The organism is Butyrivibrio sp. DSM 10294 (assembly GCF_028539135.1).
GTDB lineage: Bacteria > Bacillota > Clostridia > Lachnospirales > Lachnospiraceae > Butyrivibrio.
Window position 1 is genome coordinate 173,015 of record NZ_JANSWL010000077.1, and the last position, 57,671, is coordinate 230,685.

The window sequence follows — 57,671 nt, forward strand, 5'->3', positions numbered from 1 at the left end:
GATGACGGTGAGGGTGTTTACATTGAGGATGGCTTCTATGAGAAGAACGGTGACAGCTTCAAGATGGCTGCACACATCACAGAGTCTTCCAATAACACAGATACCAAGTATCCTTACTCAGGTCCTTACGTAGTTAAGTCCTTCGATGCAGGCGACAAGTCAGCAGTTCTTGAGATCAACGAGAACTTCAAGGGTAACTACGAGGGTGTTAAGCCTTCAATCCAGAAGGTAATCTACAAGAAGGTTATCGCTGAGACACAGCTTGAGGACTTCAAGGCAGGCGGTGTAGACGTTCTTGCAGCTATCACAGGTGGTTCTGCAACAGACGAAGCTATCGCACTTGCTGATGGTTCCGACGGCGCATATGTTTACACACACTATTCAAGAGCTGGTTATGGTAAGCTTGGCTTCCGTAACGACTTTGGTCCTGTACAGTACACAGCAGTTCGTCAGGCTATCGCATTCTGCATGGACAGAGCTACATTTGCTAAGGACTTCACCGGTGGTTACGGCGGAGTTGTAGACGGACCTTACTATGCAGGTTCTTGGATGTACAAGCAGGCTGTTAGCCAGGGCATGCTCCTTGATGCTTATGATACATCCGTAGATTCAGCTATTGAAGTTCTTGAGAACGACGGTTGGGTATACAACGCAGAAGGTGGCGAGTACACTGAGGGCGTTCGTTATAAGAAGATTGCAGGCGATGTTGCTACAGAGAAGGATAAGAACTATCAGTCAATCGATGGTGCTTACAAGACTGTAGAGGTTAACGGTGACTACTACATGCCTCTTGCACTTAACTGGTACGGTACTGTTGACAACGAGTTCTCAGATCTCCTTGTAACAGGTTTCGAGCAGAACGACAACATTGCAGCAGCCGGTTTCGTAGTTCAGAAGACAACCGGTGACTTCGCTCCCATGCTTGATGAGCTCTATCAGCAGCAGGTATACGGCTACTACAGCGGAACACCTCTTTACACTTGCTTCAACTTTGCAACTGGTTTCAACTCAGCTGTATATGACTATTCATTCAATATGACAATCGATCCTAGCATGTACGATGACAATTCTCAGTACTACATCAAGGACAAGGCAGATATTTATTGGAACAAATAATTTCTACTTCCATTATTTGTAGAAATGTGTTAATATGAGTAACTGACTTATGGTCCACGGTCATGATGAAGTATATCGTGACCGTGGATTTATGTTGGTTTAACGAGTTAAAGATTTAAATTGATAGATTGATTATGACTTCGAATATTTCTGCCCGGATCAGGGTAGTTTATATAGAAAGATATTTTTAGGAGGTTTCATCAAATGGGAAAGTATATCCTTAAGAGAATTGGCTATATGCTGGCTGTTCTTGTAGTATTATCTTTTATACTATTCCTTATATACAATCTGGTTCCAAACAACAGAGCTTACACAGATGCAAAAGCAGAGATGACTACAATGAAAACTCGTCTTCGTAATGCCAGTGAAGCTGAAAAAGAGAAGATGTTTGAGGATTTGTATGTGGAATATCAGCGTAAGTACGGTACTGATACCAAAAACATGGTTGTTAAGTATCTTAGATGGATAGGCTTCATGCCAAACTATTACGGAGAGTACTCCGGACTTATTCAGGGAGATTTCGGTTATTCTTATGAGCTTAAGGATGACGTTATTAACGTTGTTAAACAGCCGATGAAGAATACTGTTTTCATAAATATTTTTGCAACTATCCTGGCACTTGGAATCACAATCCCTCTTGGAATTGTCTGTGCCGTTAAGAAGGGAAGCAAAGGCGATCAGGTAATGCAGGTGGTAACCATCATCGGTTATTCACTTCCTTCCTTCGTTACAGCTATCCTCTTCGTATGGATCTTCTGCTCACTGCTTGGAATATTCCCTCCCAGTGGTATGAAGACACCGGGAAGTAACTACACAGGATGGAAGTGGTTCACAGACAGAATGTACTACATGGCACTTCCTCTTATTACTATGACATTCTGCTCACTGGGTTCTATGACAAGATACGTTAGAGCTTCTATGATCGATGCTCTTTCCCTTGACTGCATCAGAACTGCAAGAGCTAAGGGTGTTACAGAGAAGGCAGTTATCTACTCCCATGCGTGGAGAAATGCTCTTATTCCTATTGTTACACTTGTTGTAGGATGGTTCCTTGGTATTTTCGGCGGATCACTTATGTTTGAGAATATCTTTGGTATCAACGGAATGGGTAAGCTGATGATCCAGTCACTTCGTACACAGGACTTTGACGTAGTTGTACTGTTACAGCTTTTCTATGTTGCTATTTCTCTTATAGGCAACCTGATAATCGATATTGTATACGGACTTGTTGACCCCAGAGTCAGAGTAAGCGCCTAAGGAGCATGGAGATTGAGATGAAAAAGAAGAATTTTTTTAGTCGTATGTGCGGTTGGGTACGCAGAGCATTCTTCGGCGGAAGCAGAGAACTTGCTAATTCCGTGGATGTTGAAGAAGTAGTAACCCCAATTCAGCAGATAATCAGAAATTTCATGGAACGCAAGCTCGCTGTTGGAGCATTATGCGTGGTTATAGGTATGTTCTTGCTGGTATTTATCGGACCGCTTTTCATGCCAAAATATTATGATTCTTATACTGAAGTTACACAGAAAAACGTTGCTCCCACACTGAGCATGATGAAGGTTCCCTCAGAACTTAAGAATGATATCAAGATGATCGACAGCTATGGTTCATTCTCAGTAGGACTTTCAAATGCAGGTAAGGTTTATGTTTGGGGAGCTACACAGCTTGGAACAACCGGTATCAATATCGGTGAGATTCCTGAGTCTGTACAGAATGACAAGATTGCTTATGTAGCAGCAGGTATCGACCATATCATCGCCATCAGTGAGACCGGTAAGGTTTATGGCTGGGGTTCCAACAAGCATGGCCAGTATGTTACAACTGATAAGGAAGTTCTTGAGATGCTTGAAGAGGCTGAGGAGTCAGTCAGCGATGAGGACGCTGCTCTTCTTGAAGAGGCTGGTGTTTCTGCAGCAGAGGAGTCTTCTGAGGAAGGCGCCGAAGTAGAGGAAGCAGCTGCTGAAGAAGTTGCTGCCGAGGTTGAAGAAAACAAGGAAATCGATAAGGATGTTTCTGTAGGAGAGAACATCATTTCTATGCCTACAGAGCTTGTAACAGGAACAATTGATGTTGCCAATGTTAAGAAGCTTGTTTGCGGATATCAGTGTACTGCTATCCTTATGAACGACGGTAAGCTTTATATTTGGGGTAATACCAATGCTTATCAGAATATCAACAGCTTTGTTGATAAGGATGGACTTATTGACATCGACTTTACACTTAACTATATAGTTGGTCTTACCGAGCAGGGTACATCTGTTTACACAGGTAAGAGAGGCCTTTACGATCAGTATCGTGCCAACATCAATTCTTCCGCCAAGGCTTCCAAGAAGTTCTTGAACGGAAGAAAGATCACATCAATTTATGCAACAAACAATCACCTTTGCGGTTTGTTGGATGACGGAAGCCTGTTCTTTGCAGGTAACTTCCCTCAGGACTCAGTTCCTATGCCTCAGCTTCATGAGGGTGAGACAATTGAGCAGCTTGCTGCCGGAACCTATCACTATACAGCTCTTACTTCTGAGGGCAGAGTGCTTTCATGGGGCGGTTCAACACTTAACCAGACAGATGTTCCTGCAGATGTAAACGGCAAGACTGCTAAGATCTTTGCCGGTGCTTTCCAGAGCTACGCTGTTGATTCAAATAATTCACTTGTTGGCAAGTGGGGACTTAAGGGATACTTATTCGGAACCGACGGATACGGCGCAGATATCTTCCAGCGTATTATCCAGGGTGGTAAGATGACCATGACCATCGGTGCTGTAGCGGTTATCATCTCTACAATCATCGGTATTATCGTTGGATGTCTTTCCGGATACTTCGGAGGAGCTGTTGATATCATCCTCATGCGTGTGGCAGAGATTTTTGCAGCTATTCCTTTCCTTCCTTTCGCACTTATCCTTTCAGCTATCATGGCTCAGATGGATATTTCAGAGAATGAGAAGATCTTTATCCTGATGGCTATCCTTGGTATCCTTACCTGGACAGGTCTTGCACGAATGGTTAGAGGACAGGTTCTTGTTGCCCGTGAGAATGAGTATGTTACGGCTGCCAAGGCTATGGGTGTAAGAGAGGGACGTATTGCTTTCAGACACATCCTGCCTAACATCGTATCAATCATCTTCGTTACACTGACCCTGGATTTTGCAACCTGTATGCTTACAGAGTCATCACTTAGTTACCTTGGATTCGGTGTTACCTATCCCAGACCTACCTGGGGTAACATGCTTAATGGTGCCAACAATTCAACCATTATCAAGAACTACTGGTGGCAGTGGGTATTTACATCATTATTCCTTGCAGTTACCTGTATTTGTATAAACATTGTAGGTGATACGCTTCGAGATGTAATGGATCCAAAATCTGACCGTGATAAATAAGGGAGTATAAAGATGGCTTTATTAGAATTAAAAGATTTACATACCTTTTTTAGAACAAAAAAGGGCATAGTTAGAGCTGTCAACGGTGTTTCCTATTCGGTTGATGAAGGAAAGACCATTGGCGTAGTAGGTGAGTCCGGATCCGGTAAGAGTGTATCTGCCATGAGTATTCTGCAGCTTCTTGACGGTAACGGATATATTGACAGCGGTGAGATCCTTTTCGAAGGAAAAGACCTTACCAAGCTTTCAGAGAAAGAAATGTACAAGGTTCGTGGTAACGACATCTCAGTTATTTTCCAGGAGCCTATGACAAGCTTAAACCCTGTATTTACTGTTGAGAGACAGGTTAGTGAGCCTTTCATCATCCATCAGGGAATGAACAAGAAAGAGGCAGCTGAGAAGGTTATCGAGATGCTTAAGGACGTTAAGATCCCTAACCCTCATATCGTTGCCAAGCAGTATCCTCATCAGCTTTCAGGTGGTATGAGACAGCGTGTTATGATCGCTATGGCTCTTGCCTGCAAGCCCAAGCTTCTTATTGCCGATGAGCCTACAACTGCGCTGGATGTTACAATTCAGGCACAGATCCTTAAGCTCATGAATGACCTTAAGACTGAGTACAATACATCAATCATTTTCATTACTCATGACCTTGGTGTTATCAGACAGATCGCTGATACCATCGCCGTTATGTACTGCGGACAGGTTGTTGAGCTGACAGATGCTGAGACTGTATTCCATGTTTCAGAGTACTCACATCCATATACTGAAGGACTTATGGTTTCCATTCCGAGACTTGATACTCCTTCCAACCAGAGACTTGATGCTATCCCGGGAGCAGTACCTCATCCTCTTAAGCTTCCCAAGGGATGCAAGTTCGCACCTCGTTGCAAATATGCTACCGAGAAGTGCATGAACGAAGAGCCACCGCTTACCAAGGTACGCGAGGGCCAGTTAGTAAGATGTTTCTATGCTAGAAAGGAGGATCGTCATGCCACAAAATGATAAAGTCCTTCTGAAGATCACAAACTTAAAGCAGTATTTCCCCGTTGGTAAAAAGGGAATGTACGTAAAGGCCAACGATGGCATTTCACTTGATATTTACGAAGGCGAGACCCTTGGTCTTGTAGGTGAGTCAGGATGTGGTAAGTCCACATTTGGACGTACACTTCTTCAGCTTTACCGTCAGACAGACGGAAGAACAATGTACTATGGTTCTTCTCTGGATGAGCTTGCACCTAAGTATGTAAAGAAGACTGTTTCTAATCTTACCAAGCTCAAGAAGAAAATGAATGAGTATCAGGCTGATTATGAAAAGGCTCAGAAAGAGTACGATGCAGCCGATGATAAGAAGAAACTTCAGCTTCACACTGACCTTATGGCCAAGAAGAAAACTGCAGAGGATGCATACCTCAACATCGTTAACCTTGTTGGTGGTTTCATCGTTGCAGATGATCTTGCTCCCATCGAGAAGATCTATATGGAGAGATACAATGCCTGTGCTCAGCTTTCCAAGGACATTGGCAAGTATCAGTCAGCTAAGCTTGATTATGACGAGCTTGAGTACGTTGTAAACAAGAAGGGCGACAAGGCAACAGATTCAGAAAAGAACAAGCTTGCTTCTCTTAAGAAGAAGGCGGATTCTTTCGAGCAGTCCATGAAGGATGATCAGAACATCATCGCCGGTATCGATAAGAGAATCGAGGAACTTAGACAGAACTATAAGAGCAATGCTGAGTTTGATAAGCATGAAGCTTGCAGAGACGAGGGTATCGACCTTGCAAGACTCTCCTACAACGAGGTTCGTCTCATAAGAGATCAGCTTCAGTATATCTTCCAGGATCCATATTCATCACTGAATCCCAGAATGACTGTAGGAACCCTTATCGGAGAAGGTCTTAAGGCTCACAGCTACTGCAAGAAAGACAACGAGAGAATGCAGGACATGGTTATCAAGATCATGGAAGAGTGTGGTCTCGCAGGCTATTTCGTTAACAGATTTGCTCACCAGTTCTCCGGTGGACAGAGACAGCGTATCGGTATCGCACGAAGCCTTGCCGTTAACCCTAAATTCGTTGTATGTGATGAGGCGGTTTCAGCTCTTGATGTTTCAATTCAGTCACAGATCCTGAACCTTTTGTCAGATCTTAAGGAGCAGAAGAACCTTACATACCTTTTCATCACACATGACCTTTCCGTTGTTAAGTATATCTCCGACAGAATCGGTGTTATGTATCTTGGTAACCTGGTTGAGCTTGCTACTTCAGAAGACATTTTTGCTTCACCTGCTCATCCTTACACCAAGGCGCTTTTGGAATCAATTCCCACAACAGAGGAGAAGAAGGATCTGGTTGTTCTCGAAGGAGATATCCCCAGCCCTGTTAACCCTCCTAAGGGATGTAAGTTCCACACAAGATGTAAGTACTGCACAGAGATCTGTGAGCATGTAGTTCCAGATTGGGAGGAGATTTCTCCTAATCACTTCGTAGCTTGTCACCATAAGCTCGTATAAGGTAATTGTATGTGGTGGAATAGAAAAGTAGACAGACTGTTCAAAGTAAATAAGGACAAGAAGGAGAGTACTCCCGATATCTATGACGATGAGTACTATGATCCAAATGAGGACAGGATAGAGCCTACGGTGGGAGATAATCTTGAAAAAGGTGATCTCTTTGCCATGATAGTGTCGGCCTGGATAACCATAGTACCCATAAGCATTGGTATTCTTGTTGGAATCGTACTGCTGGCATGGCTGTTGCTTGGTCTGTTCTGATAGGCTTATAAATAGACATAATAATACCCCGAAATTCCTGATATGGAATTTCGGGGTGTTTTGTTATCTTGGATCAGATAATATCAGCTATTGTCGATTATTGTACAGAGGTCTCTTCTGCGGCTGTTGTAGCTCCTTCAGCGGCGCTGAGATAATCTGTTACGCCTGTTACGAGATAAGTGCCTGTATCGGCGTTTTTTTCAAGTTTAAGGGCTATTGCATAGTCCTGAGGTGCGGAAGCCTTAATAAGGTCTTCATAGGTCTGCAAAGCTACGAGAAAGACATCATTAAGTATCTTGGACTGAGTGGCTTCTTCGCCCTGCTCCGCGTAGAGAGTGGCAATCTCTTCTTCGTGTTCGGAAGAGTAGGCGCCTGCGGCCTCCATTACCTTCTCGGAGGTGGAGCTGCTCTTGATGATATCTACAGGAAAATCAGTGGTTATTGTTGCGATGGCTGTGACAGAACCGTCATCATTGGCGGTAACTTCTTTGACCTCATAGCCTGTTACCATGTTGGAAAAGAGGTTGCAGAACTCATCCAGTTCGCTTAAGGTCTCCGCAGTAAGATCCGAAGTATCCTGACCTGAGAGAATCTGTTCTGCCAGGTATCCGGAATCGAAGAGCTTGACGAAGGTGCCGGATGCAACCTCATCGGTACAGTAGTCATTGATTCCTTCGGTCTGACCTGAAGCAACTACCTTGAGGAAATTGTCGGCAGTATCCTTGGCAGCATTCTTGTCTGCGGAAGATACACATCCCGTGAGAAGAGATATAGATAAACAGACGCCGGTTAAATAAGCGCCGATTTTGCCAAATTTGACCATAAAAAACTCCTTTAATGTTCAGTAATTATAATTCTTGCACAAAGCTTAGTATAGCATAAATGAGACAATTATCCAAAGAGTATCGCAATTGCAACAATTTGATGTTAAAATATGGTTAAGTGTTTTTATTTTAATCTTTGTGTCAAGGAGGGTTTTTAATGAGAGTTCTTTTTAGCGAAGGCGTTGTTAAAGAGGTCACAGCTGTTGAAGTTAAGCCGCTGGACTTTGGCGATGGTCAGATCAGCGGAACAGAAATGGATTTCCTTCTTAGTACCGGTGACAGTATCAAATATATCTACAGCCAGAATGTGGCGATAGAAGAGTCCGGCCAGAGAGCCATTGATTTTGTCAGAGCACTGTACACTAACGGCATTGCAGATTTCTCACACGAGCCTGTTGAGATGCTTTAAGAATATCAACTGAATATTTATATAAAAGGAAAAGGTCCTATGCTCATTCGGCACAGGACCTTTTAATACTGCGTATCTTCCATGGTTTTCTCCGTTTTATTTGAGAAAGATCATCTTTTTCCAAGACAACCCTGGTTTTTAAGTTCGATTAACAAATCAAAAACAACCCCCAATGGCAAACCGGTGATATGAGCAACCTTCTCCGGATCCGGATAGTACTCATCTTCACAGTCGCGTCGGATGCAGTCCATGATTTCCATCTTAACATCACATGTAGCTGTCATACACTGTCTACCTCCTTTCCTGAATAGTCTAATAATTAAGTCGCAGGTAAATCCTGCTCTCTTATATTATATCGTAAAATCGGATAAAAAGTTAATCTTTTTGTAGAAAAAAATTAAAAAATTTATAAATTCATAATATTAAAAAACCTCCGGCAGGACACTTAATTAGTCTCTGCCGGAGGCGGTGAAATTGATTAAATAATGCCAACAAAAGATATTAATTTAATTAGTCTGCATATCCTTAAGCTTATTGGCCTGCTGGAAGATATCTCCCAGGATGCCTTTGAACTCATCAAACTTGGCAACTGCTGCGTCAGAGGAGCGTACGCCCTCATTGGAGAGTGAAGCAACCTCCTGACTGGTAGCTGACAGATTGGAGATACTATCGTTGATCTCTGTGGTTGAGGATGCGATGGATTTCATGCCTTCGCCGATCTCAGCAAAGCGTGACAGCATCTCTGTTACATTTTCGTCAATGCAGTTGAAGTTCTCACCAACGGATTCGATCATTTCGTTCTGCTCGGTAACAGAGTTAACAGTATCGTCGATGCTGGCCATCGCCTTTTGTACATCTTCATTGAGTTCGTTGATGATGTTGGTGATCTGAGTGGAAGCTGTATTGGTTTCCTCAGCAAGTTCTCTTACATCATTAGCTACAACCGCAAAGCCCTTGCCTGCTTCACCGGCTCTTGCAGCCTCTATGCTGGCATTCAGTGCAAGAAGATTGGTCTGCTTGGATATTGACATAATGGAACCAACGATCTTCTGAACTTCTTCAACTTTATTGATAACAGCCTGTGTGGCATCAACGGTAACCTGACTCTGTTCTGATACGTTTTTGGATTTTTCCTTGAGGGCTTTTATTCCCTTTACACCTTCCTCAACAGCTGTTTGTGCATTTTCGGAAGCTGTTGTCATATTCTTGCGGTGCTGCTCGGTGGCATTTGTCTCTTCCTGAATCTCCTGAACTCTCTGGGCCTGGGCGGTGATGGCTTGAGCTGTGCTCTCCATACTGCTGGCGATGTCCTGCATACCTGAATGCTGGGATTCGATGATCTCCTGAAGGGACTGCATGTTGTCCTGAGAGGAATTGAACAGATTGGTTATGTTATTGGCAATCTCAGCCATCTGATTACCGGTGTTCATGGTCTTTTCGGCACTTTCGTTGATCACGGCGTTGTTTTCTTCATTGAATCTTGTAAGAAGTGTTACCGTATACAGGCATGCTATGAAGGCCAGAGCCAGAGTGATAAAGGCCGGTACATGAAGCATATCAAGCGTATGTGTTACGAAGTAGGCTTTCAAACAGGTAATAAGGAAAGAAAGTATAATTGCAGCAATACCTGCCTTACATAGCCTAACATTAAGATATATGATACTGCAGATCAGAATCGGCAGACCAAAGGCGAAATATACCAGGTTATCTTCGGCTATCAGGAGGATGAAATAGAAGATTGTTGAACCTCCCATTATTAGAATGGCTCCTCTTTTGATCGTAGGAAATACCATGTTCCCTGCAAAGACCATTATTCCGGCGATGAGGATGCCAATGAAGATGGCTATTTTTCCTCCGGTAAAGCCTTCACGGAATCCGTTGAAGATATTGATACCCAGACCACACATTAAAATGACCACGGTTACATAGAAACTGCTTCTGTTTGCGCGACGATATTGTTCAGCGTTCATAAAGAGTCCTTTCTGCATAAGCGTAAATAGCACACATATTATCTTAGTATAAATTTTATCACATTAAAGAATACACATTTATTAAAAAACGATTATATATACATCAAAAAAGTAGCTGTACGTTTATCATTATTTAATTTAAATTTACACAATATTAAGACTATATTTGAAGGCAATAATGTAAAATTGAAATAGGATTTTGTGTAACAATTCACAAAACTGATACAAATATTCAGAATAAGGAGCAAGGATTATGAAGAAAATGAGTATTAGGGCAAAGATGTTGTTGTGCATACTCCCGGTTGTTGCAATAGCGATGATTCTTCTGACCTATATTGCAAGCAAAGAGCTGTCATCGCAAATCCAGGTGCAGTCAACGGAAGCGATGAATGCAACCACGCTTGCCGCATCAAAAGAGATGAATGGAAACCTGGAAATTGTCAGAACAACGGCTGTAAATATCGCAGCAATGGTATCCACATCTTATAAGTTTGTGGATATGAAAAGCTACGGAGCCACTCTTTCCAAAATATTGAATGAGAATGACTCCATGCTTGGTTCGGGACTATGGTTTGAGCCAAATGTTTTTGATGAAAATGAAAAATATATTGGCCCCTACTGGTACAAGGAAGGTACTCAGATAGTAGAGACCTGGGACTACAGCAATGCAGAGTATGATTATCTTAGCCAGGAATACTACACTAATGCAAAAGCCTTGTCAGAAGGACAGGCAATCATAACTAATCCTTATTATGATCCGACTTCAGGAAAAGTCATGTCCAGCTGCTCTGCTCCTATTTACGATAACGGAGCATATGTTGGTTGCGTTACAGTTGATATGGAGTTAACTGATATCGCCAATATGGTTAAGGCCATCCAGTTTGGTGAGACAGGAAAAGCTATGCTGGTAGACTCAGTAGGAACATATATTTCCTGCGATAATGAGGACTATGTTATGAATGGCGTAAATATCTCTGCGGATGAAAATGCCGAGCTTGCAGCTCTTGCTGAGATGATCGTTTCCAAGAGTGATGAAGATCCTCAGATGGCAGCCTTCATGGAGAACGGAACCAGAATAATCATAGACTTTGTAAATATCCCGGAAGTTAACTGGAAGCTTATTACCAGAAAGAACATAACAGAGCTGGAAGCTCCTGTTAATTCAGCTGTTCGTAAGCTTACTATCATCTGCGTAATAGCACTTTTGGCAGCCGCAGCAGTTATCTGGACATACGTAATGAGCATCGCCCGCAATATCAATAATGTTAAAAAGTTTGCAGGCGAACTTGCCAGCGGTGACTTTACCGTTGAAAAGATCAAGAGTAAGACTCAGGATGAACTTGGCCAGATGAGTGAGTCATTAAATAACATGTTTGAGAGTAACAAAGATGTTATCACCAAGATCTCCGACGGATCCGTACAGGTATCCGAGACCTCTACAGGTCTTGCAAATATGGCAAACGAGCTGTCCAGTCAGTTCAACAGCATTCAGGGCAATATCTCCGGTGTAAACGATGCCATGATGTCATCAGGTGCCGCAACAGAGCAGGTTAACGCTTCCGTTGAGGAAGTTAACGCATCTGTTCATCAGCTGGCTGCCGAGACAGAGAAGACTAGCAGCGAAGCTGCAGAGATCAAGGCAAGAGCTAAAGAGATTGAGAAAGAATCAAGACAGGCTCACGACTATGCTATTTCCATCGCAGAGCAGAGAGAAGCTGATCTTATTGAAGCTAACGAGAAGGCCAAGATCGTTGATCAGATCGGTACACTTGCCGATACCATCGCAGAGATCGCAGATCAGATCAACCTCCTTTCACTTAATGCAAGTATTGAGGCTGCAAGAGCAGGAGATGCAGGCAAGGGATTTGCGGTAGTTGCTTCTGAGATCAACAAGCTTGCCAGCAGCACATCTGAGGCGGTTGAACAGATCAGAGAAACAATCGACGGCGTACAGGGAGCTTTCGGAACCCTTTCAAGTTCTTCAGGCGAACTCCTTGGATTTATCAAGGATACAGTTACTCCTGATTATGACAAGTTCGTAGGACTTGCTAAACAGTACGGTGATGACGCTGATTCCTTCGGCGGATCCTCCGAGAACATCGCTCAGATGGTTGAGAATATCAGAGCATCTATGGAAGAAGTATCCAAGGCTATTCAGAACATTGCAGAGTCCACTCAGGATACGGCAGATTTGTCAAGCCAAGTGAACGATTCCGTAATGGCTGCGGCAGATGTTGTTTCCAATGTAAATGACATGTCCTCCAAGCAGGAAGCTATCGCAGGAACTCTGGAAGAGATCGTAGGCAAGTTCAAGATCAAATAAGTAATGGAATTAAGATAATAACAATAAGTTTGCTCCTAAAAATATTAAGGGCCGGTTCGTTTCCGAACCGGCCCTTATAGATTGCATTGGTATTGCTGGTGTATTACAGTGTGTCCATTCTGCGGATATATTGAGGCCTTCCGGACTCTCCATGGACATTCTGGGCATGAATGATCTTGGCCCATTTATCAACCACGGCGTTCTCAACGCGGATTCCTTCTTCAATCTGGGCATAAGCCATAATGATGGAATTGCGTACAACAGCGCCTTTCTTGATGGTAACACCACGGCCTATGATGGAATTTTCAACGGTGCCTTCAATCACACAGCCGTTTGAAACAAAGGAATTGGTGACCTTGGAAGTATCGAGATACTTGGTGGGGCAGGAGTCGGTGGTCCTTGTGTAGATGGGCCATTCTGCTCTGAAAAGGTCACTTGCAATGTTGTAATCAAGAAGCTCAAGAGAAGCATTGTAATAGTCATTAAGACTGGTAAGTGCTGCAAAGTAGCCTCTGTGCTGGAAGCCTCTGATATCCATTTCCTTGCACTTGATGTTGACGATGTCAGCAAGAGTGTAGATGGAGGATTCCCAGGCAGCTTCTTTGATAAGATTGATAAATACCTCTTTGCTCATGCAATAGGTATCCATAAATACGTTTTTCTCCTTGGCGGTACCAAGGTTCTTCTCAAGGGATTCAATACCCTTTTGCTTGTTCATGTTAAGAATCTTGCAGCCTCTGAAGTATTCTCTTGCATTATCTACCTTCTGGTAGAGAAGAGTTACATCGGCGCCTGAGGCGATATGAGCATCAAGAACCTGTCTGTAGTCCTGCTTATATACCATGTAGCTGGGAGCGATGATAACGTAGTCCTGATGCATTCTCTGAATAATATCGATATTCTCAAGGAATGCCGAAATATCAGTGTTGTAAATTGAACGGGTAGAACTGTTCTCTGAGAAAAGAAGCTGTATCTTACCGCGCTTGGAGTTGATGTTGTAATGTCTTCCGGATCCTACATGTTCTGCGATGGATCTGGGACGGGAGCGTACATATACCTGGATACGGTTGATGTCGCTGTTACTCATATTGGAGATAGGGAAGTCGATGACCCTGAATCTTCCAAGGAATGAGAAGGAGCCGATAGGGCGGTAATCATGAAGACCCTCTACATATATGCTGCTATCTGCGGAGGATACAATGCCAAATGCTTTTGGTGCCATTATTTGTTACCTCCTTTCACATTTTTTGCAACAAGCAGAATGTTCTCACTGTTTCGCTGACCGACCTTGGCCTTGGCGCCTATTCTTACATTCTCTGCCACAAGTGCTCTTGTGACCACAGCGCCTTCTTCAACGACTACGCCGGGCATGAGTACGGAATCGGTAACCTTCGCTCCGGGAGCCACTACAGCGCCGGTAAAGAGAACTGAATTGGTAACCTGACCTTCAACGCGAACGCCCTGAGTGATATAGGCATGTTTAACCTTGGCATCTTTTCCGATGTACTGAGGAAGAGTGGACACATCCTCGGTGTAGATAAGCCAGGAGGAGTCGTTAAGATTGAGCTCGTTCTTGGGATCCAGAAGATCCATGTTAGCTTCCCAAAGGGAGTCGATGGTTCCCACATCCTTCCAGTAGCCGGAGAACTCATAGGCAACAAGCTTCTTACCTTCGCCAAGCATCCTGGGGATGATATTCTTACCGAAATCGTGATCGGAGTCAGGATTATTCATATCAGCAACAAGCATCTTGCGAAGATTCTTCCAGTTGAAGATATAGATACCCATTGATGCCAGATTGCTCTTGGGCTTGGCGGGCTTTTCTTCAAACTCTACGATCTTGCCCTTGCCATCGGTATTCATGATACCGAAACGACTGGCTTCCTTCATGGGCACGGGACGAACGGCAATGGTAGCGTCGGCGCCCATTTCCTTGTGGTAGGCAAGCATCTTTTCGTAATTCATTTTGTAGATGTGATCTCCCGAAAGAATAAGAAGATACTCGGGATTGTAGTTATCGATAAAATCGATATTCTGAGATATTGCATCAGCGGTTCCGCGATAGACATCAAGCCCCTCATCGGCTTTTTCGCGGGGAGTAAGAACATATACGCCGCTGTCCTTGGAGTCGAGCCCCCAACGTCCGTCCTGAGCAACATAGCTGTTTAAGAGAACGGATTCGTACTGCGTGAGCACACCGATTACATTGATGCCGCTGTTGGCGCAGTTACTAAGTGGAAAGTCGATTATACGGTATTTCCCGCCATAGAAAACTGCGGGCTTGGCCACTTTTGTAGTCAGGTCTTTCAACCTGCTGCCACGACCGCCTGCCAGAATCATGGCTAACATTTCAACTTGAGCCATATTTAGTTTCCCCCCTGTTACTTTTTTTAAAAGAACTCTTGTGAAAATATTCTATGTCTATGATAACACATATTTAGCGGTTATGAGCGGATTTGCGCCTATTTTTTGTGACTATCGGTATAGTGATAATAATTAGCGGAATTTTATAAAAATATAATATAATTACCCGTTTAATTTTGCTAAAATATACTTGAGTGGGAGTATGTCTTTATGCACCTGAAAGGAGACTTTTTATGCTGGCTACACTTATTCCTTTGTTCGACGCCAATATGTCTGTATGCGCATATTCTGTTTTTGCGCGAAAGGAAAACCACTTTCTGAATCCGAATTATGAAGGTACCGCCAGATATGACGGAGCCGGAACAGTCCATGAACTGGAGGTTGTCAGCAGCATGGGCGTAGCCACTTTGTCCGGAGGAAAAGAAGTCTTCGTTCCCATCAATCAGTTTTCCATATTTGCGGAAATATCCCTTCAGTGTACAGTGCCGGCAAATAAGGTAGTGCTTTTGATGGATAACACCATCACACCTGAAGAAACCTATGTCAAAAGAGTAAGAGAACTCAAGGAACAGGGCTACAAGCTGGCTATCAGAAAACTCCCCATCAGCAGTTTCGAAGCATATAAGAATATCCTCAGTAAGTGTGATTATATCTTGCTGGATCATGTGAAGATCGATGTGTCCAAGGCAAGAATGTACTTCAACAAAGTTTATCCAGGCATCAAGCTGTGCGCTGTCAACGTTGATTCCCAGGAGGATTACAAGGAACTCAAGGATGACGGAGGGTACGATCTGTACGAAGGCAGTTTTTTCAGAATGCCTGTCAAGGACTCCGAGACCGAGGTCAATCCTCTTAAGGTTAACTATATTGAGCTTTTAAATGTTGTTAATGCACCTGACTTTGATCTTACGGATGCTGCCGATGTTATCGGCAAGGATCCTGCGCTTGTTATCTCACTTCTTGAGATGGTTAACAGAATGGCACTTAATTCTGAGATCACATCCATCCGTCACGCGGCAGCAATGCTGGGACAGAGGGAACTCAAGAGATGGATCAACACCGCCGTTACCAAGGAGCTGTGCGCTGACAAGCCCAGTGAGATCACAAGACTTGTAATGATAAGAGCTAAATTTGCTGAAAACCTGGCAGAGAGCTTTGAGCTTGCCATGATGGCGCAGGAACTGTTCATTATGGGACTGTTTTCAGCTCTTGATATTATGCTGGAAAAAACCATGGAAGAAGCACTGAGTATGGTACAGGTATCCAAGAACGTCAAAGATGCCCTTCTGGAAGGAAAGGGTGAATTTGCACCTGTCCTTGATTTCATCAAAAGATATGAGGATGCGGATTGGACGGAAGTATCCAGGCTTATGGTTGTGGGCAATATGGACATGGATAAGGTATATGAGGCATATCTAAATGCCCTCAAGTGGTATCGCGATCTGATTCCTCAGGGATGAGAGGAAGGGTAAACTTCCTGATCTTAAGGTGTTTTTATGGACAGTGTTCAGAACTTTGGGAACTTAACCTTTAATCTTGCTGCTGTAATTATCAGTGTTACCTGTATTTTTTATACTATTCTGATGAAGAACAGAATGAGGACGAAGAACACGATTTTCCTCTGGATCCTCGTTATTGTTGCTGTTGATGCCATCACAGGTATATTTGGTGACCCGATAAGGACCGCAGATATTCCGTTTGCCACAAGGTTTTTTATTTTTCATCTGCTTCAATTTGTGTATTTCTTTACACATTTCGCTATAGCAGCCATTTTTGCGCTGTATATTCTTGCTGTATGCAATGTCGGATACAGATTTTCCAAAAAAAGCAGAAGAATGCTGGCACTGCCTTTTGCAATCATGGAAGCAATGGTAGCCACCAATCCCGTCTTTCATCTGGTCTATACTGTGGACAAAAACCTGGCATTTCACAGGCAGGCCGGAGTATATATCGCTTATGCGGTCAGCGCATTCTATGTGCTTTTTGCAATAGCGGCTCTCTTTGTCTATTGGAAAAGCCTTAATAATCTCAACAGAATAGCAGTGATATATTTCTTCGTGCTGGTTATTCTGGGCACCATTATTCAGATGGTGAATTTCAATATCAGATGTGAGCTTATGTGCGAAGCCATAGGTCTTATGGGACTTATGATAATGCTGGAAAATGACGACGAGAAGATGGATTCCGCCACCAAGGCCTATACCCGTAACGTTTTTATCCAGGATACCGGTAGCTACTTCAAATACGGCAGGAATTTTACGACTTTCGCAGTTCATATTAGAAATGCTGATGTTTACAGAAAAATAACGGGCTACGAGGAATTTGAGAGCCTTTTGTCGGTGGTAGTTTCTTTTTTGACAACTGTTGAACCGGGGACAGATGTGTACAGAGCCGATATCAACTGTTTTTTTGTTGTGTGCCAGGCGGTAGACAGGGAAAGAGCCGATCATATTTCTCAGATGATACTGCAGAGGTTTGGCGACGAATGGATCCACGGATCCACCAGTGTCAAACTTAAGGCCTTGATTCTGCAGGCCAGATCTCCGGAAGAATTTGGAAGTATTGAGCATCTGTTCCTTCTGTCGGATACAACCATGGAAACTGAGTCGCACAAAGTGCTAAGGGGACACGACCTTGACTTCCTGTTAAGAAGAGCTGATGTGGAAAAGGCTGTCAGAAGAGGAATCCAGAACGACGGCTTCAGGATATATTACAAGCCCATATATACCAGGAGCGAGCTTAGTATCTGCGGTGCTCAGGCCAAGCTTCAGTTCGTGGATAAGGAACTCGGAAACATCGCGGAAGAGGAGTTTATGCCTATTGCCGAGCAGACAGGTATTATAGAAAAGCTCGGATGGTTTGCTCTTGAGGAAGTACTGTACTTCCTCGGAGGCGGTATTGCAGAGGAGATGGGTCTTGAATTCATAAGCCTTGGACTTTCCTCGGCGCAGGTTATTCAGTCGGATTTTATTGTGAGGGTCAGGTCTTTGCTCAGTAAGTTCGGGGTAAGGCCCTCGCAGATAGTTTTTGAAGTGACGGAGGCCTCCGCCACAGCGGATCAGAACGTTCTGGGAATCATTATGTCAGAACTTGCCTGGGACGGCATCAGGTTTTTAATGGATGATTACGGCACAGGATTCTTTAGCATGCAGAGCGCATCCCAGCTTATGTTTGAGGGTGTGAAGATAAGTGCGGATCTTTTGGAAAAATCCAACCAGATGGAGCAGAGCCGCATTATTATAGAAAACAGACTTAAGATGATGCATCAGATGGGCAAGAAGGTGATCCTTCAGAATGTGGACAACCAGGAGCTTCTTGATCTTGCGGATATAGCAGGGGCGGACTATCTGACAGGTGAGTATTTCTCTCAACAGGTCAGCAAAAATGAGTTTATCGCCATCCTACGCGCAACAGAGATGGCTCGCATGGAGGAGAGAAGGGCGAAGGCAGCCAACGAAGCCAAGAGTAATTTCCTTGCAAATATGTCCCATGAGATCAGAACCCCTATCAATGCCGTACTTGGCATGAACGAGGTCATCTTAAGAGAGTGCAAGGACGAGAAGATATTAGAATATGCCCAGAACATCGAGGGAGCAGGCAGAACTCTTTTGTCCCTTATAAATGACATACTGGACTTCTCCAAGATCGAAGCGGGAAGTATGGAGATAACCGAGGCGGAATATGATTTCAGCTCGGTACTTAACGATGTCTATAACATGGTTCACATCAAGGCGGAGCAAAAGGTCCTTAAGCTGATTTTTGATATAGATAAGAACCTGCCCAATACGTTGTTTGGCGATGAGATGAGACTTAGGCAGATCATAGTCAACATCCTCAACAATGCCATCAAGTATACCAAGGAGGGCACAGTAACACTGACCGTAACCGGAGATGAAGGCTTTGATGGCAGTATTCAGCTCAGGATGGATGTCACCGATACGGGTATGGGCATCAAGGAAGAGGATCTTGAGAATCTCTTTGATAAGTTCAAGAGACTTGATATGGAAAAGAATAAGACCGTGGAAGGAAGCGGACTTGGACTTGCCATTACGAACAGTCTGCTGCAGCTTATGGGAGGCTCCATCAGCGTTAAGAGTGAATATGGCAAGGGTTCCACTTTTTCCATGATCCTTCCTCAGAAAGTGGTGGGAGATGCCAGGATCGGAGATTTCAGGCAGAAACTAAGCGAGGCTTCCAAGGAAAAGAAGAAGTACAAGGAGAGCTTCACAGCGCCGGAGGCAAAGGTTCTTGTGGTGGACGATACGCCAATGAATCACGTTGTCATAAGAGAACTCCTAAAGCCCACAAAGCTCAAGATATCCACCGCCAGAAGCGGCGCGGAATGTCTGGAGAAGCAGCATAAAAAGAAATATGACCTTATTTTCCTGGATTATCGAATGCCTGAGATGGACGGCATAGAGACTCTGGCAGCCATGAAGGCAGATACAGAGAGCCCCAACCTGAATACTCCTGTGGTGGTTCTTACCGCCAACGCCATAACAGGTGCCAAGGAGAACTTCATGAAGGAGGGCTTTGACGATTACCTGAGTAAGCCCATTGAGAGCGAGAAACTGGAGGAATGCCTTATCAGGTTCCTTCCAAAGGATAAGCTCATTATGACCCGGGAAGAACTTGCTGACGGAGAAGAGACTGATACGGCACAAACGCAGAAGACTCCGGAAGTCGCTCCGGAGGAAAGGCCCGACTGGATGGATAAACTTGAAGAGATCGATCCTTCGGAGGGACTTAAGAACTGCGGAAGTGTTGACAGTTATCTTAGCATATTGAAGGTGTATTACGAGTCCTCCGATATGGCACAGAGAAACATTGAGACCACTTATGAGGAGAAGAACTGGAAGGACTACACAAGCTATGTTCATTCTCTTAAGAGCACCAGCAGAACCATAGGCGCCATGAAGCTCTCGCTCCTTGCAAAAGAGATGGAGGATGCCGGTAATGCGGGTGACATTGAAACCATTGAACTTCATCAGAACGAACTCCTTAACCTGTTCTCCATAGTGAAGTATTCCCTGTCGGAGATCCCGGAGATCGCAGGCGACAAGGATGAGGACGAGGATGACAAGCCGCCTATTTCAAAGGCACAGCTAAGGGATGCCTACAGCACCATAATCGAAGTTAGTAAGAGCTTTGACTATGACACCCTTCAGTTTGTTCTGGATTCAATCAAGATATACAAGCTGCCGCCTGATGATGCCAAGGCCATAGCCAGGATAGGAGAGCTTTCCTACAAGCTTTCCTGGGAACAGATACAAAGTGTTGCATCGCAGCGTTTGAACATAGAGGAGTAATGACATGAAGAAAAAGATTCTGCTTGTGAGAAATGAAGAAACTTTTTTGGTAAACGCCATCAAGAATGCTCTTTTGAGCAATAGATTCGAGGTGACGGATTCTTCCTATGCACTGTCGGAGCTGGCCATCAAAAAGAATGATGCGGATCTGATAGTTCTGTATACGGATCAGGATTTCGAGGAGCATAAGGATGCAATGGTCTATTTCAAGGATCTGTGCATCGAGGAAAACATGATAATGCTCATAATAGGCGACAAGGATGCCTTCGACCTGGTGCATAAGTTCGTCCCGAAGGAGGATATAGCCTTCGAGGTTACAAGGCCTCTTGATATGGCGGATCTTATAAATAAGGTTGCTACTGCCACTGACGAGGAGTTCGAGCTGGCAAGAAGAAAGAGCATACTTATCGTTGATGACGATCCTACCTATATTCAGATGATAAGAGAGTGGCTCAAGGATACCTACAGAGTGGGCATGGCCAATTCCGGAACCCAGGCTGTGGCTTGGCTTGCTACCAACAAGGCGGATCTTATTCTCCTTGATTACGATATGCCTGTGCTGGACGGCCCCAAGGTAATGGAGATGCTAAGGAGCGAGTCTTTTTCCAGCTCTACCCCGGTTATGTTTCTTACGGGCAAAAATGACAGGGACAGCGTTACCAACGTTATCTCACTGAAACCTGCGGACTACCTGCTTAAGACTATCAGTAAGGACAAGCTTCTTCAGACCCTTGATGTTTTCTTCAAAAGCAAAAATAAAGCGTATTGAGAGTAAAAAGATATGATGGATACCAGTGGATACGGCAGTCTGGCCTTCAGGATTGCCGCAGCAATTATAAGTCTGACCTGTGTTTTTTACACACTTTTGATGCGAAACAAAAGGAGTGCCAGGAGCAACCTTTTTGTTACTCTTTTGCTGCTTACTTTTATTGATTCCATAACCGGAATAATTTCATATCTGACACAGAATTCAGAACTTGCATTTAACGCCAAGTTCGTCATTTGCTATGGATGTAAACTGGTGTATTTTGTTACACATTTTGCGTTCATACCAACTTTTTTGTTCTATATCATCCTGGTCTGCGGAGTTATGTACAAGCTAAAGTTTCTGCAGAGAGTCATTATTGTTTTCCCTATTATTGTGCTTGAAATACTGCTTTTACTCAATCCCTTTATTAGTTTCATGTTTGTTCACGAGGGGAATCTTGTGTTTGTCAGAAGACCGGGAATTTATGTTGTATACGCAGTAGCTGTGGTATATGCTGCTTTTTCTTTCTATCTTCTTATGAGATATTGGAAAAACATAGGAACCGTCAAGAGGGTGGCAATGAGCTATTTTTCCCTTCTGGTTGTGACGGGAACTGCAATACAGATGTTAAATCCCCAGATCGTATGCGAGTTACTGGCGGATTCCATAGGCCTTATGGGAATCATGATCATGATCGAAAAGGACGATGACAAGGTGGATTCGGTCAGCGGCACCTACAACAGAAACGCATTTTTGTATGACCTTAACAATTTCTTCAGTCTGAAAAGAGAGTTTGTGGCCATCTGCGTAAGAATAAGCGATGCAGACAGCTACCGCAAGATCGTAGGTTTTGAGAATTTCCAGAACATCATCAGAGAGATTGGTGTATTCCTTGTGGGAATAGATGACAAATACGATGTCTACAGAGCAGAGGATTCCTGCTTTTATATTCTGTGTCCGGATATTAGCGATGCGGAAGTTGAGAGCATGACATGGCTTATCAACAACAGATTTAATGAGGGTTTTGATGTGGGAGAAGGAGCGACCATGATCAAGGCAAGGATCCTTGCGGCCAAAACACCGGGACAATTTAACAGCGTTGATGATATCTTTCTTCTTGCGGAGGCCGATATCGAGAGCGCTGACAAGAGTGTGTTTATTGGAAGTGATCTGGACTTCCTTGTTCGCAAGATCGAAATTGAGAAGGCCATTGGACGAGGCATCTCCGAGAAAAATTTCAAGGTGTTGTACCAGCCTATGTACAATGCAAAAACCGGTAAGATCACTTCCGCAGAGGCTCTTCTTACTCTTAATGATTCTGTGCTTGGGGCCATAGCTCCCGAGGAATTCATGGCAGTTGCGGATAAAACGGGATTTATTGAGGAGCTTGAGGTCAGGATGATTGAGGCTGTATTCAGATTCCTGGGCACCGGCGTTGACAGATCGGATATGCGCATAGAGTTTGTGCTTATTCATTTTATGTCCATCAAGACCATCAGTAAGTCGGTGGCTGATGCCATCAAGGACAATATGGAGAGATTTAAGATCGATCCTTCCCTTATTGCGTTTGAGATCAATGAGCATGATGCGCATATGGGTATAGATTCCCTTGAATATATCATGGATGTTTTCAAAAAGCTTGGTATCAGGCTGTTCCTCGGCAATTATACCTCCGGGTATATGGACTACAGAACAGGTTACAACAAGGGCTTTGACGGGATGATCATCCATGTCCGCAACATCATGGAAGGAACGGGGTATGAGAACGGTAAGATCCTGATTAATACCAGGGTCAGCCTCCTTAATCAGTTTAACAGCAAGGTCATTATTTCCAGGATCGATAACAAGGAACAATATGACATCGTAAAAGATCTTTCGGCCCACTGCTTAAGCGGTAATTACATTTCTCCTTCAATGACCAGAAATGAGCTGCAGCTGCGGTTCTGGCACGGGGAGAGAGTGGAATTTTCTGAGGACGGAGTTAAACATTTTGAAGAAGATGAAAATAACCTTTGATTATTAATAGATTTTGAAGTATGATGTTTTTGTTTACGGGGGAGAAGAGGAGAAATAATAGTTTTGATGGGAGAAAATTTATGGATCATTATGTCATGACCGTGCTGGCGGTTTTGCCTGCAGCGGTGCTTCTTTGGTTTATCTACAAAGAGGACAAAGTAGAAAAAGAGCCTTTGGATGTTCTTGCCAAGATTTTTGGATGCGGTGTCCTTTCAACAGCTATCGCAAGCTTATTCGAATATTGCGGATTCAATATTCTTTATCTTTTGTTCAATGGTAATATCAGGAATATTTTTTATATTATCATTTCAAACTTCCTGGTGGTTGGTTTATCCGAGGAGTTTGTTAAGCTCATGGCAGTCAGGATTGCAGCCTGGAAGGACAAGGCCTTTAATTATACCTTTGACGCAGTTGTTTATTGTGTAACTGCATCACTTGGATTCGCTGCTCTTGAGAATATTAAGTATCTTTGGGATGCTTCATATGAGTTATCTGTTATGAGAGCCATACTGTCAATTCCGGGACATGCAATATTTGCCGTATTTATGGGAATGTATGTGGGATTTGCCAAGTACTGTGAGGGACAGGGCAATATTCCCGCAATGAAGTCCAATCTCTGGAAGGCACTTCTGATCCCTGCACTTGTTCATGGTTTCTTTGATTTCACACTTACCATGAACCACATTGTATGGCTTATAATCTTCTTTGCATTTGAGGTTGCTATCGTTATTATCGCTTTCAGGAAGATCAAGTCTCTTGCTTCAGGAGATACGGCTATTTTCCAGAATTATTACTCCTGGCTGTGGCAGACCAAGAAGAATGCTCAGAAGGAGCAGATCCGTCAGCTCCAGTACAGCCAGCAGATGCAGCAGCAGTATGGTCAGCTTCCCGGAGCTCAGACTGTACTCGGCAGCCAGCCTCAGTTAACAGGCGGTCAGAACAATAACCAGAATCTTCTGCTTGGACAGAACAATAACTTCCAGCAGGCTCAGAATATGAGCTGGAAGCCCGCACAGGGTGCCCAGTATGCTAACAATATGGCTGCACAGAATGCGCAGATTCAGCAGCCCGCAGGTAACAACTGGCAGGCCAATCAGAACAACAATTTCCAGCAGGCCCAGAATATGAACTGGCAGCCCGCAACAGGAGCTTACCAGCAGCAGGTTATGCAGAACAAGGATCTGAGTCAGCAGCCGGTCGGAGGCTTCAATCCTGCAGGACAGCCTACATCCAACTGGCAGCCAAATCAGAGTGCTAATTTCCAGCAGGCACAGAACCAGCAGTTTGGTCAGGCAGCCCCTGTTCAGCAGAACCCTATGCAGCCACAGAACCCTGCACAGCCACAGAATGGTAACTTCAATCCACAAGCTTAACCAGCTCACAGTTACCGATCAGATTATCCCAGAAATTTGATAGAGGCGTTCTCTTTATGTGAGATATGAGACTGCAATTCATTGCACCGTGTCCCACGATGAGAACGTCTTTTTTTTGTGCAAGAAGTGGGTATACCTTATCTTCAAGAAAAGACAGGGTTCTCTCATTTAAGTGCTCAAAGGTTTCAGCGCCGCCCTGCGAGACATAAGCTGTGGGGTTGACGAAAAGGTCATTTATCGGGCAGGCCGGATTGTTGAAATATCCTGTCACACCTTCGTATTCACCAAAGCCCATTTCAATCAGTCTGTCATCGACGACAACGGGTATATCTCTTCCTTTCAGAAACAGCTCTGCGGTGGTTCTTGCTCTTGACAAAGGAGAGCAGAAACAGATGTCCAGAGGGACATTTTTGTATTTGACACAGGCTTCTCTTGCAGAGGCGATTCCTTCTTCGTTCAAGGGGATGTCTACATGCCCCTGGAGCTTTTCAAGCTTGTTCCAGTCTGTTTTGCCATGCCTCATGATATATAGCATAAAAAATTCTCCTTAATCACATTTTCTACATAAAATTGTGATATTATGTTTTTTGGCATTTTATTGCCAAACCAATGATAACATATTGAATTAAAAATACATAAGGGGAAACAGGTATGAATTGTAGTAATTGCGGGAATATATTGCAGCCTGGGGAGAAGTTCTGCAATGTATGCGGAGAGAAGCTCTCTGTATCACAGGGAATGAATGGTCAGCCCTCACAGGGACCGGTGAATATTGTCTGGAGTCCGCAGGGGCAGACACCGGATATGAATCAGATGCCCGGTATGAATCAGGCACAGGATATGAATCAGATGCCGGGAATGAATCAGGCACCGGATATGAATCAGATGCCGGGAATGAACCAGATGCCGGGAATGAATCAGGCACCGGACATGAATCAGATGCCGAGAATGAATCAGATGCCGGGAATGAATCAGATTCCCGGTATGAATCAGGCTCCGGATATGAATCAGATGCCGGGAATGAACCAGATGCCGGGAATGAATCAGGCACCGGACATGAATCAGATGCAGGGAATGAACCAGATTCCCGGTATGAATCAGGCTCCGGACATGAATCAGATGCCGGGAATGAATCAGATGCCCGGAATGCAGCAGCCGGCAGGTAAGTCCGGAGCTAAGTGGGTAATCCTCGGAGTGGTGGCAGCCGTTATATTGTTCCTTGGAATAGGTGGTTTTGCTGCGTACAAGTTTATGCCCTCCTTATTTGGAGGATCACAGCGAGCCAGTGCTCAGCCTTCCGGCAGCAATGTAACTGATACCGGAGAGACACCTGATGACCCCGACATGCCTGAGCAACCTGAAGATCCAGCCGGTAACGGCGTTCAGAATGCTGCTCCTGCCCCTGTGGACACTGCCAAGCAGGGAACCCAGAACAGACAGGAAGGCAATACAATATATGTTGTTGACGGAGGCCTTTATAACGACACAGGTTCCTACAATATGGACTTCTATGACAAGGACGAATATGTTAACGGCTCTTTTGCCTGCCGCAACAGCGCTATGACAATTGTGGACGGAGAAGCTTTTTATTATATTAATTCAGCCCTTGATGTTAATGTAGAGGCTGTTGATGTCAACTATGGCGGCATATCTTATTTTGGCAATACACTGTTTTATGTTACAGGTTATGGCAAAGAGAAGTCTGCTCTTTACCTGATCGATAAGACAGAAAATAAGAAATACATGATAGATGAAGAAGTATCCGGTTATAATACAGCTATTTCTCCAAACGGTAAGAGAGTAGCCTATTCCAAGTATATGGAAAATGGACCGGTACTGTTTATGTCAGGTATCGGAATGGAAGCGCAGGAGATATGTGCCGGCAACTGCGATATTCTGGCTCTTTCGGATGATGGACAGCTGATCTACGGAGTAAGAGCTGATGATTATGAGGATGACAGCTACAGCATGTACTGCTACAAGGGACCTGATTCCAATAAGCTCATCACTGAGGTTGCTCCACAGACCATCTATGTTGATAATGATGCCGAATCCTTCCTTATGATAGGCATGAACGACAGGAAGTTGTATTATTTCGATGGCTCCATGAGTGAAGTCAAGGTTGTTTACGACAGCGAAATAACTGATGTATTTGGCGGAACCATGGCCATGAGACAGGACTACAACATTGAGATCATCCCCAGCTCATCAGTTGACGGAGTTGCATTTACCGCAAAAGAAGGCGGTACGATGGTGTTTGTGGGAGCTGATAAGGAACCTTTTCGTCTGGCTGAAGAAAAAGTATACAATCTTCCATGCTTTGTAAGTGGTGATGAATGCTACTATGCTGTGGCCTCCGGTGACGGCACAATTGTAAAATATCAGTATAAGCCCGGCGGAACTCCTGAAGTAAGTGATACCTATACCGTGGAAGGTAATATCAGTGATGTATACGCAGATGTGGATCTGGAGTATCTGTGGTACTGCAACAGAGACGGACAGTTGTTCATGCTCCACGACGGAGAATCAAATATGATTGCTGAGGGAATTACTTTCAATCATACTTATTCTGCTTATTACAATCCCTTTGACAGCCTTGTATATGTTGTTAAGGACGGGAAGCTCTGCAGCGTTGATAAGGACGGCAATATCAAGGATACCGGATGTGAGTGTGATTCAATCTATCCTTCTTACAAGAACAAGCTTGCAGTTGGATATGCTGATTCAGCCATGAAGAATTATATTTATGTTGCCGGAAGAGCAATATGTGAAGAGTAATATGTAAAGAGTAAAAATATGGGCAGTGCGATCAAGTCGCACTGCCCATTTATTATCCTCTGGGAAAATCATCATATGTCAGATGGTCGCTATGTTCAAAGCTGTCATCCGAAGAAGCATCGAACTGCGATAACTCCTTGGAGAAGCGCTTGTCTGTGAGAATGCTGCGAAAGAGCCCGTGACAGCCCTCCGATACGTCTCTCCAGGTGGCATCGAAATTGCCTGTATACCAGGGATCTGCCACATCGCCTTCCCTGTCGGTGTAGTCCAGCATCTTATGGAGCTTGTGCTCCGGATCACCGCCAAAGATACCATTTAGATTGCGCATATTGGCGCTGTCCATGCCTATGATGAAGTCAAACTTATCATAATCGGTTCTGCTGGTTAATCTTGCTCTCTTGGCGCTGACACCAAGTTCATTGTCATCAGTTCCTATTCCGTGTTCCCTAAGCTTGGCTCTGGCGGGAGGATACACAGGGCTTCCGGCGCCGTTCCATATCTCATCCGTATGTGTTGCAGAGGACTCAATGTGGAAGGCTCCTGCAAGTCCCTGCTTGTTAACTATATCCTTCATGACAAATTCGCCCATGGTAGAGCGGCAAATATTGCCGTGGCAAACAAATAATATTCTGATCATTCTTATGTCCTATCCTCCGTTCTTACGATACTCTATCATTAAAGACTATATCGAGGATATTGTCAAAATCTATCTTGGTATTAACTATCTGAAGTACCCTGGAGATCTCGTCAAATCGGGCTACGATTCCGGTCAGCTTGATGTATTCGCCATTGTGGTAATAGATGCAGGTGATGATGCTGCCTTTTCGGACAAGGTGCATCTTCTTATCAAGCTCCTCGTACATCTCTTCGGACAATTCTATTTTATCAACGGTTATCTTTTCCTTGGCCCGAAGAGCTTCATCCAGTCCTTTTACTGCCTGGAAGGGGAGGAACTGGGCGGCTCTTTTGTCCATGGACATTTTCTGCCTTGGCATGTTTTACTCCTTGGTTATGTAAAGGATAGGCCTACGCCTTGTGGCCGCCTATCTGGTTGTTGCGCTCTCTGGTGGTGGCACCTTCTTCGAAGTTAAGGCCCTTGAGAATAGCGTTTTTGCCGAATTTGTTTTTGATCTCAAGGACGGCCTTCTGGACCTTCCTGTCCCGTTCAAGATCCTCCGGAGGCATGAAGAAGGAGTATTGCAGATATTCTTCGCTTGTGACGCCGTTACACACGACATACATTCTTCGGATCAGATATGCGGGATTGACTATCTGAGTGTAGAGTTCCGCAATCTTGGGAATAAGAATAGAAGAAGCGTTGGTGGGAGTGTCCAGGGAAAAGGTTCCCTTGGCTGAGGGAATGGGAGTACCCTTGGCGTAGCCCACCATCAGTGAAAAGGACTTGGAGACCAGCTCCTTGTCCACCAGGTCAAGGCACATGACATCCATCATCTCCTTGGCGATCACCTGCCCTTTTTCAAAGGTGTAGTCGCTCATAAGGACCTGACCCTGAGTAAGTGAATGGGATTGTGATTCATAGGAGCGGATATCATGAATTGATACGGGTTCTCTTCCCCAGGCATGATCGATAAGGAGTTCAGCGTTGACTCCCAGAAGCTTGTACAACAGATCCTCGTCGCCGTGGGCGATATCACGCATAGTCAGCATGCCGTAGGTGGCGAGCTTGTTGGCGATTCCCTTGCCGACACGCCAGAAATCTGTAAGGGGCTTGTGATCCCATAGCTTGTCCCTGTAGGAGTTCTCATCCAGTTCTCCGATAAAGTCGGGAGAGTGCTTGGCGGTAATGTCCAGAGCAACCTTGGTGAGATACAGATTGGTGCCGATGCCACAGGTGGCGCGAAGCCCCAGAGTTTCGTATATATCTCTGATGATGCGCTGTCCCAACTCCCGGGCCGACATCTGATAGAGCGACAGATAATCGGTGACGTCCATGAAGGCTTCATCCACTGAATAGACATGAATGTCATCCTTGGAGATGTATTTAAGGTATATGCCGTAGACTTCAGCAGAGTAATCCAGATATTTCTGCATTCTTGGAGGCGCCATTATGTAGTCGATGTGCTTTGGAATCTCGAACACTCTGCATCGTCCCGGAATGCCCAGAGCCTTAAGGGCAGGGGAAACCGCAAGACAAATAGTCTTGTCGGACCTGGTTGGGTCAGCCACGACAAGACGGGTGGTCATCACATCAAGTCCCCGTTCCACGCATTCAACGGAGGCATAGAAGGATTTCAGATCTATGCAGATGTACGAGCGTTCTTTTTCCATGTAATCATTATACGAACTAATGTTTGCGTAGTCAATGGCGCTTATTTGACATAATAATGTAGAAAAGAGCGGGCGGGGTGCTATAATAGTTGATAACGGAGTTTACGTAGCAAAAGGAGGAGCGTATGTATAAAGACGGTAAAGTTTGGGTGGCAAATACCGAATCGGGGGAGAATGTTTTTCTTTTGCCTAAGATGGCCAACAGGCATGGTCTTATAGCAGGAGCAACAGGTACAGGTAAGACCATAACACTTAAGGTTCTGGCTGAGTCCTTCAGTGATATGGGGGTTCCCGTTTTCCTTGCGGATGTTAAGGGAGACCTGTCAGGAATGGTGGCCGAGGGCAAAGATTCAGAGGATATGCAGAAGAGAATCGCCAGATTTGGCCTTGATGAAGCAGGATTCAAATATCAGAAATATCCTGCAACCTTCTGGGATGTATTCGGGGAAAAGGGCATTCCTCTCAGAACTACGGTTTCCGAGATGGGCCCACTTCTTCTTGCAAGAATCCTTGGACTTAACGATCTTCAGAGGGATATTCTGTCAATTGCCTTCAAGATTGCGGATGACAACGATCTGCTTCTTGTGGATACCAAGGATCTGAAGGCACTTCTTAACTATATGTCTGAGAACAACAAGGAATTTGCGGCAGATTACGGCAATATCAGCAAAGTATCCGTAGCAGCCATAATGCGTGCCATTGTTTCTCTTGAGATCGCAGGCGGTGACAAGTTCTTCTTTGAGCCTGCACTTAATATCAAGGACTGGTTTGCCACAGGCGAAGGCGGCAAGGGCATGATCTCAATCCTTGATTCCACAAGCCTTATTAATAACGGCACTTTGTATGCAACCTTCCTTCTGTGGATGATGTCTGAACTTTTTGAGACACTTCCTGAGGTAGGAGATCTTGATAAGCCCAAGATGGTGTTCTTCTTTGACGAGGCACATCTTCTTTTCAAGGATACGCCGAAGCTCCTTATGGACAAGATCGAGCAGGTGGTTAAGCTCATCAGATCCAAGGGCGTGGGTATCTATTTTGTAACCCAGAATCCAAGAGATATTCCCGACGGCGTTCTTGCACAGCTGGGTAACAAGATCCAGCATGCACTTCATGCCTATACTCCTTCCGATATGAAGGCTGTTAAGGCAGCAGCTGATTCCTTCCGTGAGAATCCTGAGTTTAAGACTGCGGATGTTATTCAGGAGCTTGGAACCGGTGAGGCAGTATGCTCATTCCTTGCTGAGGACGGAACACCTACTGTATGTCAGAAGGTCAAGATCCTGCCTCCTCAGAGCTATATGGGCGGCATAGATGATGATCTCAGGGCAAAAGAGATCAAGCAGAGCGTTCTGTACAGCAAGTACTACGAGCCCGAAGATCCCGATTCAGCTTATGAGTTCCTGGAGAGAAAGGGATTGGCAGATGCGGAGGCAGCAGCCAAGGCTAAGGCAGAGGAAGAAGCTGCCAAGGCTAAGGCCAAGGAAGATGCCGCAGCAGCCAAAGCTGCAGAGAAGCAGAAAGCAGCCGAGGAGAGAAGAAAGAAACAGGCCATCAAGACTGTTGGTAATTCTGTTGCCGGAACTGTTGGCCGTGAAGCCGGCAAGGCTTTTGGCGGTAAGTTCGGCAAATTCGGTAAGACACTTGGAGGGAATCTAGGTGCCAGCCTCGGAAGAGGTATTCTTTCAACCTTGTTCAAATCATAATAAAAATAACCAAAAAGAAACCACCGCATCTGCGGTGGTGATTTTTGGGAGGAGGGGTTGTTCGGTGGGGAACCAAACAACCCGTGTATGAAAAAAAGTATTGTTGGGGGTTCAGAAGTTTCCTTCTGATAGATATTATATTACATAGGACTTGTTGCTAAACTGTGTCAAAACTCTAAAAGAAGTATAACCTATTCTAAAATATATATAGGAGTATTAGAAAAAATGTCAAAAAACAAACGAAATACAGTCAAATACGATACGGCAGGACCGGACAGAAGCGCTGCAATGGCTAGGCTTGTGTTCACAATGATCGTTTTATGTGTCGTTATCATGATATTTATTAAGGTTGCGGTGCCAATGATCGCCCAGAAGACCAAAAAGGCTGCTGCAGAGAAGACTGTTGAAGTAATTACCCAGAATGCGGAAATAATTGCAGGCGACAATGAAGAAGTCAAAGAAGCCATTCAGAATATGTCCGAAGAGGATAAGGAAACCCTGACAGAGATAGTTGAAGACCATATGGATGCTGAGACTGTTTCCGAGGTTATGGGATACGTGGAAAAGAAGGATAAGGAAGGCCTGATGAAATATGCCTCTGAGAATCTCAGTGAGGAAGAGATCATCAAGCTGATCGGAATCTATTCCAAATACGCCAATCCGTAAAAGAGTATTGCATAAAAATTCTGAGCATAAATATAGCCGGAGCTGTGCATAATAATACAGCTTCCGGCTACTTTTTTATAATTATATAAAATTAATCCTATAACGCAAAAACACCCACGGGGGGACGTGAGTGCCTGCGATTTTCTTATGAGGGGGAGATAGTGATTGGTTCGAATGAACCGTTTGCATCACTAACTTGAGTTAATAATAACTCAAAAATGTGTACAAAAAGTGAACATTTTATATTTTTTTAATATTTTTTTTATTTTTTTTTATAACCTCAGTATATCTGCGAATGAACAAGGGTTTTTATATTCCGTAAAAATATGCTACTATGTCTTAGTCGTAAAAAACTTAAGGAGATTATACTTAAAAATGTTCAAATATAAAATCTACGGACTTATAACCGAGACAGATGTGGAATTTGCGCATCTCGTCACAGCTGATGAACAGTCCGCCTCCGATGTGATCATACACCGGGGAAACATTGAGGACGAAGTAACGGCACATCTTGATACAGTCGGCGCAAGAGCCTACGATATTCATTTTGACAGATCCGTGTTTAGAAATAAGGGCGGTTATTACAAGATAACCGATGGCAAAGAGATAGTATATGAGACCAAGGAAGGCTACACTCCTGAGATGGTGGGGCCATGGCTTCTCGGTTTTGCATATGCGATGCTGCTTCTTGAGAGGAACACACTGGCTGTTCATTGCAGTGCTATTTCAGACAAGGACGGCGCATTTCTTATAAGCGGTGTTCCCGGGGCCGGCAAGTCATCCCTCACTAAAGTCTTATTGGAGCGAGGCTACGGAATTATGGCAGACGATGTGGCTGCTGTCAGAATAGACAATGATGGCACCAATGTATATCCTGCTTTTCCCTATCAGAAGCTCTGCAGAAATGAAGTTGAGAAAAGAGAACTGGATGAGGACGACCTTATTTACATTAACGAGGACAAGGACAAGTTCCTGGTTCCTGTGAACGAAGCCTTTGTGGGAGAGAAGAGACCCCTCAGATTCCTGATCTTCATTGTAGTCTCAAATACTGATAAGGTTGCTGTTCAGAAGCTTTCGGGACTAAACCAGCTCTTCGCCCTCAGAGAGAATCTCTTCCTTGCAAGACTTACCGGACCCTGGCTCAATGAGAAGCCTCTTATGGATCTGTGTCTTAAGGTTGCATCGGGATGCCCTGTGTATCTTATCGAGAGACCAGCAGGAGTTGATACACTAAGTGAGATGGCAGATACAGTGGAGAAGATCGCAGCTGAAGTTGGCTGAAATAATAAAGGATCAAGCAAATAAGATAGATTATGAATATGCCTGATGAAAGACTGTTTGAGAAGATAAACCATTCTTATTTTTTCAAATGGTCTTTTTTCGTGGACAAAGATTTCTTAAAATTAATTTTAAAAAATGCCTGAAACGCAATACCGTTCAATCATCATTTGTATTATAATAAGAACAAGAAAAGAGATTTTGTCCGCCGTGGACGGATAGATGTGTTTTAGTAGTGGATACTTGATTTAAATTAATCAGTTTGACTATTTTTAACCCATTGTACTTGACATAAAGTTGCATGAAACATATGATTAACGTTGTTTGTACGAAAATATTCATGTATACAATCTTAAGTTCTAAGTACAATGATGTACTGTTTTTGTATATCATTGTATATTTTTTAAATTTCACACGTTAAAGAGGTAACGCTTTGGCGGGGTGACAATTCAAAGCATCATAATAACAAAGGACAGGTTAATATTTATGAACACTAAAACGCTTATGTACATTGTTAAGAGAGTGATCCTTGCAATAGTTACGATCTGGGTGGTTATCACCGTGACCTTCTTCGTAATGCATGCAGTTCCGGGAGGCCCCTTCACCGGTGAGAAGGCCGTAACAGAGGCGGTCAAGGCTGCAATGGAAGCCAAATACGGATTGGACAAGCCACTGGGAATGCAGTACGTCACTTATCTTAAGGATATAGTAACAGGCTTTGATTTCGGACCATCCCTTAAGCAGAGGGGACGTAACGTTAACGACATCATCCTGGACGGAATGAAGACCTCCGCCAAGCTTGGTATCATAGCAGCCTTCGTGGCACTTATCTGCGGCGTAGTCCTTGGATCCGTAGCAGCCCTTCGCAGAAACAAGCTGATAGACAGGATCATAATGATAATCACCACGGCGTTCGTATCCATGCCATCATTCATTATGGGTTCCCTTCTTCTTATATTGTTTGCCATTAAGCTCAGATGGTTCCCCGCTAACGGAGCCTCAAGGAACGGATTATTCCTTCCGATCCTTACGCTTTCTCTTTATCCCATGGCTTACATAACACGTCTTACAAGATCTTCAATGCTGGAGGTTCTGGGTCAGGACTATATCAGAACAGCCAAGGCCAAGGGCGTGTCGGGAACCAAGATCATCTTCGGTCATGCACTTAAGAATTCGCTGATCCCTGTTATTACCTATTTCGGACCCATGCTTGCAGGTATTGTTACAGGTTCACTTGTAGTTGAGCAGATCTTTGCGGTACCGGGCATCGGAAGAGCCTTCGTTAACAGCATCACCGGCCGTGATTATCCTCTGGTTATGGGAACCACCATTGTTCTTGCGACACTTATCGTAATCATGAACCTTATCGGTGACATCATGTACAAGGTTGTTGACCCAAGAATTACTTTGGAATAAGCATTCCGACAAACTATAGATTAGGAGATTTTTTAAATGGATATATCTAAGCTCAGTACACAGATAAATATGGATGACTTTATTCCTGCCACCGAGGAAGAAAAAGAATACATGGTGCAGATGCGCCCTTCATCCACGTTCTTTAAGGACAGTGTAAAAAGACTTTTGAGAAACAGAGTTGCAACAGTTTGTTTCTTCATTATAGTTCTTATCACTCTGGCAGCCATCTTCATTCCCATGTTCTGGCCCTATTCCTATGACCAGATGCTTGGAATGACACCGGGTAAGCCCGTTGATAACACCTTCAAGGATCTTAAGCCCTTCCAATACGGAGCCTCCGAGCTGGCACTTATCGACAGCGGAGAGAGCGTTGTTCCTCACATATTTGGCACCGATTCCCAGGGACGTGACTATTTCATCCGTGTTGTTTACGGAACAAGAATCTCCCTTGCGGTAGGCTTTTTTGCAAGTATCATCGTTCTTATTATCGGAATGACAATCGGTTCCATCGCAGGCTATGCCGGCGGCAAAGTGGACCTTATCATCATGAGAATCGTAGATATCATTTATTCACTGCCTGACATGCTGATGGTAATCCTGTTATCTTCGGTACTTAAGGTGGTAATGGAAGGAGCTCTGGACGGAACGGTTCTTGCCAAGATCGGCTCCAACATCATAAGCCTGTTCATAGTATTCGGTGTTCTGTACTGGGTATCAATGGCAAGACTTATAAGAGGTCAGATCCTTTCACTTCGTGAGCAGGAATATGTCCTGGCTTCACAGGCTGCAGGAGCAAGAGGAAAGTGGATCATCTTGAAGCACCTTCTTCCCAACTGCTTCTCAGTCATCATCATTTCAACAGCACTTCAGATCCCCAGCGCGATCTTCACTGAGAGCTATCTGTCCTTCCTTGGACTTGGTGTTAACGCACCTATGCCTTCACTTGGATCTCTGGCTTCTGATGCGCTCAATGGTATTTCCTCCTATCCTTACAGATTGGTCATACCTGCACTTGTTATCTCACTCATTGTTTTGTCCCTTAACCTTTTCGGCGACGGACTTCGCGATGCCTTCGATCCCAAGCTTGACACTTAAGCTTCCTTACTAAATACATAGGAGAACACATAAATGAGTTTATTAGAAGTAAAAGACCTGCACACTTCCTTTTTTACCGACGCAGGTGAAGTGAAAGCGGTTAACGGAATATCTTTTTACCTGGACAGAGGTAAGGTCCTGGGAATCGTAGGAGAGTCGGGAAGCGGCAAATCTGTAACTGCTTATTCCATAATGCAGATCCTCGCAGGAACAGGCAAGATTGTCTCAGGCTCCATCAAATTGGACGGACAGGAGCTTGTTGGCGCCGGCGAGAAGGTTATGAAGACCGTAAGAGGCAACAAGGTATCCATAATTTTCCAGGATCCCATGACCTCACTGAATCCTACCTATACCATAGGACATCAGCTTATGGAGGCAATTCTCCTCCACACCGACAGAAACAAAGAACAGGCCAGAGAACGTGCCATCGAGATGCTGAGGCTCGTTAACGTCAATGAGCCTGAAAAGAGAATGAATCAGTATCCACATGAGTTCTCAGGCGGTATGAGACAGCGTGTAATGATCGCCATGGCCCTTGCCTGCGAACCGGATATTCTTATTGCTGATGAGCCCACAACAGCTCTTGACGTTACTATTCAGGCCCAGATCCTTGATCTTATGAAGTCTCTTCAGGAAGAGCTGGGAATGGCCATTATCATGATCACTCATGACCTGGGCGTAGTTGCTCAGATGTGCGACGAAGTTATCGTTATGTACGCAGGTTCCATCTGCGAGCAGGGAACAGCCGATGAGATATTCTACAATCCTTGCCACGAGTACACCAAGGGTCTTCTTCGTTCCATCCCCACAGAGGGAAAAGAGGGAAAGAAGCTGGAGCCTATTTCCGGAACACCTATCGATCTATTGAATATGCCTAAGGGATGCCCTTTTGCACCAAGATGTGACAATGCCATGAAGATATGCCTTCGTGAGAGAGCAGAGCGTATGCAGATTAATGACTGGCATGCGGCAGCCTGCTGGATGAACGTCAAGAAGTCTATGGAAGGTGGTGAAGCCCATGAGTGAAGCAGCAAAGACAGAAAATCTCGTTGAGATCAAACACCTTAAAGAGTACTTCAACGTCAATGTAGGATTTTTCAAATCCAGACCTCTTAAGGCTGTTGATGATGTATCTTTTTCAATTAAAAAGGGAGAGACCCTTGGACTTGTAGGTGAGTCGGGATGCGGCAAGACAACCGTTGGCCGTACCATCCTTAATCTCTATAAGCCCACAGCCGGAGAGATCTGGTACGACGGCAAACTTATCAAGACCGATGCAGATATCAAGGAATTCAGGAAAAAGGCCACCATGGTATTCCAGGATCCTTACTCATCCTTGAATCCCAGAATGACCGTATCAGATATCATCGGAGAACCTCTGGACATTCACAAATTGTACAATACCAAGGAGGAGAGAAGAGAGCGTATCCTCGAGCTGATGGGGTATGTAGGACTTAACTCTGAGCATGCATCAAGATATGCCCACGAGTTCTCCGGCGGACAGAGACAGCGTATCGGAATCGCCCGTAGCCTTGCGGTTAACCCTGAGTTCATTGTCTGCGACGAGCCTGTATCTGCCCTTGACGTTTCCATTCAGGCACAGGTTATCAACATGTTTGACGAGCTTCAGGACAAGCTGGGACTTACCTATCTGTTCATTGCCCACGACCTTCTTGTTGTAAGACATATCAGTGACAGAATAGCAGTTATGTACCTTGGTAAGCTGGTGGAGCTGGCGGATGCAAATGAGATCTACGACCATCCGATTCATCCCTACAGTAAGTCACTGCTGTCTTCGGTTCCCGTTCCGGATCCCAAGATTGCAAGGGCCAATAAGAGAATTATCTTATCGGGAGACATTCCAAGTCCCTTAAATGCTCCTTCAGGGTGCCCATTCAGAACCAGATGTCCTCATGCAACACCTGAGTGCGTAGAGTCCATGCCGGAGCTCAAGGAACTTAGTTCAAGGCATTTTGTGGCCTGTCATCATCCCGAGAACATCGCTTAATAAGATGAAAAATATGGAAAAACCATATTTTCAATAAAAAACTTCATACTAAGGAGGTAATTATGAAAAAGAAGTTATTATCAGTAGTACTTGTTTTATGCATGGTTTTAAGCCTCGCAGCCTGCGGAAAGCAGTCAGACAGTGCAAGCTCAAGCTCAATCAATGTCTGCCTTGCATCTGAGCCTGCAACCTTGGACCCTGCACTTAACTCGGCTGTAGATGGAGCTACACTTATCAGCCACCTCTTCTCAGGTCTTGCCAAGTGGGGACTTGATGCAAACGGCAACCTTGAGATCCAGCCTGATTGCGCTGAGGCTCTTGTTGAGGGTGTCGAGAACGCAGACGGAACAGTTACTTATACTTACAAATTAAGAGACGGACTTACATGGTCCGACGGTCAGCCTGTTAAGGCTTCAGACTTTGAGTTTGCTTGGAACAGAGCAGCAGGTCAGGCTCTTGCAGCTGACTACGGCTACATGTTCGAGGTTGTTGATGGCTATGAGGCTATTTGGGCAGACGGCGCTACAGGCGATGAGAAGCTCAATGTTCATGCCACAGACGACAAGACTCTTGAAGTTACTCTTACAACACCTGTTGCTTACTGGAACGAGCTTCTTGCATTCCCTACATACTTCCCTGTACGTGAGGATGTTGTTGCCAACGAGTCCTGGGCTACAGATCCTGCAACCTATGTAAACAACGGTGCTTACACAATGACAGCATGGGAGCACAACTCACTTATCACTCTCAAGAAGAACGACAAGTTCTATGACGCAGCTAAGGTTAAGATGGGTGAGATCAACTTCTATCTTTCAGATGATGCAAACAACCAGCTCGCTAACTTCGAGAACGGCGACTGGCAGTTCATCGATGATGTTCCTACCAACGAGATTGCTAACCTCAAGACCAAGTATCCCAACGAGTTCGTAACAGCAGGTCAGCTCGGAACCTACTATGTATGCTGGAACATCAACGAGAAGATCCTTCCTGACAGCAGCACTCTTACAGGCGCTGAGAAGGCTAACGCAGAGAACGAGATCAGAAATGCTCTTGCTCTTCTCATCGACAGAAACCACATCGTTAACGACATTGCACAGGGCGGACAGGTTCCTGCGTCTTCCTTCGTAGCTATGGGTCTTACAGATGCTGACGGAACAGAGTTCTATCAGAATGCAGGTAACGGTTCAGGCTATGTTGGATACTATGATGTATCTACAGCAGCTTATGAGTCTAACTGGGCATCAGCTATTGAGACACTTAAGAAATACTACACCTATGACGAAGCTTCAGGAACATTTACTGACTTCCCTACACTTACATACCTCTACAACACATCAGAGGGACATAAGGCAATCGGTGAGGCTATTCAGTCAACCTTCGCAGGAGTAGGCATCACAATCAACCTTGAGAACCAGGAGTGGGCTACATTCCTTGATACACGTAAGGCTGGTAACTACTCAATCGCACGTAACGGATGGCTCGGCGACTACAACGATCCTATTTCCTTCCTTGATATGTGGACAACAGCTTCCGGTAACAACGACGTTCAGTTCGGCAAGGGCGACAACGCAGGCGTTCAGGCTTACAGCATCGACCTTACAGACCTTGGCTATGACGTTAAGGTTGAGAACGGAACATGGGCTGAGACCTATGACGTTGTAATCGGTCTTATTAAGAAGTGCACAGATTCCAAGACACGTTATGCTCTTATGCACAAGGCAGAAGATCTTCTTATGTCAACAGGATGTATCTGCCCTATCTACTACTACACAGATCTGTACATGATCGACGACAGTGTAAGCGGATTCTTCTCAAGTCCTCTTGGATACAAATATTTCTTATACTGCGAAGTTAATAAGTAATGAATTGATTCATTAAAACAAAAAACAGGAATCTGCTTCGGGAATACCCTTAGCCGATTCCTGTTTATTTTTTTATTCGCTGCCATTCATCCCATGAAGGCGTTCTCGGATTCCTTGATGAGGTCACTGAGTTCCATATCTGTTACGTCTAGGACCCAGGCCAGCATGGTAATATTGTGAGCATGCTCCTCCACGGAGAACTTCGGGCATGTTAAGTAAGTATCTATTTCATCCTGTAATTTCTTTCTAACATCATCTTCAGTTCTCATAATCGCAGCTCACCTACCTTCCGATTGTTAGTTTACTATATTTCATTATAACAGATATTGATAAAGAGGGAATTGCCATTACTTGGGAAGATAAAAATACAGTGCTGTAAATTGCCTGTTTTTAAGAATAAATTGGTTTAATTTTCTAAATTGAATATTGAATTTTTGTTGCAGCTCTTATCGAAATTTGATAAGAACTTTTTTGTGTTTTTTATGTGTTTTTTTTGTGAAAAAACTTGCATGCGCCACTCTGATTCTATAATATAAAAAAGCTACTAAAAAGGGAGGAATGAAAGAATGTTTCAGAAAAAGTTCAAGCAGTTTATGGCTGCAACTATTTCTGCAGCTATGCTTGTAGGGCAAGTCCAGTATGCAAATGCGGCAGATATTGATGAGAGCACTAACATTGATCTTACAGAAGACTATGATCTGACAGCAGAATCGGAAGACTCACTTGGGAATTACGAAGATATTTCCACTGATTTTGTACCGGTTGAGGAATTGGAAGTTATCGATGACGAGGAGACCGAAGAGTCTGAGGGCATCGAGGATGCTGAAGAGCCTGTTGAAGTGATCGTAGAAGAGCCTGTTACTGAGGAGCCTGAAGAGGTTTCCGATGGGGACGTAACAGAAGCTGCCGAAGAGGCAAGTGATGAGGCTTCTGTGGACAGCTCAGTAGAAGATGAAGCTGCTCTTATGTCAGAAGAGACAGAGCTTCCTGCAGGAATTGTGGGAATGGCAGAAGGATATGAGCTTACAGCATCTGAGGCTGCTGTAAAGGCTGAATCCGTTACCAAGAAAGATACATATTTTAAAGATTTCTCTTCACTTGAAGAGGGCAAGGATTATGCCAAGGATGAGGTAGTATTTCTTGCAGAAACTAAGGAGCATGCTGAGGAAGTAGCTGCAGCTTATGCAGGTTCTCTTAAGAGCTTTGAGAACGGAGTTGCTGTTATTGATCTCTCTGAGTCAGAGGTTAGCGTTGAGAGCGCATATTCATGTGCATTTATTGATGGTCTTAACCTTCCTGTAGTTACTCCTAATTATTTCTTTGCATATGATGAGCTTACATCTGTTGATGCAGATTATCTCGGATTATTCAAGGAGACAGCTTCTCAGGAGAGCGCAGCAGAGGTCTCTGAGGATGAGACCGTAGATGTAACTAAGGCGCCTGAAGAGGAAGTACTTGAAGATATCGCTGAGGATGACACAGTAGCTTATGAAGAGTCTTCAGACGAAGAGGCTTCCGAGGATGCCGAAGAGGCAGAGGATGAGGAAGCTGAGGAGACAGAGGAAGAGGCTGAGGAAGAGACTTCTGAGGAACTTCCCGATTTCATGAGCGAGCCTTATTTTGATCCTGCTTCTGATGAATATCAGTGGCATCACCAGATGGTTGATTCTTATTCAGCATGGCTGAGCCTTGGTAAGGACGGACTTAACAAGACTTCAGATGTAGTTGTAGCAGTTATCGATGACGGTATTGCTGATATTTCAGAGCTTAACCTTGTTAATGAGGCTAGCGTTGAAGGAAGCCATGGAACAATGGTTGCAGGCGTTATCGGTGCCGGAATCAACGAGAACGGCGGCGCAGGTATTGCTCCCGGGGTAAAGCTTCTTAACCTTAAGACAGATCTTACATCAGCAGGTGTTATGTCACAGCTTCGCACAGCTGTTGAGAACAAGGCTGACGTTATCAATATGAGCTTTGGCGGATCTAATATCGATCCTCAGATGACTTATGTTATCGATGAAGTTAATGCAGCAGGTGTTACAATGGTTGCTGCAGTCAGCAGCAAGGGTGTATATCCTGCAGCTTATGAGAATGTTATCGCTGTAGCAGCTGTCAATGAGGCAGGCAAGATTGCTTCATATGTAGCAGATGCTTCTTACGCAGATATCGCAGCTCCCGGATCCAACATCTGGACAACAGACGAGACCGGCAATTACGTAATGGTGAGCGGTTCAGCTCTTGCTTCTTCTGTAGTAGCAGGTGCAGCTGCGCTCTATATGACCAAGTTCGGACACGTTGCTCCTGCAGATATCAAGGCTGCACTTGTTGATACAGCTGATGTTCTTGAGAATGTTAACGTTGTAAATGTTAGCAAGCTTATCGGAGCAGCTTCCAGAAGATTTGGTGCTACAACATCCAATGTTGCAAGCGTTAGAATCACAACTTCTGCTAATGCATCAACATATAATGTTAAGACCGACAAGAAGGGCGCCGTTAAGTCAGCATCAATCTATTATGAGGTAGGCGCACAGAAATCAATTACTTTAAGCGCTAAGTTCCTTGATAAGGCAGGTAATTCAGTTTCTTCTGCTGCTATGTGGACATCAAGTAAGCCCGGCGTTGCATCAGTAAATGCAAGCGGTGTTGTTACAGGTCTTAGCAAAGGTAAGACAACAATTACTTGTAAGGACAGAAACGGTTCTAAGAAGGCTTCCGTTACCATTGAAGTTAGAAAGACAGTTACTTCACTTGAAGTAACCGGTTCAAAGTTTGTTACTCCCGGTTCAAAGCCTAAGTACAAAGTTAAGGCTAACAGCGATGCAAGCAGCAAGGCAGTTACATGGAAAGTAAGCGGTGCATCAGGCGTTACAGTTGTACCTACAACAGGACAACTTATTATTGAAAAGTACGTTTCTAACTGGACAAAGGTTACATTGACAGCAACTGCCAATGATCCTGCTCATAAGCAGGCTTCTTATACCGTAACAATTCGTAATAAGGCTAAAAAAGTAGAGATTAAGAGAAGCGGCGCAGTAACCAAGAAGATTACTCTTGGCTTGGAAGAAGTAGTAGATGTTAAAAAAGAAGCAACCGTAAGTGTTTCTGCTGACAACGGAGCTCCTATTGTTTGGAGTGATAAATATGACCATAACAAGATCTCGCTTGTGAAAAACTCTAATGGATCATATACTATCAAGGCAAAGACCACCGGCACTGTAACATTGACAGCTGCAACCGATGATGGATCCGGCAAGAAAGCTAAACTAACTGTTAAAGTTATCAACCCTGTAACTCAGATTTATTATGAGATTAGGAATCAGAACCCTGACATCCTGGCAGAGGGTGGTAAGATGAAGTTCTATTCCACTCCTTATGGCAAAAATAAAACAACACCAACAGTTAAAAAACTTAAATGGAGAGTAGTTGTATCAACTAATTCGAGAACCCTTACTGATGATGAGGCAAAGCATGTTGCAACAATCTCCGGCGGAACAGTAAAAACTAAGAAAAATGCCACTGATTGGATTGTAAATAATGGTTTTAGCTCCGCAAGAATAACCGTGTATGCAGGTTCTACAGATGGATCTAATGCTTATTGGCCATTGAGAACAGTTAATCTTGTTGAACGTGTTAACAAGTACTATAGATTTGGCTTGCCTCAGGGAGCAGGAACCTGGACTCATAAAGAGGCAAATGGTAGAACACAGAATTACAATCATTTTATTCTGACAATAAGAAAATACATCGGTGGCTTCAAAATTGGTGAAGAAAAGCATGAAAGCTGGATACTGAGCAGATATCCTTTTGAGGTATCTTCTACTAATGAGTCAATTTTGCATGCTGAGTGTGTTCCGGACACAGTTAATTCAGGATATTATTGCCTTCAGATTACATCTTATGGCAGATCCGGTACAGCAACTGTAAAGATCAGAACATTAGACGGCTCAAATATTAAGACTTCCGGTAAATTTAAAGTAATACCAAAGAAATAATAGTATAAAAGAGAGCTTTCGCACTGAATAGTGCGAAAGCTCTTTTGCTATAGTATAATCAAATTATATTCTTGATTTGAGGAAGTAGCCTATGTTTTTACATTTACTTAGAGACGACGAAAAAGAAGCATTCATCGACCTTGCCAGACTTGCGGCTGCGGCCAATGGCAGCATCAGCGATGAAGAAGATATTATGATAGAGCAGTACTGTGCAGAGATGGGAATATCTCTTCCAATGAGTCACGCCAGAACCTTGGACGGAGTATTAGCCTGCTTTGCAGAATCAGATACCATGAGTAGGAAGGTTGTGATCATGGAGATCATCGGCCTTCTGTTTTCTGATGGGGATTTTGATGAGAAGGAGATGCAGTTTATTGAGAAGATTGCAGATTCTTTGGAGGTGAGCAGGGACCAGGTCAGAGAGATGATTGAGCTCACCGGAAGATATATCAATGTGCTGCAGGATATTTTGTGCATTATTGAGGGTGAGTAAGTTGAATGGGAATCGACAGGGACGGTTGTGAGTCAATGGGGACGGTTCTTGCTGACTCGCTTCGTGAGTCAGCAAGAACCGTCCCCATTGACTCACAACCGTCCTTCTATACATTATCTCTTCATCAATTCCTTCGAAAACTCCACATAATCCAGACAAGTATTACATTTCGGCGCATAGTCTATTAGGAGCTTTTTCTGTTCCTGCGCCTCTTTGGTCTTAACACATTCCCTTATGACAGTTTTGAACAGTTTGGTATTCATCTGCTTGGCAACTGCCTCGATATTATCTCTTGTTTCACGCTCGAGATTGGAGCGGCCTGAATATCTAACAAGGAGAAGTCCTGCGATTGACAGGTCTCTGTTCTGTCTGCGCTTGACAGCCATGATGGTGTCATAGAGCTGCTGAATGCCTTGCATGGAATAGGCATCTGCAGTTACGGGAATGATAACCTTATCTGCTGCGATAAGGCAGTTGTAGAGAATGATATTAAGTGACGGAGCTGTGTCTATCACTATGTATTTGTAGTCATCAAGTCCTTCAAGGGCATCCTTAAGTCTGTAGAATCCCTCAACGTCGCCGTCCAGCATCTTCTCTGCCTTAACAAGAAGCGGGTCGGAGGCTACGATGTCGCCGTTGTCTGTGTGCTGGATCGCTTCCGCAATTGGAAGCTTGTCTGAGTCAATTATTACGTCATAGAGTGTTGCCACATCCTCCACTTTGGCTTCGTAGGTGCTGGTGCTGTTGCCCTGAGGATCAGCATCGATTAGAAGTGTTTTAGCCTTCTTCCCCAGAATTCCGGCAAGATTGGTTGCGGTGGTACTTTTGCCGATACCGCCTTTCTGATTAGCTACAACAAAAACTGTTGCCATATTTCCCCCTCCTTAAAAATCAATGCTTCCGTTAGTCTGTCCGTTGATGACATAGAACACCTTCTGCTCCTCGGGCTTGATATACATATCAACCTTTTCAAAATCGGAGTCCTTAAGGCCTTTGGACAGTGCGTCCTGTTTGATCAGCTGCAATAGTTCATCGGTTTTACGTTCTTTTTCTCTAAACTGAACTACAATTGTTTTCTGAGCTGTTGCAAAGCCGCCGGTAAGTTCATTTGCTCGTTCAACACTTTGTTTTCTGGCCATTTTTTTATCTCCCCTCTTGTGTGATTGTACATTACAATACAATATTTTAGCACAATTTTGCTAAAACATGACATAATAGTATATAGGTGAAACCCAAATGGAGGAATTGTATGAATATTGTTCTTTTGAATGATTCTTTTCCGCCTGTTATAGACGGAGTTGCGAATGTTGTAATGAACTACGGAAGGGTCCTCACAGGACAGCTCAATGAAAATGTCGTTGTGGGAACTCCAAGATATCCGGATGGTAAATATGAGGGCTATCCCTATAGAGTTATTTCTTATCCAAGCTTTGACACAACGGATTTCGTGAACGGTTATCGAACCGGCAATCCCTTATCCATAAGAGAAGTAGCGCAGCTGGCTGAATTTGAGCCGGACATCATCCATACTCACTGTCCTGCGGCTTCCTGCATTATGGCCAGGATATTAAGAAAACAGACCGGAGCGCCCATTGTTTTTACCTATCACACCAAGTTCGATGTGGATATAGCAAGAGCGGTGGGAGAGGGCTTTCTTAAGCAGGAGACCATTAAGACCATGGTCAGCAATATAGAAGCCTGCGATGAAGTCTGGGTTGTATCGGAAGGCGCCGGCGAGAACCTTCGCTCACTGGGCTATCAGGGCGATTATATCGTTATGAATAACGGCGTGGACTTCCCTAAGGGAAGAGCAGATGAAACTCTGGTAAAAGAGACTACCAAGGATTTTGATCTTCCGGAAGGGGTTCCTGTATTTCTCTTCGTCGGAAGACTTATGAAATACAAGGGACTTCCAATAATTGTGGAAGCCATGAAGATCCTTTCGGAGAATAACTTCGATTATCGCTGTGTATTTGTGGGAGGCGGCGCAGATGCTACCGAGATGCAGCAGAGGGTAAGAGACTACGGCATTGCCCTTGATGTTGTGGATGGTGGCGCAATCAATCACACAGAGGGAAAAGAGGGCATGAAGGGCCGTATTATTTTTACCGGCCCGGAGCATGACAGGGAGAAGCTCCGTGCCTGGAATACAAGGGCGAACCTTTTTATTTTCCCTTCGGTATATGACACCAACGGAATCGTTGTAAGAGAAGCCGCAGCCTGCGGTCTTGGCAGCGTTCTTATCAAGGGTTCCTGTGCAGCTGAGGGTGTCACCCATGACAGAAACGGTCTTCTTATCGAAGAAAATGCCCAGTCTATGGCGGAGCTTCTGTTAAGCGCCGGCAAGGACCTGGATCACCTCCATGACATAGGGCAGCATGCCATGGATGAGATCTACATTTCCTGGGAGGACGCAGTACATACAGCTCATGACAGATACAGAGTTCTCTATGAGAAGTCCATGAGAGGCGAGTTCGGCCACAGGAAACATCAGAGTCTTGAGTATCTGTACAAGTCCGCGGGAATTGTTCTTGACGGAACCGAGATGATATTCAATGCTCCCAGGGTCTTCTATGAGGGCATGAGAGAGAACTTCGAGGAACTTGAAACTGTCATGGAGGAGCGCAGGGAGCAGCTCTCAGACCGCTTCGAGAAACTAAAGAGCGATATAGCAGAGGATTTTGAAAACATTAGCGATGACATTTCTGAGATGAGGAAAAAAATCGGTGGACAATCAAAAGACTGATACAAAGGTCCCTCATAAGGACTGGTACAAGGAGATGAGCTTCTATCAGATCTGGATCCGCAGCTTTGCCGACGGAAACGGAGACGGGATAGGAGATCTCATCGGAGTATACGAGAAACTGGAATATATTAAGAGCCTTGGGGTAGACGGAATCTGGTTCTCACCTATCTATCCGTCTCCAAATGCGGACTTTGGCTATGATATATCGGATTATAGGGATATTCACCCGGACTACGGAACCCTTGAAGACTTCAAGAGAGTGCTTCACAGAGCCCATAAGCTTGGACTTAAGGTCATAATGGATCTGGTGGTGAACCACACCTCCGACGAGCACAGGTGGTTTCTGGAGAGCCGCAAGGGCAAGGACAATCCCTACAGCGACTATTACATCTGGCGCGATGAGCCCAATAACTGGGACTCTCTCTTTGAGGGCAAGGCCTGGGAATACGATGATGTACGAAAACAGTATTATTTACATATTTTTGCCAAGAAGCAGCCCGACCTTAACATGGATAATCCCAAGGTGAGGGAGGAGGTTAAGGGCATCATGCGCTTCTGGCTGGACATGGGAGTGGACGGCTTCAGAGAGGACGTCATCAATTTCATATCCAAAAAAGAGGGACTTCCCGATGCACTTCCTTTCCTTCCCGCAGCCAAGGGTATGGCCCACTACAAGGACGGTCCTCACATCCATGAATATATGGCGGAGTTTCGCAAGGTCTGCGAGGAATACGACTGCTTCCAGCTGGGGGAAGGTCCCATGACCAATATCAAATCCGCCAGAAAATATCTGACAGGCCCCACCAAGTCATTGGATATGATGTTCTCTTTTGACCATATGATGGCGGACTGCATGTTCACTGAATATCTGCACAGGCCGTTTTCTCTTGTGAAGCTCAAAAAAGCTTTTTCCAAGTGGCAGTATGCCCTGGCAGAGGATGGCTGGAACGCCCTGTATCTGGAAAATCACGATCATCCTAGGATCATTAGCAGGTACGGAAGCCACCATTTCTGGAGAGAGAGCGGAACTATGCTGGCTGTGAGCTACCTGTTCCAGAGGGGAACTCCTTTTATCTATCAGGGGCAGGAAATCGGAATGACCAATATCCGCCTGGATTCCATAGATAAGTATGTGGATGTATCTTCCAAGAATAATTATTACTCCTATCATCTCAAGGAGGACCCGGAGCGAAGGCTTCACAGGATACATTTATCCAGCAGGGACTCCGCAAGAACTCCCATGCAGTGGGATGGCAGCGAGAATGCAGGATTTAGTAAGGCAAGGCCATGGTTCTATGTAAATCCCAATTATAAAAAGGTCAATGTTGCCACTGAGGAGGCTGATGAATACAGTATCCTTAATTTCTACAGGAAGTGTCTGAAGCTAAGGAAGAGCTCGCAGACTCTTTTGTACGGAAGATATAAGGAATATAACCATAAGGATAAGAATATCTATATGTATGAGAGAGCCCTGGAGGGAGAGGTGTACCTGATCGTGTGCTCATTCTCACACTTCCCGGTGAAACTTCATCTTCCGGATAAGTACCTGAAACGCAGGAAAAAGCTGATACTGTGCAACTACCCAAGAAAGAGTGACAGGCTGCGTGAGAACAGATTGCAGCTTATCAGGGATGATTTAAATCTGCTTGAAGCAAGGCATGGACTACTGAGACCTTATGAGGCGAGAATGTATAGGATTATTTAGGGGGGATAATGTACGATCTTTTATTTAGTCCGATGAATATCGGAACCATGAAAGTTAAGAACCGAATTGTTATGACCGCCGCAGAGTTTAGTCTGGGAGAGCCCAGCGGTAAGGTCACAGATACTTTGTCCGATTATTATGAAGAAAGAGCCAAGGGAGGAGTCGGACTGATAATTCCCGGAATCTGCAGAGTAAATGACATGACAGGCGCGGCAACCTATACTCAGCTTGCCATGAGTCATGACTATCATATTGAACCCATGAGAAGGATGGCGGACAAGATCCACAGCCATGGTGCCAAGCTGGCAATTCAGCTCCATCATGCGGGAAGGCAGGGGCTTGCCAGTTCCATCAATTCACTTCCCATGGTCATTCCCGTTGCCGAGAAGGTTCCGGGATTCATGAAGCTGATGTACAAATGCACTCCTATTCTTCTTGGTATGGAGGAAAAGGGCATTTGTTTTTCCGTGCAGGCACCCTCTAAGTGCCCTAAGGCTCCCCATGGCGCTGCAAGACTCCATGAGATGAGCATTAAGGAAATTCACGACCTTATCCGTGATTTCATTGACGCAGCTGAGCGGTGCAAAAGGGCAGGCGTTGACGCAGTTGAGCTTCACGGAGCCCACGGATATCTGATACAACAGTTTTTATCCCCTTATACAAATTTAAGAACAGATGAATATGGCGGAAGTTTCGATAAGCGTATGCGCTTTCTTGAGGAAATCGTCACAGGTATTAAGAAGCGCTGCGGTAAGGACTATCCCTTGATCGTAAGGCTCTCCGTAGATGAGATGTATGCCCGGATAGGTAAGCCGCAGCTTGGCTATAATCTTGAGGATGGCAAAAGAATCGCAAGGCGCCTGGAAGAACTGGACGTAGATGCAATAAATGTATCCAGCGCAAATTATGACGTGTATAACTGCTGGCTCGAGCCTACAACCTATGAGCCGGGATGGAGAAAGTATCTTGCCAAGGCTATCAGGGAAACGGTCAGCATACCCGTGATCGCGGCCAATGTCATCAGAGAGCCGGATCAGGCTGAGAGGCAGATTCGGGAAGGATATCAGGATTTTGTGGCGTCAGCCAGAACCTTTATCTGTGATCCCCATTGGGCTAATAAGGCGCAAAACGGCCATCCCGAGGATATTCAAAGGTGCATTGGCTGCCTTAACTGTATCCGCTCCTTCATGACCAATGCGGGAAAAGGACTCCCAGGTGAGTGTGCTCTTAACATGAGCATAGCAAATGAAAGAGCCTACTACAGCATGCCTAAGGACAAAGCCGGCAGTACAGCTATTGTGGTGGGAGCAGGCCCCGCAGGCCTTACTGCGGGCAAGACGCTTGCCATGAGAGGCTACGAGGTAGAACTTTTTGAAAAAGAGAACAAAGCCGGAGGGCAGGTTATCGCTGCATCTTCGGGAATAAATAAGGAGCGCTTGTACTGGTGCATAGAGGACCTTCTGACAGCAGTTCGTAAGCAGGGCGTCAAGGTCAAACTCGGAAAAGAAATATCTGCACAGGAAATCGCAGAGAGAAAGCCTGATGTGGTATTCATCGCATCGGGCGGCAGACCTCTTTTACCCAAATCCATACCCGGAATTGACGGAAAGAATGTGGTGTCCGCTGTGGATGTGCTTCTTGGGAAGAGAATAATAGAAAACAGCAATGTGATAATTGCAGGCTCCGGAATGACCGGCCTTGAGACCTGCGAAGTCCTATGCGATAAAGGTAATAAAGTGATCGTGGTTGAAATGGCAGATGCGCTTGCTCCGGGAACCTGGTTCCAGCTGGTGGATGATGCCATGGAAAGGCTACAAGGCAAAAAAGCCAAATTTATGACCGGAACTAAGCTTCTTTCTGTGGATGAGGAAGGAGTTCTTTTAGAGAAGGTACGAAGCGGAAAACAGAAAAAGATAAAGGCGAATGTAGTGGTGAATGCTCTTGGAGTGTCACCTGTAGATGTTTTGTATAAGGAACTGTCGGAGTTTGGCTTGGTGAATGTATATAAAGTCGGAGACTCAAATACATCGGGAACCATAGCCCATGCCTGCCATGATGCTTATGACACAGTTATGAGATTATAAGGGGGATAACAATGAACAGAATTAGTCCTGTATCAAAGCGAAGAATCAAAAACAAGATTAAGCTTATCAGAGGTAAGAATATCGTAATTACCGGCGCTTCCAGCGGTATTGGCAAAGAGCTTCTGGACAGGCTCTCGGCTGCGGCAAACCATAACAGAATTTTTGCCACCTCAAGAACCGTTGAAAAGCTCACAGGCTATGGCAAGAATGTGCATCTTTTTAACTGCGACGTTAGTACCAAAGAGGGAGTAGATGCCTTTATGGAGAAGGCCCAGAGCATTCTGGGGAAGATTGACATACTTATCGCCAATGCAGGAGCCCCTTATTATGAGAAGTTTGATTACGTTAATTGGGACCGCATTCAGAACATTTTTAACCTGAATACTATTTCGCCTATTTATACATATACCAAGTACCTGGAGCACTTAAAGGGGAGGCCTGGACACATGGTATTTACAATTTCCGCCATGGGTGAGATGGCGATTCCGGGCTATACACTGTATGCCGCTACGAAATTTGCCATGAAGGGCTTCCAGGAGGCAGTAAGACTGGAAGCGCCGAAGAATCTGAAACTCACGGCTGTTTACCCTGTCTCCACAGCCACCAATTTCTTTGTGGTTGGCGGCGACGGTATCGATGTTGGTCAGCCTTTTCCTCTGCAGAAGGTTGATATTGTGGCAGAGCGTATGATTGACGGCATTGCTGAGGCTAAGAAGCATATTTATCCCTGCAAGATTTTCCTGCCCTCCAAGCTCCTTATGGATGTCCTGCCTCCTGTAAAGAGCTTCTACTGGGGCATGGAGAAAAAGAGGCTCAAGAGGTTCCTTGAGAAAAAGGCGGCTCTTGACCTGAAACTTGCGGAAAAGCTTGGAAAGTAAGCGGGGGAGGAAATAACAGTGGCAAATATTCATGATATTACAAGAGATGAGTGGATGCTCCGCGGCCCCTTGGCCGAAAAAGGGTACGACTGGTGGTGGCATTCGATGACTGCGGAAAATGAGAAGACCGGCGAAAAGAAGGCTTTTTACGTTGAGTTTTTTACCTGTAATCCGGGCCTTGCCAAGGACGAGCCCGTGATTGTCTGGAACGATCCGGAGAAACAAAAGAAGGGAATAAGACCCTCCTATCTTATGGTAAATGCAGGCTTCTGGGGTGAAGACCACGGCCAGCTCCACAGATTCTTTTCCATATGGGATACGGATATTCAGCCGGATGCGCCTTATAACATCAAGGCAGCAGACTGCATGTGCAGTGAGACTCACTCTGAGGGAAGTATTGATGTGAGCGCCGCTGACGCCGCTGCGCATCCTGAGTGGATGAGTGATGCCGGTTCCATGAGCTGGAACTTTAATATCAAAAAAGAAATAGCATTTCATGTGGGCTATGGCGCCAACAAGTTCTTCAGAACCATCAATGCCTTTGAGATGTTCTGGCACGCAGAGGGCATGAAGACGGTATTTGAAGGCGAGATCATTTTAAACGGCGTTAAATACCTGCTTAAGCCTGAGACCTGTAATGGCTATTCCGACAAGAACTGGGGCGGAGATTTTACCAGTCCCTGGGTATGGCTGTCATCAAATAATCTCACCAGCAGAATCACCGGCAAGAAGCTGCAAAACAGCGTCTTTGAGATAGGCGGAGGAAGACCCAAAATCTTTTTCCTTGCCCTTAACAGAAAGCTCCTGGGAGAGTTCTATTATGAGGGAGAGGACTATGAGTTTAACTTCTCCAAGTTCTGGACTCTGTCAAGGACGCTCTTTAAGTGCTGGGAAACCGAGGATGAAATCCGCTGGCACGTGGTTCAGATTACCAAGGATGCCAAACTGGACACCAGAATTAAGTGCAAGAAAAAAGATATGCTTAATATCAGATATGAAGCTCCTACGGGCTATAAGAGACACAACAGGCTCTGGAACGGCGGCACAGGAACAGGAATCTTAAGGCTCTACAAGCGCTCATTGTTTGGCCTTAAGGAAGAACTGATAGATGAGATTTACGCGGAGGGTGTTGGCTGCGAGTACGGCGAATACTGCGATCCGTGATGAGGGAAATACAATGTATAGCGAAGACAGAATCAGACAGATAGTAGATAAGCAAAGGGGATTTTTTTATACGGGAAAAACACTGGATATCGGCTTTCGTATAAGGCAGCTGAAAGCGCTTAAAAGAGCGATGCTGACCTATCAGAAGGATTTGGAAAAAGCCCTTGGAGAGGATCTTGGAAGGGACCCGCTGGAAGCTTATTTTTGTGATGTGGCGACGGTTGTGATGGAAGCCAATGAGATGATAAGGGGGCTGGAAAAATGGGCAAGGCCCGAGACTCATTTTAGTGGGATCCACTGCTTTCCAAGCATAATAACCAAGGTATACAAGATGCCCTATGGCGTCAGTCTTATAATCAGTCCCTTCAATTTCCCGATCATCCTGTCCTTTGGGGTGCTGGTGGCCAGCATTGCAGGCGGAAATACCGCAGTTATCAAGTGCAGTTCCAAATCTCCTGCTTGTACTGCAGTTATGAAGGAACTGATTGCCAAGACTTTTCCTGAAAAGTATGTGACTGTGATAGACGGTGGGCATGACGTTGCTGATATGTGTCTGTCTCAGCGCTTTGACAAGATTTTTTACACTGGATCTCCCAAGGTTGGCGTACATGTTCTTGAGATGGCAGCTAAGAATCTTACTTCCACAGCCCTTGAGCTTGGGGGTGAGAACGGCAACTGGTGCATAATAAGGGCAGATGCGGATCTTAAGGATGCGGCCAGGAAGATAGCATTTTTTAAGGCTCTGAACGCAGGACAGATCTGCATCAATATCAATCAGATAGCAGTGGCAGAGGAGGTCGTAGGAGATTTCCTTAAGGAGTTGATGAGAGCCTTTAACCGTCAGATTGGTGAGGATCCGGTTAACAACCCTGAGTATCCGCACTTAATTAATGAGGGCGCTTACAAAAAGTGCGCAGATCTGGCAGACAAATACAGGGATAAGATTGTGTTCGGCGGAAAAGGTGATGATAAGACTCTGAAGTTTGCGCCTACAATTCTGTATCCTATCGATGCCGATGATCCTATCGTGCAAAAGGAGCTGTTCTGTCCGCTGCTTCCGATCGTTACCTTCAGGGATAAAGAGGTAGGCAGGATTCTTGATGTGATAAGGAGAAGAGAGCACAGCCTCGCCATGTACATTTTTACCAGAAACGTTAATTGGGCCAAAAGAGTAATGCAGACCATGCAATATGGCGGGGGCTGCATAAATGAAGTATGCCTTCACATGATGGTCAAGGGGGTTCCGCTTAACGGTGTCGGGCATTCCGGGATGGGAGCATATCACGGAAAATGGGGCTTTATGGAGTTTACTCATCCGACAACCGTACTTTTCGGATCAAACAGATTAAATATGCCCACAAGAGAACATCCTTACAACAAGTGGTGGAAGGAAGCCATGATAAAACTTGTTGAAAAATAAAGAGAAGGCGACTATAATTTTCTGTGGCTTTTTTTCAAAAAACGTTTGGAGAATGAGGAGATTATGGAAAACGAAAGATTGAAACCCATGTTGTTTACAGCATTGAAGGGTTATAACGGCAAGCAGTTCGCCAGCGACCTTGTTGCAGGTATCATCGTTGCAATCATTGCCCTGCCCCTTTCAATTGCTCTTGCCCTTGCATCGGGCGTAGGACCTCAGGAAGGTCTGTATACCGCCATTGTTGCGGGCTTTATCATTTCCTTCCTTGGAGGAAGCAGAGTACAGATTGCAGGTCCCACAGCGGCTTTTGCAACTATAGTTGCAGGAATCGTTGCAACCAAGGGAATGGAAGGTCTTGCTCTTGCAACTATCTTTGCCGGAATACTGCTGATACTTATGGGCGTATTCAAGCTCGGATCACTTATCAAGTTTATTCCTTATACCATTACAACAGGCTTTACTGCAGGAATCGCAGTTACAATCGCTATCGGACAGATCAAGGATTTCTGCGGACTTACATATCCTGCGGGAACAACTACCGTTGAGACTGTTGAAAAGGTAGAGGCTGTTGCCAAAAACATTTCTACGATCAATTATCAGGCAGTTATAGTAGGTCTTATCTGCCTTGTTATTCAGATCATCTGGCCCAAGATCAGCCAGAAGATCCCCGGATCACTTATTGCTGTTATTGTAGGTATCCTTATGGTGAAGTTCCTTAATATGAACGTTAACACCATCGGAGATCTGTATGAGATTTCAGGAAAACTTCCTACACCTCATATGCCTTCTTTTGATTTCAGAACTCTGAGATCAATCGCAGGAGACGGCTTTACAATCGCTATCCTTGCTGCAATTGAGTCACTTCTGTCATGTGTGGTTGCTGACAGTATGATCGATTCCAAGCACAGATCCAACATGGAGCTTGTTGCTCAGGGTGTTGGTAATATCGGTTCAGCGCTCTTTGGCGGTATTCCTGCCACAGGCGCTATTGCCAGAACAGCAGCAAACATCAAGAACGGCGGAAGAACCCCTATCGCAGGTATGATCCACGCTGTATGCCTTGTGCTGGTACTTGTGGTTCTCATGCCTCTGGCAGCACTTATTCCCATGCCTACCATTGCTGCAATCCTCTTTATGGTTGCTTATAACATGTGCCAGTGGAGGACCTTTGTTCATCTTTGCAAAACAGCACCTAAGAGCGATATAATCGTTCTTGTTGTTACCTTTGTACTTACAATCGTATTTGACCTTGTTGTTGCTATCGAGGTTGGTATGGTTCTTGCATGCCTCCTTTTCATGAAGAGAATGAGCGAGGAGTCAAGAGTTCGCGGATGGAAGTACTACGATCCCGAGGATGATCCCGACGGACCGGAGCTTAAGAATATTCCCAAGCACGTGCGTGTATATGAGATCAGCGGTCCTATGTTCTTCGGCGACGCAGAGCAGATTGCAGAGATCGGCTTCAAGGATTTCACAAGAGCACTGGTTATACGTATGCGTGGTGTGCCTGCTATTGACGCAACCGCAATGCATTCTTTTGAACAGCTCTACGACAGATGCAAAAAGCATAACGTACAGCTTGTGTTCTCACATGTTAACGAGCAGCCCATGAATACCATGGAGAAGGATGGCTTTGTAGACCTCGTTGGAAGAGAGAACTTCCAGCCTCATATAAATGATGCTCTTAAGAGAGCTGCAGAGATCTGATCCCGATTTTTTTACTGAAATATAAGGAGATATTTAATGCCCAGAAAGATACTGATTACAAATGACGACGGAATACATGCAGACGGACTTGTACGCCTTGCAAGGTGTGCCAAAGAGTTCGGAGAGGTCTGGGTTGTGGCTCCTGACGGGGAGAGAAGTGCTGCTTCTCACAGCATAACCCTGCGGCATGAGATAGAGATAAGGCCCTATGAGTTTGATGTTCCCGGTGTGCAGGCCTTTGCCTGCAGCGGACAGCCCGCAGATTGTATAAGAGTCGGCAGCATTGCGGTAATGCCTGAGAAACCGGATCTTGTAATGACCGGCATCAACAATGGCTACAACGTTGCATCGGATATTCAGTATTCCGCGACGGCAGCTTCCGCCTTCGAGGGCGAATTCCAGGGATGCCTGTCCATTGCTTTTTCCGAAGGATATAACGGCTGCCATGAAGTAACCGAGAGATATCTCAAAGAGATCATGGCAGATCTCATAGAAAAAGAGCATATTCAGGGATGCATCTACAATGTCAATTTCCCCGGATGTCCCTTGTCTGAATGCAAGGGTGTTCTCTATGACAGAAAGGTATCCGGGAAGGCCTTCTATGATGACGGCTACAAGCTGGTAAAAGAGGAGAACGGCTCCAGATTCTACATGGTTGACGGCATCTATCATCCCTCAACTGAGGAGGGTACGGACTACGGCGCAGTGATCGACAAATATGTTTCGGTTGGCGTTGTAAGGAATATAAGTTGATACAATTTAGTCAATATTACTAAAAGGTTAATTGAACTGATTTTTACGCAGGGACTTCGAAGAAACGTCGAGGTGCCTGCGTTTTTTTACTTTTATTACGAAAACTTTAAAGTAAACGATTGAGTTAATTGATGCAAAATAATGGCGAAAACTAGGGCATTTTAGTGGAAACTGCACATGAGAGTTGTCAGATAATTTTAAAATTATTAAAAAAATATACAAAAAATGTGTTGACGTACCTTGGACCATACTCCTATTATATATTTGTCGCGACATACTAAAAGGGAGGTGCGTATGATGCACAATACTAAACTTAAAGGCATTAAAAGAGCATTATCTGTTATTCTTTCTGCACTTGTTATCGTATCTGCAATTCCTGCGAAGAACGTTCAGGCCGCAGGCGGTACTAACAAGACTGCCACTGAAGTTGTATCGGACATGACAGTGGGCTGGAACATCGGCAACAGCTTGGATTCTTTTGCTCAGTCCTACATGTATCCCTGCACAACTTCAATGGAGACATATTGGGGTAATCCGGCAACAACCAAGGCACTTATCGATGAAGTAGCCAAGGCAGGCTTTAACACAATCCGTGTGCCTGTTTCATGGGGCCAGTACACAACCGGTTCCAATTATCAGATTCCTGATTTCTTCATGAAGAGAGTTAAGGAAGTGGTTGATTATGCTATCGCAAATGATATGTATGTCATCCTTAATTCACATCATGACATCAACGATCAGAAGTGCTTCTATGTTCCGAACAATGCGAACAAGAGCCGTTCGGAGGCATATTTCAAGTCAATCTGGACACAGATCGGCAATGAGTTCAAGAACTATGACTATCACCTTGTATTTGAGACCATGAACGAGCCCAGACTTGTAGGTCACAGCGAAGAGTGGTGGTTCCCTCGTAACAACCCAAGTAACGACATCAAGGAAGCTGTAGCATGCATCAATGATTACAACCAGGTTGCACTCAATGCTATCAGATCAACAGGCGGCAATAACGCTACAAGATGCGTTATGGTT

At 44.7% G+C, this 57,671-nt stretch carries 45 protein-coding genes (2 of these 45 running past the window's edge); 33 read left to right on the forward strand and 12 right to left on the reverse strand.

Annotation, left to right across the window (positions count from 1 at the left end; genetic code table 11):
- From NXH67_RS09980 to NXH67_RS10005, 6 genes are all read left to right on the forward strand, one after another.
- Positions 1 to 1,116, forward strand: partial view of an ABC transporter substrate-binding protein gene (locus NXH67_RS09980; RefSeq protein WP_022776860.1) — the end only. It extends 1,188 nt beyond the left edge of the window; the window shows 1,116 of its 2,304 coding nt (coding positions 1,189-2,304); the start codon falls outside the window, past its left edge; it ends in the stop codon at positions 1,114 to 1,116.
- A gap of 204 nt (positions 1,117 to 1,320) precedes the next feature.
- Positions 1,321 to 2,373, forward strand: a complete 1,053-nt coding sequence (locus NXH67_RS09985) for an ABC transporter permease (RefSeq protein WP_022776859.1) — start codon at positions 1,321 to 1,323, stop codon at positions 2,371 to 2,373.
- Between the two features lie 17 nt (positions 2,374 to 2,390).
- Positions 2,391 to 4,496, forward strand: a complete 2,106-nt coding sequence (locus NXH67_RS09990) for an ABC transporter permease subunit (RefSeq protein WP_272797295.1) — start codon at positions 2,391 to 2,393, stop codon at positions 4,494 to 4,496.
- A 12-nt stretch (positions 4,497 to 4,508) separates the two neighbouring features.
- Entirely contained in the window at positions 4,509 to 5,501 is a 993-nt protein-coding gene (locus NXH67_RS09995; protein WP_022776857.1) for an ABC transporter ATP-binding protein, read from the forward strand.
- Positions 5,488 to 7,008 carry an ABC transporter ATP-binding protein gene (locus NXH67_RS10000; protein WP_022776856.1) on the forward strand — a complete coding sequence of 507 codons (1,521 nt, stop codon included), beginning with the start codon at positions 5,488 to 5,490 and terminating at the stop codon, positions 7,006 to 7,008. Before NXH67_RS09995 ends, NXH67_RS10000 begins: the two co-directional genes overlap by 14 nt.
- Before the next feature lie 9 nt (positions 7,009 to 7,017).
- Positions 7,018 to 7,269, forward strand: coding sequence for a hypothetical protein (locus NXH67_RS10005; protein WP_272797296.1), 252 nt, complete (start codon positions 7,018 to 7,020; stop codon positions 7,267 to 7,269).
- A 97-nt stretch (positions 7,270 to 7,366) separates the two neighbouring features.
- Here the strand turns inward: NXH67_RS10005 and NXH67_RS10010 are convergent, their stop codons facing one another.
- Positions 7,367 to 8,092, reverse strand: coding sequence for a hypothetical protein (locus NXH67_RS10010; protein WP_022776854.1), 726 nt, complete (start codon positions 8,090 to 8,092; stop codon positions 7,367 to 7,369).
- Between the two features lie 158 nt (positions 8,093 to 8,250).
- Between NXH67_RS10010 and NXH67_RS10015 the strand changes: the two genes are divergently transcribed.
- On the forward strand, positions 8,251 to 8,502 hold the full coding sequence (locus NXH67_RS10015) for a hypothetical protein (protein WP_022776853.1): 252 nt from the start codon (positions 8,251 to 8,253) through the stop codon (positions 8,500 to 8,502).
- Between the two features lie 110 nt (positions 8,503 to 8,612).
- Here NXH67_RS10015 and NXH67_RS10020 read toward each other — a convergent pair whose 3' ends face one another.
- Together NXH67_RS10020 and NXH67_RS10025 are read right to left on the reverse strand one after the other, a co-directional pair.
- Positions 8,613 to 8,786, reverse strand: a complete 174-nt coding sequence (locus NXH67_RS10020) for a hypothetical protein (RefSeq protein ID WP_022776852.1) — start codon at positions 8,784 to 8,786, stop codon at positions 8,613 to 8,615.
- A 222-nt stretch (positions 8,787 to 9,008) separates the two neighbouring features.
- A complete protein-coding gene (locus NXH67_RS10025; protein WP_272797297.1) occupies positions 9,009 to 10,472 on the reverse strand; it encodes a methyl-accepting chemotaxis protein in 1,464 nt (487 codons plus the stop codon).
- Between the two features lie 253 nt (positions 10,473 to 10,725).
- Between NXH67_RS10025 and NXH67_RS10030 the strand changes: the two genes are divergently transcribed.
- Entirely contained in the window at positions 10,726 to 12,795 is a 2,070-nt protein-coding gene (locus tag NXH67_RS10030; protein ID WP_022776850.1) for a methyl-accepting chemotaxis protein, read from the forward strand.
- 103 nt (positions 12,796 to 12,898) lie between these two features.
- Here the strand turns inward: NXH67_RS10030 and glgD are convergent, their stop codons facing one another.
- Together glgD and NXH67_RS10040 are read right to left on the reverse strand one after the other, a co-directional pair.
- The gene (glgD, locus tag NXH67_RS10035) at positions 12,899 to 14,017 is read right to left on the reverse strand and encodes a glucose-1-phosphate adenylyltransferase subunit GlgD (protein WP_022776849.1); all 1,119 of its coding nucleotides are present in this window, start codon (positions 14,015 to 14,017) and stop codon (positions 12,899 to 12,901) included.
- Positions 14,017 to 15,159 (reverse strand): glucose-1-phosphate adenylyltransferase, encoded by a 1,143-nt coding sequence (locus tag NXH67_RS10040; RefSeq protein ID WP_022776848.1) that lies wholly within the window; start codon positions 15,157 to 15,159, stop codon positions 14,017 to 14,019. The genes glgD and NXH67_RS10040 overlap by 1 nt, the downstream gene beginning before the upstream one ends.
- A 233-nt stretch (positions 15,160 to 15,392) precedes the next feature.
- Between NXH67_RS10040 and NXH67_RS10045 the strand changes: the two genes are divergently transcribed.
- From NXH67_RS10045 to NXH67_RS10065, 5 genes are all read left to right on the forward strand, one after another.
- Positions 15,393 to 16,619 carry an EAL and HDOD domain-containing protein gene (locus NXH67_RS10045; protein ID WP_022776847.1) on the forward strand — a complete coding sequence of 409 codons (1,227 nt, stop codon included), beginning with the start codon at positions 15,393 to 15,395 and terminating at the stop codon, positions 16,617 to 16,619.
- A gap of 36 nt (positions 16,620 to 16,655) precedes the next feature.
- Positions 16,656 to 20,468: an EAL domain-containing protein gene (locus NXH67_RS10050; protein WP_272797298.1), complete on the forward strand. Its 3,813-nt coding sequence runs from the start codon at positions 16,656 to 16,658 to the stop codon at positions 20,466 to 20,468.
- Positions 20,469 to 20,472: 4 nt separating this feature from the next.
- Positions 20,473 to 21,237, forward strand: a complete 765-nt coding sequence (locus NXH67_RS10055; protein ID WP_022776845.1) for a response regulator — start codon at positions 20,473 to 20,475, stop codon at positions 21,235 to 21,237.
- A 12-nt stretch (positions 21,238 to 21,249) separates the two neighbouring features.
- A complete protein-coding gene (locus tag NXH67_RS10060; RefSeq protein ID WP_022776844.1) occupies positions 21,250 to 23,232 on the forward strand; it encodes an EAL domain-containing protein in 1,983 nt (660 codons plus the stop codon).
- 80 nt (positions 23,233 to 23,312) lie between these two features.
- Complete coding sequence (locus NXH67_RS10065) at positions 23,313 to 24,605, forward strand: PrsW family intramembrane metalloprotease (RefSeq protein ID WP_022776843.1); 1,293 nt, start codon at positions 23,313 to 23,315, stop codon at positions 24,603 to 24,605.
- Here the strand turns inward: NXH67_RS10065 and NXH67_RS10070 are convergent.
- Complete coding sequence (locus NXH67_RS10070; RefSeq protein WP_022776842.1) at positions 24,589 to 25,140, reverse strand: histidine phosphatase family protein; 552 nt, start codon at positions 25,138 to 25,140, stop codon at positions 24,589 to 24,591. The genes NXH67_RS10065 and NXH67_RS10070 overlap by 17 nt on opposite strands.
- 116 nt (positions 25,141 to 25,256) lie before the next feature.
- On the opposite strand from NXH67_RS10070, the gene NXH67_RS10075 reads away from it, so the two are divergent.
- A complete protein-coding gene (locus NXH67_RS10075; RefSeq protein ID WP_272797299.1) occupies positions 25,257 to 27,383 on the forward strand; it encodes a hypothetical protein in 2,127 nt (708 codons plus the stop codon).
- Between the two features lie 52 nt (positions 27,384 to 27,435).
- Here the strand turns inward: NXH67_RS10075 and NXH67_RS10080 are convergent, their stop codons facing one another.
- From NXH67_RS10080 to NXH67_RS10090, 3 genes are read right to left on the reverse strand one after another with little or no spacing between them, the layout of a single operon-like run.
- The gene (locus tag NXH67_RS10080; RefSeq protein ID WP_022776840.1) at positions 27,436 to 28,020 is read right to left on the reverse strand and encodes a low molecular weight protein-tyrosine-phosphatase; all 585 of its coding nucleotides are present in this window, start codon (positions 28,018 to 28,020) and stop codon (positions 27,436 to 27,438) included.
- Between the two features lie 22 nt (positions 28,021 to 28,042).
- Positions 28,043 to 28,378 carry a YolD-like family protein gene (locus tag NXH67_RS10085; RefSeq protein ID WP_272797300.1) on the reverse strand — a complete coding sequence of 112 codons (336 nt, stop codon included), beginning with the start codon at positions 28,376 to 28,378 and terminating at the stop codon, positions 28,043 to 28,045.
- A 31-nt stretch (positions 28,379 to 28,409) separates the two neighbouring features.
- Positions 28,410 to 29,672, reverse strand: a complete 1,263-nt coding sequence (locus NXH67_RS10090) for a Y-family DNA polymerase (protein WP_022776838.1) — start codon at positions 29,670 to 29,672, stop codon at positions 28,410 to 28,412.
- Between the two features lie 125 nt (positions 29,673 to 29,797).
- Between NXH67_RS10090 and NXH67_RS10095 the strand changes: the two genes are divergently transcribed.
- The 8 genes from NXH67_RS10095 (at position 29,798) to NXH67_RS10130 (ending at position 39,700) form a co-directional block, all read left to right on the forward strand.
- Positions 29,798 to 31,375, forward strand: a complete 1,578-nt coding sequence (locus NXH67_RS10095) for a helicase HerA-like domain-containing protein (protein WP_022776837.1) — start codon at positions 29,798 to 29,800, stop codon at positions 31,373 to 31,375.
- A gap of 225 nt (positions 31,376 to 31,600) precedes the next feature.
- Positions 31,601 to 32,041, forward strand: coding sequence for a hypothetical protein (locus NXH67_RS10100; protein WP_022776836.1), 441 nt, complete (start codon positions 31,601 to 31,603; stop codon positions 32,039 to 32,041).
- A 375-nt stretch (positions 32,042 to 32,416) separates the two neighbouring features.
- Complete coding sequence (locus tag NXH67_RS10105; RefSeq protein ID WP_272797301.1) at positions 32,417 to 33,322, forward strand: hypothetical protein; 906 nt, start codon at positions 32,417 to 32,419, stop codon at positions 33,320 to 33,322.
- Between the two features lie 483 nt (positions 33,323 to 33,805).
- A complete protein-coding gene (locus tag NXH67_RS10110; RefSeq protein WP_022776834.1) occupies positions 33,806 to 34,735 on the forward strand; it encodes an ABC transporter permease in 930 nt (309 codons plus the stop codon).
- A 36-nt stretch (positions 34,736 to 34,771) separates the two neighbouring features.
- Positions 34,772 to 35,830 (forward strand): ABC transporter permease, encoded by a 1,059-nt coding sequence (locus tag NXH67_RS10115; protein WP_022776833.1) that lies wholly within the window; start codon positions 34,772 to 34,774, stop codon positions 35,828 to 35,830.
- Positions 35,831 to 35,863: 33 nt separating this feature from the next.
- Positions 35,864 to 36,856, forward strand: a complete 993-nt coding sequence (locus NXH67_RS10120) for an ABC transporter ATP-binding protein (protein ID WP_272797302.1) — start codon at positions 35,864 to 35,866, stop codon at positions 36,854 to 36,856.
- Positions 36,849 to 37,838 carry an ABC transporter ATP-binding protein gene (locus NXH67_RS10125; protein WP_272797303.1) on the forward strand — a complete coding sequence of 330 codons (990 nt, stop codon included), beginning with the start codon at positions 36,849 to 36,851 and terminating at the stop codon, positions 37,836 to 37,838. The genes NXH67_RS10120 and NXH67_RS10125 overlap by 8 nt, the downstream gene beginning before the upstream one ends.
- 62 nt (positions 37,839 to 37,900) lie before the next feature.
- Entirely contained in the window at positions 37,901 to 39,700 is a 1,800-nt protein-coding gene (locus tag NXH67_RS10130; protein WP_272797304.1) for a peptide ABC transporter substrate-binding protein, read from the forward strand.
- An 86-nt stretch (positions 39,701 to 39,786) separates the two neighbouring features.
- Here NXH67_RS10130 and NXH67_RS10135 read toward each other — a convergent pair whose 3' ends face one another.
- Positions 39,787 to 39,969, reverse strand: coding sequence for a hypothetical protein (locus NXH67_RS10135; RefSeq protein WP_022776829.1), 183 nt, complete (start codon positions 39,967 to 39,969; stop codon positions 39,787 to 39,789).
- A 297-nt stretch (positions 39,970 to 40,266) separates the two neighbouring features.
- On the opposite strand from NXH67_RS10135, the gene NXH67_RS10140 reads away from it, so the two are divergent.
- On the forward strand, positions 40,267 to 43,692 hold the full coding sequence (locus NXH67_RS10140; RefSeq protein WP_272797305.1) for a S8 family peptidase: 3,426 nt from the start codon (positions 40,267 to 40,269) through the stop codon (positions 43,690 to 43,692).
- 91 nt (positions 43,693 to 43,783) lie between these two features.
- Positions 43,784 to 44,185 carry a hypothetical protein gene (locus NXH67_RS10145; protein ID WP_272797306.1) on the forward strand — a complete coding sequence of 134 codons (402 nt, stop codon included), beginning with the start codon at positions 43,784 to 43,786 and terminating at the stop codon, positions 44,183 to 44,185.
- A 113-nt stretch (positions 44,186 to 44,298) separates the two neighbouring features.
- On the opposite strand, the gene NXH67_RS10150 is transcribed toward NXH67_RS10145, so the two are convergent.
- Positions 44,299 to 45,057: a ParA family protein gene (locus NXH67_RS10150; RefSeq protein ID WP_022776826.1), complete on the reverse strand. Its 759-nt coding sequence runs from the start codon at positions 45,055 to 45,057 to the stop codon at positions 44,299 to 44,301.
- A 12-nt stretch (positions 45,058 to 45,069) separates the two neighbouring features.
- Positions 45,070 to 45,324 (reverse strand): DUF6465 family protein, encoded by a 255-nt coding sequence (locus NXH67_RS10155; protein WP_272797307.1) that lies wholly within the window; start codon positions 45,322 to 45,324, stop codon positions 45,070 to 45,072.
- A 110-nt stretch (positions 45,325 to 45,434) separates the two neighbouring features.
- On the opposite strand from NXH67_RS10155, the gene NXH67_RS10160 reads away from it, so the two are divergent.
- From NXH67_RS10160 to NXH67_RS10200, 9 genes are all read left to right on the forward strand, one after another.
- A complete protein-coding gene (locus NXH67_RS10160) occupies positions 45,435 to 46,931 on the forward strand; it encodes a glycosyltransferase (protein WP_272797308.1) in 1,497 nt (498 codons plus the stop codon).
- Positions 46,912 to 48,636, forward strand: a complete 1,725-nt coding sequence (locus NXH67_RS10165; RefSeq protein WP_272797309.1) for a glycoside hydrolase family 13 protein — start codon at positions 46,912 to 46,914, stop codon at positions 48,634 to 48,636. Before NXH67_RS10160 ends, NXH67_RS10165 begins: the two co-directional genes overlap by 20 nt.
- An 8-nt stretch (positions 48,637 to 48,644) precedes the next feature.
- Entirely contained in the window at positions 48,645 to 50,720 is a 2,076-nt protein-coding gene (locus NXH67_RS10170; protein WP_272797310.1) for an oxidoreductase, read from the forward strand.
- Between the two features lie 11 nt (positions 50,721 to 50,731).
- Positions 50,732 to 51,598, forward strand: coding sequence for an SDR family NAD(P)-dependent oxidoreductase (locus NXH67_RS10175; protein WP_022776821.1), 867 nt, complete (start codon positions 50,732 to 50,734; stop codon positions 51,596 to 51,598).
- Positions 51,599 to 51,616: 18 nt separating this feature from the next.
- Positions 51,617 to 52,762 carry a tocopherol cyclase family protein gene (locus tag NXH67_RS10180; protein ID WP_272797311.1) on the forward strand — a complete coding sequence of 382 codons (1,146 nt, stop codon included), beginning with the start codon at positions 51,617 to 51,619 and terminating at the stop codon, positions 52,760 to 52,762.
- Between the two features lie 13 nt (positions 52,763 to 52,775).
- Positions 52,776 to 54,182: an aldehyde dehydrogenase family protein gene (locus NXH67_RS10185; RefSeq protein WP_272797312.1), complete on the forward strand. Its 1,407-nt coding sequence runs from the start codon at positions 52,776 to 52,778 to the stop codon at positions 54,180 to 54,182.
- Between the two features lie 63 nt (positions 54,183 to 54,245).
- On the forward strand, positions 54,246 to 55,889 hold the full coding sequence (locus NXH67_RS10190) for a SulP family inorganic anion transporter (protein ID WP_272797313.1): 1,644 nt from the start codon (positions 54,246 to 54,248) through the stop codon (positions 55,887 to 55,889).
- A 36-nt stretch (positions 55,890 to 55,925) separates the two neighbouring features.
- Positions 55,926 to 56,642 (forward strand): 5'/3'-nucleotidase SurE, encoded by a 717-nt coding sequence (surE, locus tag NXH67_RS10195; protein WP_272797314.1) that lies wholly within the window; start codon positions 55,926 to 55,928, stop codon positions 56,640 to 56,642.
- A gap of 294 nt (positions 56,643 to 56,936) precedes the next feature.
- Positions 56,937 to 57,671, forward strand: the 5' portion of a protein-coding gene (locus tag NXH67_RS10200; RefSeq protein ID WP_272797315.1) for a cellulase family glycosylhydrolase. 900 nt of this gene lie beyond the right edge of the window; the window shows 735 of its 1,635 coding nt (coding positions 1-735); its start codon is at positions 56,937 to 56,939; its stop codon lies beyond the right edge, outside the window.

What these genes read in the sequence shown, in the direction of transcription:
- NXH67_RS10055 (WP_022776845.1), top strand. Translation starts at nt 20,473, where the DNA reads ATGAAGAAAAAGATTCTGCTTGTGAGAAATGAAGAAACTTTTTTGGTA.
- NXH67_RS10045 (WP_022776847.1), top strand. Translation starts at nt 15,393, where the DNA reads ATGCTGGCTACACTTATTCCTTTGTTCGACGCCAATATGTCTGTATGC.
- NXH67_RS10170 (WP_272797310.1), top strand. Translation starts at nt 48,645, where the DNA reads ATGTACGATCTTTTATTTAGTCCGATGAATATCGGAACCATGAAAGTT.
- NXH67_RS10010 (WP_022776854.1), bottom strand. Translation starts at nt 8,092, where the DNA reads ATGGTCAAATTTGGCAAAATCGGCGCTTATTTAACCGGCGTCTGTTTA.
- NXH67_RS10190 (WP_272797313.1), top strand. Translation starts at nt 54,246, where the DNA reads ATGGAAAACGAAAGATTGAAACCCATGTTGTTTACAGCATTGAAGGGT.
- NXH67_RS10000 (WP_022776856.1), top strand. Translation starts at nt 5,488, where the DNA reads ATGCCACAAAATGATAAAGTCCTTCTGAAGATCACAAACTTAAAGCAG.
- NXH67_RS10005 (WP_272797296.1), top strand. Translation starts at nt 7,018, where the DNA reads ATGTGGTGGAATAGAAAAGTAGACAGACTGTTCAAAGTAAATAAGGAC.
- NXH67_RS10150 (WP_022776826.1), bottom strand. Translation starts at nt 45,057, where the DNA reads ATGGCAACAGTTTTTGTTGTAGCTAATCAGAAAGGCGGTATCGGCAAA.
- NXH67_RS10115 (WP_022776833.1), top strand. Translation starts at nt 34,772, where the DNA reads ATGGATATATCTAAGCTCAGTACACAGATAAATATGGATGACTTTATT.
- NXH67_RS10020 (WP_022776852.1), bottom strand. Translation starts at nt 8,786, where the DNA reads ATGACAGCTACATGTGATGTTAAGATGGAAATCATGGACTGCATCCGA.
- NXH67_RS10135 (WP_022776829.1), bottom strand. Translation starts at nt 39,969, where the DNA reads ATGAGAACTGAAGATGATGTTAGAAAGAAATTACAGGATGAAATAGAT.
- NXH67_RS10185 (WP_272797312.1), top strand. Translation starts at nt 52,776, where the DNA reads ATGTATAGCGAAGACAGAATCAGACAGATAGTAGATAAGCAAAGGGGA.
- NXH67_RS10120 (WP_272797302.1), top strand. Translation starts at nt 35,864, where the DNA reads ATGAGTTTATTAGAAGTAAAAGACCTGCACACTTCCTTTTTTACCGAC.
- NXH67_RS10130 (WP_272797304.1), top strand. Translation starts at nt 37,901, where the DNA reads ATGAAAAAGAAGTTATTATCAGTAGTACTTGTTTTATGCATGGTTTTA.
- NXH67_RS10025 (WP_272797297.1), bottom strand. Translation starts at nt 10,472, where the DNA reads ATGAACGCTGAACAATATCGTCGCGCAAACAGAAGCAGTTTCTATGTA.
- NXH67_RS10075 (WP_272797299.1), top strand. Translation starts at nt 25,257, where the DNA reads ATGAATTGTAGTAATTGCGGGAATATATTGCAGCCTGGGGAGAAGTTC.
- NXH67_RS10100 (WP_022776836.1), top strand. Translation starts at nt 31,601, where the DNA reads ATGTCAAAAAACAAACGAAATACAGTCAAATACGATACGGCAGGACCG.
- NXH67_RS10160 (WP_272797308.1), top strand. Translation starts at nt 45,435, where the DNA reads ATGAATATTGTTCTTTTGAATGATTCTTTTCCGCCTGTTATAGACGGA.
- NXH67_RS09995 (WP_022776857.1), top strand. Translation starts at nt 4,509, where the DNA reads ATGGCTTTATTAGAATTAAAAGATTTACATACCTTTTTTAGAACAAAA.
- NXH67_RS10105 (WP_272797301.1), top strand. Translation starts at nt 32,417, where the DNA reads ATGTTCAAATATAAAATCTACGGACTTATAACCGAGACAGATGTGGAA.
- NXH67_RS10080 (WP_022776840.1), bottom strand. Translation starts at nt 28,020, where the DNA reads ATGATCAGAATATTATTTGTTTGCCACGGCAATATTTGCCGCTCTACC.
- NXH67_RS10110 (WP_022776834.1), top strand. Translation starts at nt 33,806, where the DNA reads ATGAACACTAAAACGCTTATGTACATTGTTAAGAGAGTGATCCTTGCA.
- NXH67_RS10085 (WP_272797300.1), bottom strand. Translation starts at nt 28,378, where the DNA reads ATGCCAAGGCAGAAAATGTCCATGGACAAAAGAGCCGCCCAGTTCCTC.
- NXH67_RS10145 (WP_272797306.1), top strand. Translation starts at nt 43,784, where the DNA reads ATGTTTTTACATTTACTTAGAGACGACGAAAAAGAAGCATTCATCGAC.
- NXH67_RS10065 (WP_022776843.1), top strand. Translation starts at nt 23,313, where the DNA reads ATGGATCATTATGTCATGACCGTGCTGGCGGTTTTGCCTGCAGCGGTG.
- NXH67_RS10060 (WP_022776844.1), top strand. Translation starts at nt 21,250, where the DNA reads ATGATGGATACCAGTGGATACGGCAGTCTGGCCTTCAGGATTGCCGCA.
- NXH67_RS10175 (WP_022776821.1), top strand. Translation starts at nt 50,732, where the DNA reads ATGAACAGAATTAGTCCTGTATCAAAGCGAAGAATCAAAAACAAGATT.
- NXH67_RS10140 (WP_272797305.1), top strand. Translation starts at nt 40,267, where the DNA reads ATGTTTCAGAAAAAGTTCAAGCAGTTTATGGCTGCAACTATTTCTGCA.
- NXH67_RS10040 (WP_022776848.1), bottom strand. Translation starts at nt 15,159, where the DNA reads ATGGCTCAAGTTGAAATGTTAGCCATGATTCTGGCAGGCGGTCGTGGC.
- NXH67_RS09985 (WP_022776859.1), top strand. Translation starts at nt 1,321, where the DNA reads ATGGGAAAGTATATCCTTAAGAGAATTGGCTATATGCTGGCTGTTCTT.
- NXH67_RS10090 (WP_022776838.1), bottom strand. Translation starts at nt 29,672, where the DNA reads ATGGAAAAAGAACGCTCGTACATCTGCATAGATCTGAAATCCTTCTAT.
- NXH67_RS10015 (WP_022776853.1), top strand. Translation starts at nt 8,251, where the DNA reads ATGAGAGTTCTTTTTAGCGAAGGCGTTGTTAAAGAGGTCACAGCTGTT.
- NXH67_RS10095 (WP_022776837.1), top strand. Translation starts at nt 29,798, where the DNA reads ATGTATAAAGACGGTAAAGTTTGGGTGGCAAATACCGAATCGGGGGAG.
- NXH67_RS10070 (WP_022776842.1), bottom strand. Translation starts at nt 25,140, where the DNA reads ATGCTATATATCATGAGGCATGGCAAAACAGACTGGAACAAGCTTGAA.
- NXH67_RS10125 (WP_272797303.1), top strand. Translation starts at nt 36,849, where the DNA reads ATGAGTGAAGCAGCAAAGACAGAAAATCTCGTTGAGATCAAACACCTT.
- glgD (WP_022776849.1), bottom strand. Translation starts at nt 14,017, where the DNA reads ATGGCACCAAAAGCATTTGGCATTGTATCCTCCGCAGATAGCAGCATA.
- NXH67_RS10050 (WP_272797298.1), top strand. Translation starts at nt 16,656, where the DNA reads ATGGACAGTGTTCAGAACTTTGGGAACTTAACCTTTAATCTTGCTGCT.
- surE (WP_272797314.1), top strand. Translation starts at nt 55,926, where the DNA reads ATGCCCAGAAAGATACTGATTACAAATGACGACGGAATACATGCAGAC.
- NXH67_RS10155 (WP_272797307.1), bottom strand. Translation starts at nt 45,324, where the DNA reads ATGGCCAGAAAACAAAGTGTTGAACGAGCAAATGAACTTACCGGCGGC.
- NXH67_RS09990 (WP_272797295.1), top strand. Translation starts at nt 2,391, where the DNA reads ATGAAAAAGAAGAATTTTTTTAGTCGTATGTGCGGTTGGGTACGCAGA.
- NXH67_RS10030 (WP_022776850.1), top strand. Translation starts at nt 10,726, where the DNA reads ATGAAGAAAATGAGTATTAGGGCAAAGATGTTGTTGTGCATACTCCCG.